This is a genomic window from Glutamicibacter sp. 0426, from assembly GCF_001906485.1.
GTDB classification, from domain to species: Bacteria; Actinomycetota; Actinomycetes; order Actinomycetales; family Micrococcaceae; genus Glutamicibacter; species Glutamicibacter nicotianae.
Genome location: NZ_MPBI01000001.1, coordinates 1,032,976 through 1,089,270 on the forward strand (window position 1 = coordinate 1,032,976; position 56,295 = coordinate 1,089,270).

Annotated in this window: 54 protein-coding genes, 1 tRNA gene and 1 pseudogene (1 of these 56 only partly in view); 24 read left to right on the plus strand and 32 right to left on the minus strand. The window is 62.9% G+C overall.

Annotated elements, in window-relative coordinates; translation table 11 throughout:
• Positions 1–101: 101 nt before the first annotated feature.
• On the plus strand, positions 102–551 hold the full coding sequence (locus tag BKX98_RS04910) for a hypothetical protein (protein ID WP_073706315.1): 450 nt from the start codon (positions 102–104) through the stop codon (positions 549–551).
• Positions 552–601: 50 nt separating this feature from the next.
• Here BKX98_RS04910 and BKX98_RS04915 read toward each other — a convergent pair.
• From BKX98_RS04915 to BKX98_RS04925, 3 genes are all read right to left on the minus strand, one after another.
• Positions 602–677 (minus strand) — tRNA-Val (locus BKX98_RS04915).
• Between the two features lie 115 nt (positions 678–792).
• On the minus strand, positions 793–1,245 hold the full coding sequence (locus BKX98_RS04920; protein WP_073706316.1) for a redoxin domain-containing protein: 453 nt from the start codon (positions 1,243–1,245) through the stop codon (positions 793–795).
• Entirely contained in the window at positions 1,245–1,661 is a 417-nt protein-coding gene (locus BKX98_RS04925) for a DUF3052 domain-containing protein (protein ID WP_038991524.1), read from the minus strand. The genes BKX98_RS04920 and BKX98_RS04925 overlap by 1 nt, the downstream gene beginning before the upstream one ends.
• A gap of 362 nt (positions 1,662–2,023) precedes the next feature.
• Between BKX98_RS04925 and aceE the strand changes: the two genes are divergently transcribed.
• From aceE to BKX98_RS04955, 6 genes are all read left to right on the plus strand, one after another.
• A complete protein-coding gene (gene aceE, locus BKX98_RS04930) occupies positions 2,024–4,768 on the plus strand; it encodes a pyruvate dehydrogenase (acetyl-transferring), homodimeric type (RefSeq protein ID WP_073706317.1) in 2,745 nt (914 codons plus the stop codon).
• A 154-nt stretch (positions 4,769–4,922) separates the two neighbouring features.
• Positions 4,923–6,134, plus strand: coding sequence for a CdaR family transcriptional regulator (locus BKX98_RS04935; protein WP_038991520.1), 1,212 nt, complete (start codon positions 4,923–4,925; stop codon positions 6,132–6,134).
• A 176-nt stretch (positions 6,135–6,310) separates the two neighbouring features.
• Positions 6,311–7,234 (plus strand): ACP S-malonyltransferase, encoded by a 924-nt coding sequence (locus BKX98_RS04940; RefSeq protein ID WP_073706318.1) that lies wholly within the window; start codon positions 6,311–6,313, stop codon positions 7,232–7,234.
• Positions 7,235–7,453: 219 nt separating this feature from the next.
• Positions 7,454–7,699, plus strand: a complete 246-nt coding sequence (locus tag BKX98_RS04945; RefSeq protein WP_038991515.1) for an acyl carrier protein — start codon at positions 7,454–7,456, stop codon at positions 7,697–7,699.
• 120 nt (positions 7,700–7,819) lie between these two features.
• The gene (fabF, locus tag BKX98_RS04950) at positions 7,820–9,067 is read left to right on the plus strand and encodes a beta-ketoacyl-ACP synthase II (protein ID WP_066138960.1); all 1,248 of its coding nucleotides are present in this window, start codon (positions 7,820–7,822) and stop codon (positions 9,065–9,067) included.
• Between the two features lie 194 nt (positions 9,068–9,261).
• The gene (locus BKX98_RS04955) at positions 9,262–9,837 is read left to right on the plus strand and encodes a dihydrofolate reductase family protein (RefSeq protein ID WP_073706319.1); all 576 of its coding nucleotides are present in this window, start codon (positions 9,262–9,264) and stop codon (positions 9,835–9,837) included.
• A 6-nt stretch (positions 9,838–9,843) separates the two neighbouring features.
• Here BKX98_RS04955 and BKX98_RS04960 read toward each other — a convergent pair whose 3' ends face one another.
• From BKX98_RS04960 to rpsP, 17 genes are all read right to left on the minus strand, one after another.
• The gene (locus tag BKX98_RS04960; protein WP_149596848.1) at positions 9,844–10,230 is read right to left on the minus strand and encodes a VOC family protein; all 387 of its coding nucleotides are present in this window, start codon (positions 10,228–10,230) and stop codon (positions 9,844–9,846) included.
• Positions 10,231–10,529: 299 nt separating this feature from the next.
• Positions 10,530–11,033, minus strand: coding sequence for a DUF3145 domain-containing protein (locus BKX98_RS04965; RefSeq protein ID WP_038991510.1), 504 nt, complete (start codon positions 11,031–11,033; stop codon positions 10,530–10,532).
• A 141-nt stretch (positions 11,034–11,174) separates the two neighbouring features.
• Positions 11,175–12,170 (minus strand): tyrosine recombinase XerC, encoded by a 996-nt coding sequence (locus BKX98_RS04970; RefSeq protein WP_073706321.1) that lies wholly within the window; start codon positions 12,168–12,170, stop codon positions 11,175–11,177.
• Between the two features lie 33 nt (positions 12,171–12,203).
• Positions 12,204–13,448 carry a DNA-processing protein DprA gene (dprA, locus tag BKX98_RS04975; RefSeq protein WP_073706322.1) on the minus strand — a complete coding sequence of 415 codons (1,245 nt, stop codon included), beginning with the start codon at positions 13,446–13,448 and terminating at the stop codon, positions 12,204–12,206.
• 8 nt (positions 13,449–13,456) lie between these two features.
• The gene (locus BKX98_RS04980) at positions 13,457–15,013 is read right to left on the minus strand and encodes a YifB family Mg chelatase-like AAA ATPase (protein WP_073706323.1); all 1,557 of its coding nucleotides are present in this window, start codon (positions 15,011–15,013) and stop codon (positions 13,457–13,459) included.
• Entirely contained in the window at positions 15,010–15,372 is a 363-nt protein-coding gene (locus BKX98_RS04985; protein ID WP_073706324.1) for a YraN family protein, read from the minus strand. Before BKX98_RS04985 ends, BKX98_RS04980 begins: the two co-directional genes overlap by 4 nt.
• A 161-nt stretch (positions 15,373–15,533) precedes the next feature.
• Positions 15,534–15,854, minus strand: coding sequence for a DUF2469 domain-containing protein (locus BKX98_RS04990; RefSeq protein ID WP_038991500.1), 321 nt, complete (start codon positions 15,852–15,854; stop codon positions 15,534–15,536).
• Positions 15,854–16,579 carry a ribonuclease HII gene (locus BKX98_RS04995; protein WP_073706325.1) on the minus strand — a complete coding sequence of 242 codons (726 nt, stop codon included), beginning with the start codon at positions 16,577–16,579 and terminating at the stop codon, positions 15,854–15,856. Before BKX98_RS04995 ends, BKX98_RS04990 begins: the two co-directional genes overlap by 1 nt.
• A gap of 11 nt (positions 16,580–16,590) precedes the next feature.
• On the minus strand, positions 16,591–17,295 hold the full coding sequence (gene lepB / locus BKX98_RS05000) for a signal peptidase I (RefSeq protein ID WP_233125273.1): 705 nt from the start codon (positions 17,293–17,295) through the stop codon (positions 16,591–16,593).
• Between the two features lie 164 nt (positions 17,296–17,459).
• Positions 17,460–17,873: a hypothetical protein gene (locus BKX98_RS05005; RefSeq protein WP_143181023.1), complete on the minus strand. Its 414-nt coding sequence runs from the start codon at positions 17,871–17,873 to the stop codon at positions 17,460–17,462.
• Positions 17,874–18,220: 347 nt separating this feature from the next.
• Positions 18,221–20,404: a trypsin-like serine protease gene (locus BKX98_RS16755; protein ID WP_143181024.1), complete on the minus strand. Its 2,184-nt coding sequence runs from the start codon at positions 20,402–20,404 to the stop codon at positions 18,221–18,223.
• Between the two features lie 425 nt (positions 20,405–20,829).
• Entirely contained in the window at positions 20,830–21,477 is a 648-nt protein-coding gene (gene lepB / locus BKX98_RS05015; RefSeq protein ID WP_073706328.1) for a signal peptidase I, read from the minus strand.
• Positions 21,478–21,490: 13 nt separating this feature from the next.
• Positions 21,491–21,850, minus strand: coding sequence for a 50S ribosomal protein L19 (rplS, locus tag BKX98_RS05020; protein WP_038991493.1), 360 nt, complete (start codon positions 21,848–21,850; stop codon positions 21,491–21,493).
• A 249-nt stretch (positions 21,851–22,099) separates the two neighbouring features.
• Entirely contained in the window at positions 22,100–22,924 is an 825-nt protein-coding gene (gene trmD / locus BKX98_RS05025) for a tRNA (guanosine(37)-N1)-methyltransferase TrmD (RefSeq protein WP_073706329.1), read from the minus strand.
• Between the two features lie 3 nt (positions 22,925–22,927).
• Positions 22,928–23,470 (minus strand): ribosome maturation factor RimM, encoded by a 543-nt coding sequence (gene rimM, locus BKX98_RS05030; RefSeq protein ID WP_083586621.1) that lies wholly within the window; start codon positions 23,468–23,470, stop codon positions 22,928–22,930.
• Positions 23,471–23,624: 154 nt separating this feature from the next.
• The gene (locus BKX98_RS05035; RefSeq protein WP_038991490.1) at positions 23,625–23,867 is read right to left on the minus strand and encodes an RNA-binding protein; all 243 of its coding nucleotides are present in this window, start codon (positions 23,865–23,867) and stop codon (positions 23,625–23,627) included.
• Positions 23,868–23,869: 2 nt separating this feature from the next.
• The gene (rpsP, locus tag BKX98_RS05040; protein WP_038991489.1) at positions 23,870–24,280 is read right to left on the minus strand and encodes a 30S ribosomal protein S16; all 411 of its coding nucleotides are present in this window, start codon (positions 24,278–24,280) and stop codon (positions 23,870–23,872) included.
• 250 nt (positions 24,281–24,530) lie between these two features.
• Here rpsP and BKX98_RS05045 point away from each other — a divergent pair, with 250 nt between their 5' ends.
• Positions 24,531–25,160: a LysE family translocator gene (locus BKX98_RS05045; RefSeq protein WP_073706331.1), complete on the plus strand. Its 630-nt coding sequence runs from the start codon at positions 24,531–24,533 to the stop codon at positions 25,158–25,160.
• A 47-nt stretch (positions 25,161–25,207) separates the two neighbouring features.
• Here the strand turns inward: BKX98_RS05045 and BKX98_RS05050 are convergent, their stop codons facing one another.
• The 3 genes from BKX98_RS05050 to BKX98_RS05060 form a co-directional block, all read right to left on the minus strand.
• Positions 25,208–26,926 (minus strand): HNH endonuclease signature motif containing protein, encoded by a 1,719-nt coding sequence (locus BKX98_RS05050; protein WP_073706332.1) that lies wholly within the window; start codon positions 26,924–26,926, stop codon positions 25,208–25,210.
• 64 nt (positions 26,927–26,990) lie between these two features.
• Positions 26,991–28,046 (minus strand): iron chelate uptake ABC transporter family permease subunit, encoded by a 1,056-nt coding sequence (locus BKX98_RS05055; RefSeq protein ID WP_073706333.1) that lies wholly within the window; start codon positions 28,044–28,046, stop codon positions 26,991–26,993.
• A complete protein-coding gene (locus tag BKX98_RS05060) occupies positions 28,043–29,161 on the minus strand; it encodes an iron ABC transporter permease (RefSeq protein ID WP_233125274.1) in 1,119 nt (372 codons plus the stop codon). The genes BKX98_RS05055 and BKX98_RS05060 overlap by 4 nt, the downstream gene beginning before the upstream one ends.
• 81 nt (positions 29,162–29,242) lie before the next feature.
• Between BKX98_RS05060 and BKX98_RS05065 the strand changes: the two genes are divergently transcribed.
• Complete coding sequence (locus BKX98_RS05065) at positions 29,243–30,250, plus strand: iron-siderophore ABC transporter substrate-binding protein (protein WP_073706334.1); 1,008 nt, start codon at positions 29,243–29,245, stop codon at positions 30,248–30,250.
• Between the two features lie 120 nt (positions 30,251–30,370).
• Here BKX98_RS05065 and BKX98_RS17315 read toward each other — a convergent pair whose 3' ends face one another.
• Entirely contained in the window at positions 30,371–30,499 is a 129-nt protein-coding gene (locus BKX98_RS17315) for a hypothetical protein (protein WP_255209554.1), read from the minus strand.
• Positions 30,500–30,559: 60 nt separating this feature from the next.
• Between BKX98_RS17315 and BKX98_RS17320 the strand changes: the two genes are divergently transcribed.
• From BKX98_RS17320 to BKX98_RS05075, 3 genes are all read left to right on the plus strand, one after another.
• Positions 30,560–30,682, plus strand: a complete 123-nt coding sequence (locus BKX98_RS17320) for a hypothetical protein (RefSeq protein ID WP_255372322.1) — start codon at positions 30,560–30,562, stop codon at positions 30,680–30,682.
• 124 nt (positions 30,683–30,806) lie between these two features.
• A complete protein-coding gene (locus BKX98_RS05070; protein ID WP_073706335.1) occupies positions 30,807–32,612 on the plus strand; it encodes a glycosyltransferase in 1,806 nt (601 codons plus the stop codon).
• Positions 32,613–32,679: 67 nt separating this feature from the next.
• Positions 32,680–33,471: a CatB-related O-acetyltransferase gene (locus BKX98_RS05075; RefSeq protein WP_073706336.1), complete on the plus strand. Its 792-nt coding sequence runs from the start codon at positions 32,680–32,682 to the stop codon at positions 33,469–33,471.
• Between the two features lie 74 nt (positions 33,472–33,545).
• Here BKX98_RS05075 and BKX98_RS05080 read toward each other — a convergent pair whose 3' ends face one another.
• Together BKX98_RS05080 and BKX98_RS05085 are read right to left on the minus strand one after the other, a co-directional pair.
• Positions 33,546–34,415, minus strand: coding sequence for a VOC family protein (locus tag BKX98_RS05080; protein ID WP_073706337.1), 870 nt, complete (start codon positions 34,413–34,415; stop codon positions 33,546–33,548).
• Positions 34,416–34,542: 127 nt separating this feature from the next.
• On the minus strand, positions 34,543–35,403 hold the full coding sequence (locus BKX98_RS05085) for a carbohydrate kinase family protein (protein ID WP_073706338.1): 861 nt from the start codon (positions 35,401–35,403) through the stop codon (positions 34,543–34,545).
• Between the two features lie 148 nt (positions 35,404–35,551).
• On the opposite strand from BKX98_RS05085, the gene BKX98_RS05090 reads away from it, so the two are divergent.
• The 4 genes from BKX98_RS05090 (at position 35,552) to BKX98_RS05105 (ending at position 41,189) form a co-directional block, all read left to right on the plus strand.
• The gene (locus BKX98_RS05090; RefSeq protein WP_073706339.1) at positions 35,552–37,258 is read left to right on the plus strand and encodes an AMP-binding protein; all 1,707 of its coding nucleotides are present in this window, start codon (positions 35,552–35,554) and stop codon (positions 37,256–37,258) included.
• Between the two features lie 283 nt (positions 37,259–37,541).
• Complete coding sequence (locus BKX98_RS05095; protein WP_073706340.1) at positions 37,542–38,963, plus strand: GntP family permease; 1,422 nt, start codon at positions 37,542–37,544, stop codon at positions 38,961–38,963.
• 25 nt (positions 38,964–38,988) lie between these two features.
• Positions 38,989–40,230, plus strand: coding sequence for a CaiB/BaiF CoA-transferase family protein (locus tag BKX98_RS05100; RefSeq protein ID WP_073706341.1), 1,242 nt, complete (start codon positions 38,989–38,991; stop codon positions 40,228–40,230).
• Positions 40,227–41,189, plus strand: coding sequence for a hydroxymethylglutaryl-CoA lyase (locus BKX98_RS05105; protein WP_073706342.1), 963 nt, complete (start codon positions 40,227–40,229; stop codon positions 41,187–41,189). Before BKX98_RS05100 ends, BKX98_RS05105 begins: the two co-directional genes overlap by 4 nt.
• 43 nt (positions 41,190–41,232) lie before the next feature.
• Here BKX98_RS05105 and BKX98_RS05110 read toward each other — a convergent pair whose 3' ends face one another.
• From BKX98_RS05110 to BKX98_RS05120, 3 genes are all read right to left on the minus strand, one after another.
• Positions 41,233–42,036, minus strand: a complete 804-nt coding sequence (locus BKX98_RS05110) for an IclR family transcriptional regulator (RefSeq protein ID WP_038991476.1) — start codon at positions 42,034–42,036, stop codon at positions 41,233–41,235.
• Positions 42,037–42,186: 150 nt separating this feature from the next.
• Complete coding sequence (locus tag BKX98_RS05115; RefSeq protein WP_073706343.1) at positions 42,187–42,699, minus strand: hypothetical protein; 513 nt, start codon at positions 42,697–42,699, stop codon at positions 42,187–42,189.
• A gap of 260 nt (positions 42,700–42,959) precedes the next feature.
• Positions 42,960–43,295, minus strand: coding sequence for a hypothetical protein (locus BKX98_RS05120; protein ID WP_233125275.1), 336 nt, complete (start codon positions 43,293–43,295; stop codon positions 42,960–42,962).
• 520 nt (positions 43,296–43,815) lie between these two features.
• Here BKX98_RS05120 and BKX98_RS05125 point away from each other — a divergent pair.
• Positions 43,816–45,528, plus strand: coding sequence for an AMP-binding protein (locus tag BKX98_RS05125; protein WP_073706344.1), 1,713 nt, complete (start codon positions 43,816–43,818; stop codon positions 45,526–45,528).
• Between the two features lie 77 nt (positions 45,529–45,605).
• On the opposite strand, the gene BKX98_RS05130 is transcribed toward BKX98_RS05125, so the two are convergent.
• The 3 genes from BKX98_RS05130 to BKX98_RS05140 form a co-directional block, all read right to left on the minus strand.
• Complete coding sequence (locus BKX98_RS05130) at positions 45,606–46,799, minus strand: hypothetical protein (protein ID WP_073706345.1); 1,194 nt, start codon at positions 46,797–46,799, stop codon at positions 45,606–45,608.
• A 141-nt stretch (positions 46,800–46,940) separates the two neighbouring features.
• Positions 46,941–48,503 carry a signal recognition particle protein gene (gene ffh / locus BKX98_RS05135; protein WP_073706346.1) on the minus strand — a complete coding sequence of 521 codons (1,563 nt, stop codon included), beginning with the start codon at positions 48,501–48,503 and terminating at the stop codon, positions 46,941–46,943.
• Between the two features lie 193 nt (positions 48,504–48,696).
• Complete coding sequence (locus BKX98_RS05140) at positions 48,697–50,718, minus strand: M23 family metallopeptidase (RefSeq protein WP_073706347.1); 2,022 nt, start codon at positions 50,716–50,718, stop codon at positions 48,697–48,699.
• Between the two features lie 435 nt (positions 50,719–51,153).
• On the opposite strand from BKX98_RS05140, the gene BKX98_RS05145 reads away from it, so the two are divergent.
• The 7 genes and pseudogenes from BKX98_RS05145 to BKX98_RS05175 all read left to right on the plus strand — a co-directional run.
• Positions 51,154–51,864, plus strand: a complete 711-nt coding sequence (locus tag BKX98_RS05145; protein ID WP_073706348.1) for a hypothetical protein — start codon at positions 51,154–51,156, stop codon at positions 51,862–51,864.
• Positions 51,865–52,023: 159 nt separating this feature from the next.
• Entirely contained in the window at positions 52,024–52,239 is a 216-nt protein-coding gene (locus BKX98_RS05150; RefSeq protein ID WP_073706349.1) for a DUF6480 family protein, read from the plus strand.
• Entirely contained in the window at positions 52,229–52,864 is a 636-nt protein-coding gene (locus BKX98_RS05155; RefSeq protein WP_083586623.1) for a cyclodeaminase/cyclohydrolase family protein, read from the plus strand. Before BKX98_RS05150 ends, BKX98_RS05155 begins: the two co-directional genes overlap by 11 nt.
• Positions 52,865–52,981: 117 nt before the next feature.
• Positions 52,982–53,533, plus strand: a pseudogene (locus BKX98_RS05160) (flavodoxin family protein); the annotation flags it as partial.
• Between the two features lie 121 nt (positions 53,534–53,654).
• Entirely contained in the window at positions 53,655–54,185 is a 531-nt protein-coding gene (locus tag BKX98_RS05165) for a hypothetical protein (RefSeq protein WP_073706350.1), read from the plus strand.
• Positions 54,182–55,609 (plus strand): NAD(P)/FAD-dependent oxidoreductase, encoded by a 1,428-nt coding sequence (locus tag BKX98_RS05170; protein WP_073706351.1) that lies wholly within the window; start codon positions 54,182–54,184, stop codon positions 55,607–55,609. Before BKX98_RS05165 ends, BKX98_RS05170 begins: the two co-directional genes overlap by 4 nt.
• 427 nt (positions 55,610–56,036) lie before the next feature.
• Positions 56,037–56,295 carry the 5' portion of a hypothetical protein gene (locus BKX98_RS05175; RefSeq protein WP_233125277.1) on the plus strand. It continues 68 nt past the right edge of the window, so the window shows 259 of its 327 coding nt (coding positions 1–259); it begins with the start codon at positions 56,037–56,039; its stop codon lies beyond the right edge, outside the window.

Here is a 56,295-nt window from a genome sequence, read left to right on the forward strand (position 1 = left end):
TTGATATGGACGTTTTGCCGAAAGAGTGCCGAGCGTCACCCGCGAGGCAACCTCTAGAACCATTTTTCCATTCTGTCGCAAGCACGGGAGAGGATGACTGCATGAACAAGAAATTCGCAATCGCCACCCTTGCCCCAGGTCTGCTCATTTCCGGCTGCGCTTCGAAGCCCAGCGGAACCAATGCGGCACCTCAGTCCCCGTCCGCCGAATATGTGGTACCAGAACCTGCCGACCTGACCGGGACCTGGACGCAAAGCAACTCCATGGACGATGACTCATACCAGGAAGCGGTGATCGACAACGACATCATCACCATCAACTGGGTGATGAATAATGGTGATACCAAATCGCTGTACTGGGTTGGCAGCTTCGAGGCACCCGTGAATGCAACCGAACCCTACACCTGGACCTCCAAGCGCGATAAGAAGGCCACTGAAAACGCCATGATGGCCTCGGGCAGCGACACCAAGGAGTTCACCTTCACCGAGAATGAAATATCCTACGAAGCCAGCATCTTGGGCACCACGAGCATCGTCCGACTGGCAAAATAATCTGCCGACGACAAAAATCCTCGATCCGGAAAGGATCGAGGATTCTTATTTGGTGGGCCCTACCGGGATCGAACCGATGACATTCACGGTGTAAACGTGACGCTCTACCAGCTGAGCTAAAGGCCCTTACCATGTTCGCTTTTGCAAGCCAACGAGGAATAACTCTACACAGGTATCTGCACACAGGCAAATCGAGGAGCCTGTTTTTCCAGTGAACCAGAACACAGTTACCATCGGCAGGCTAAGAGCTGCGCTCCACCGCCGCCTTATAGTCTTCGACACTTCTTGGCTGGGTCATCTCGCTGCGGAAAATATCGCGCACCTCACCGTCGACCAGGTACAGCGACAGCCTCGTTGCGACCCCGCGTTCGCGATCGAAGGCGTCGGCCTGTTGGGCCACTGCCCCGTGTGGCCAGAAGTCGGCCAGCAGCTCGAATTGAAGGTCGAGGGACTGCGCGTAATTGCGCAGGGCGTACTTATGGTCCACTGAAATGGCAACGATGCGCACCTGATGCCGCTCGAAGAATTCGTAGTGCTCTTGGAGTGTCGCCAGTTCCGACCCGCATACCCGTGAAAACGCCCATGGATAAAAGACAACCAGCACCCGGCCTTTGGACAGCCCGGTACTGGTTATCGTTTCGCCGTACTGATTTTCCAGCGAGAAGTCGAACAGGCGTAAACCTGCTTGGATCATTAGTTCTTCTTACGCGGGGCGAGGCGGATTGCGGACCAATCCTCCGAGACACCTTCACTAGTAGTTACGTGCAGTCCTGCAGATGGGGCCTCCTGCTGGATCAGGGATGGCGATACATGTCCCTCGCGGCCCTGCTTCGGGGTGAGCAGCCAAACGACACCCTTCTCATCCAAGCAGTTCAGCGCGTCCATCAATGCGTCAACAAGATCTCCATCGCCGTCACGCCACCAGTAGATGACTGCGTCGACAACGTCATGGTCCTCTTCGGTGAGCAGCTCTGAACCAATCAGGTCCTCAATCGAATCGCGCAGATCGTAGTCCACGTCATCGTCATAACCCAGTTCCTGAATAAGGTCTTCATTAGCGAAGCCCAATTTTTTGGCGGGCTCCAAGTTTGCCGATACGGCGTCGCTCACTTCATTCCTCCTGCTGGTGCAAAGCGTTACTACCAACGAAACACGGTTTTGCTGTTCCATTCAAGCGCTGCAGCGATAACACGCCGAACAAATATAACCCAGATTCCAGTGACCCACACCATAACGACATGAGCATAAAGAAGATAGCCACCATACACAGTTGCGTAAGTCACTTTAAATGTCTGCTTTAAAGCGGTTTTTGCTCGAAATCTCGACTCCAAAGATGATCTTTTGACACTAGAGTTGCATATGAACCGGCAGTGCACATCATTCCAGTGTTACTGCACCCGTTGTCCCAATACCGGTGCACCGCAGCGCAAAACTGCACAGCGTCGGAGCCGCAATTCAATCAAGGAGCTTCAGTGGCTGTAGAGGAACACATCTCCCAGATCCGTAGCGGGTTGACTTACCAGCTGTCCGATCGGGATCCTGAGGAAACTCAGGAATGGATGGACTCGTTTGACTCCCTCGTAGAAACCCAGGGCACCGAGCGTGCCCAGTTCATTATCCGTTCGCTGCTGCAGCGCGCAGGTGCCAAGTCCGTGGGCGTGCCGCACGTGACCACCACCGACTACGTGAACACCATTCCTGTAGACCAGGAACCAGAATTCCCAGGCGATGAGGCCATCGAGCGCCGCTACCGCGCCTTCATGCGCTGGAATGCCGCCATCATGGTGCACCGCGCGCAGAACCCTAATATCGGCGTTGGCGGACACATCTCCACCTACGCTGGTGCAGCGACCCTGTATGAAGTAGGTTTCAACCACTTCTTCCGCGGCAAGGACCACCCAGGCGGCGGCGACCAGGTCTTCTTCCAGGGCCACGCTTCGCCGGGCATGTACGCCCGCGCCTTCCTCGAAGGCCGCCTGTCCGAGGAGGACATGGACGGGTTCCGCCAGGAGAAGTCGAAGGAAGGCCACGCGCTTCCTTCCTACCCGCACCCGCGCTCCCTGCCTGACTTCTGGGAATTCCCGACCGTGTCGATGGGCATCGGCCCGGCCAACGCCATCTACCAGGCGCAGCTGAACCGCTACCTGCACAACCGCGGCATCAAGGACACCTCGGACCAGCAGGTCTGGGCCTTCCTGGGTGATGGCGAAATGGACGAGCCGGAGTCGCGCGGCTTCCTGCAGCTGGCCGCCAACGAGAAGCTGGACAACCTGAACTTCGTCATCAACTGCAACCTGCAGCGACTCGATGGCCCGGTTCGCGGCAACGGCAAGATCATGCAGGAACTGGAAGCCTTCTTCCGCGGTGCCGGCTGGAATGTCATCAAGGTCACTTGGGGCCGCGAGTGGGATGCCCTGCTCGAAGCAGACAAGACCAACGCCCTGGTTGACATCATGAACCAGACCCCGGATGGCGACTACCAGACCTACAAGGCCGAGTCCGGCGCGTTCGTCCGCGAGCACTTCTTCGGCCAGCGTCCGGAAACCAAGGAATTGGTTGCCGACATGACCGACGACGAGATCTGGAACCTGAAGCGCGGCGGCCACGACTACCACAAGGTCTACGCCGCCTACAAGGCTGCCGTGGAGTTCAAGGGCAAGCCGACCGTCATCCTGGCGAAGACCGTCAAGGGCTACGGCCTGGGTTCGCACTTCGAGGCTCGCAACGCGACCCACCAGATGAAGAAGCTGACCATGGAAGACTTGAAGAAGTTCCGTGATCACCTGCGCATCCCGATCACCGACGAGCAGCTCGAAGCCGACCTGTACACTCCTCCGTACTACCGCCCAGCCGAGGATTCGGCCGAGTACAAGTACATGATGGAGCGCCGTGCGGCCCTGGGCGGTTCGGTGCCTACCCGCCGCCAGGAAACCTCGAAGAAGCTGGCCCTGCCAGGCGAAAAGACCTACGCGATCGCCAAGCGCGGCTCGGGCAAGCAGCAGGCGGCCACCACCATGGCCTTCGTTCGCCTGCTCAAGGACCTGATGCGCGACAAGGAATTCGGCCACCGCATCGTGCCGATCGTTCCGGATGAGTCCCGCACCTTCGGCATGGACTCGTTCTTCCCGACCGCGAAGATCTACAACCCAGGTGGCCAGAACTACCTGTCCGTGGACCGCGACCTGGTGCTGGCCTACAAGGAATCCCCTCAGGGCCAGCTGATCCACCCGGGCATCAACGAGGCCGGCGCCGTCGCCGCGTTCACCGCTGCCGGCACCAGCTACTCGACCCACGACGAGCCGCTGATCCCGATCTACGTGTTCTACTCGATGTTCGGCTTCCAGCGCACCGGCGACCAGTTCTGGGCCGCCGGGGACCAGATGACCCGTGGCTTCATCATCGGCGCCACCGCCGGCCGCACCACCCTGACCGGTGAGGGCCTGCAGCACGCCGACGGCCACTCGCCGATCCTGGCGTCGACCAACCCGTCGGTGATCACCTACGATCCGGCCTACGGCTACGAAATCGGCCACATCATGCGATCCGGCCTGGAGCGCATGTACGGCGGAACCCACGCCGATCCGAACGTGATGTACTACCTGACTGTGTACAACGAGCCGATCAGCCAGCCAGCTGAGCCGGAGAACGTCGACGTCGAAGGCATCATCAAGGGCATCCACCTGCTCAAGGAAGCTACCACCGACGGCCCGCGCGCACAGCTTCTGGCTTCGGGCGTGGCCGTGCCATGGGCACTGGAAGCGCAGTCCATCCTGGCCGAGGAGTGGGGTGTCTCCGCCGATGTCTGGTCGGTCACCTCGTGGAACGAACTGGCCCGCGACGGCCAGCGCGCCGACGCCGAGATGCTCGTGGATCCGTCGAAGCCGCGCCGCACCCCGTACGTGACCTCGAAGCTGGAGTCCACCCCGGGCCCGGTCATCGCGACCACCGACTACATGCGCGCCGTTCCTGAGCAGCTGCGCCCATACGTGCCAGGCGAGTTCCACACCCTGGGCGCTGACGGCTTCGGCTTCTCGGACACCCGTGCGGCAGCCCGCCGCTTCTTCAAGATCGATGCGCACTCGCTGGTCGTGCAGACCTTGCAGTCGCTGGTTGAGCGAGGCGAAATCCCTGCGGACACCGCAGTGAAGGCGCACGCAAAGTACGATCTGAACAACCCGAACGCCGGCAAGTCCGGCAACGCTGGCGGCGACGCCTAGCATCCGGGTTCCCGGCGCTGGACTAGCATCTGGCACCGGCCCGGCCGGCCGCCCGGCAACGAGGATTCTTCGTTGCCGGGCGGCCGGTTCATTTAACCCCGGCTTCACTTGCAGTGCCGGGCACGGGAGCGGAAAAGAAACTAAGCTGGAAACCATGAGTCCTGACATGGATGCCGCCGCAGCTCCGAAGAACCGTCCCAGCCGATCCCAGGCACCCAGCAGTGAAACGCTCAAGCGACTCAAGAGCCATATCGGCGTGCTGTCCACCGCAGCACTGAAATACCTGGACCAGCAGCTGCCCTGGTACCGCTCGCTGGCGCCCAACGAGCGCGCCGCCCTGGGACTCATCGCCCAGAAGGGCATCTCCACGTTCGTGACCTGGTACGAAGACCCTTCCTCCACCCCTTCCTGGGTGGTCACCGATGTCTTTGGCGCCGCCCCCACGGAGCTGACCAGGTCCATCTCCCTGCAGAAGGCCCTGGGCCTGCTGCGCACCATTGTGGAAGTGGTCGAATCCCAGGTGCCGGACATCGCCGCCGAACACGAGCAGGCAGCCCTCCGCGAAGCCGTGCTGCGCTATTCTCGCGAGGTCGCCTTTGCCGCCGCCGATGTCTACGCCCGCGCCGCGGAAACCCGCGGGGCCTGGGACTCGCGCCTGGAGGCGCATGTGGTCGACGCGGTGCTGCACGGCGAAGCCCACGACTCGCTCTCCTCGCGCATTGCCGCCATCGGCTGGAAGTCGCAGAAGAACATCCGCATCCTGGTCGGAACCACCCCTTCGTCCAACCCGGCAACCTTCGTCTCGGCGCTGCGCCGCATGGCCATCCGCTACTCGCGCGACTCCCTGGTGGGCGTGCTTGGCGACCGCTCGGTGCTGATGCTCTCGGACACCAAATTCGAGGAAGCCGACCTGAGCCGGCTGACCCGGTTCTTCGGTCCCGGCCCGCTGGTCTACTCCCCTCTGGCCCCGACGGTCAAGGAAATGCACCACGCCGCGGCCGCGGCCGTGGCCGGATTCAGTGCCGCCAGGGCTTGGCCGCAGGCACCGAATCCAGTCAGTGCCGATGACTTGTGGCCAGAACGCGCCTGCAACGGCGACGAGCTGGCCCGCACGGCACTGGTGGAGCAGGTCTATCTGCCGCTGCAGCAGGCATCCAACGGCCTGGCCGAAACGCTCTCCAGCTACTTGGCCCTCGGCCACTCGCTGGAAGGCACCGCCCGCGAGCTGTTCGTCCATGCGAACACGGTGCGCTACCGGCTCAAGCGGGTCAGCGAAGTCACCGGCTGGGATCCGCTGGTTCCCCGCGATGCCTTCGTGCTGCAAACCGCATTGCTTTTCGGCCGGCTCCACGAATCGAACTTGTAGGCTTCACCCAAAGAACGCCGGGCAGCCATGACGGATATTTCCGTGTTGATCGCGCATTACCGCGGAATTCAGCTTCTGGATACGCTAGGCTTTTGTGGAGATCCTACAAACAGTCACCTCGAGCTTGGTACTCAAAAGAAGCGCCAAAAGCTCCCAACATTTGGAAAGCTGTAAGAGTGTTAGCAATCGTTTGCCCCGGACAGGGCTCCCAGACCCCAGGTTTCCTTACCGAATGGCTCGACGTCCATGGCGTTGCCGAGCATCTGCAGGCGCTCAGCTCGATCACCGAGCGCGACCTCACCGCCCACGGCACCACCTCCGATGAAGAGACCATCAAGGACACTGCCGTCGCCCAGCCGCTGATCGTCGCCGCTGGCCTGGTCACCGCGCGTGCGCTCTTCGGCGAATCGCTTCCTGCCGGTGCCATCGTTGCCGGTCACTCCGTTGGCGAAATCACCGCTTCGGCATTGGCCGGCGCGCTCGACGAGGCTGACGCCATGAATTTCGTGAAGGTGCGCGCCAACGCCATGGCCGAGGCCGCAGCCGCCACCCCGACCGGCATGGCCGCCGTGCTCGGCGGAGATCCCGAGGAAGTCCTGGCCAAGCTCGACGAGCTGGGACTGACCCCTGCCAATGCCAACGGCGGCGGCCAGACCGTGGCCGCAGGCACCCTGGAGCAGCTCGCTGCCCTGGGCGAGAACCCGCCAGCCAAGGCGCGCGTGATCCCGCTGAAGGTTGCCGGCGCATTCCACACCGCGCACATGCAGCCAGCAGTCGGCACCCTGCAGGAACTGGCCGATACCATCACCCCGAAGAACCCTTCGGCATCGCTGCTCTCGAACTTCGATGGCCAGGCCGTAGCCGATGGCCAGGCAAATCTCGATTCGCTGGTCGCCCAGGTCTCCCGCCCGGTCCGCTGGGACCTGTGCATGCAGTCCCTGGCCGAGGCTGGCGTGACCGGCGTGCTGGAACTGGCACCGGCCGGAACCCTGGTGGGCTTGGCCCGCCGCGGCCTGAAGGGCGTGAAGACCCTGGCAGTGAAGAGCCCCGCGGATCTGGAAGCAGCCAAGGCGTTTATCGCCGAGCACACCGCCAACTAGGCTGGTGCGCCATTCGAAGATTGTGCTCGCCGGGAACGTCATGTTGCCTGCCCCGAGCCCGTCTCTGGCCTAAGCTTTAAACCGACGAAACCTGCCACGCATCGCTGATGCACCAGCAAAGTTTCATTAAGCCGGCTGGAACCGGCTCCTGGAAACAGGATCCGGACCCAGCCACAAAAATGACCGGAGTCCTCCGGCTAAGAAGAAAAGGAGCCATCCATGGCTAGCAACGAAGAAATCCTGGCGGGCCTCGCCGAAATCGTCAACTCCGAGACCGGTCTGGACGAAGCAGACGTGCAGCTGGACAAGTCCTTCACCGAGGATCTGGACATCGACTCGATCTCGATGATGACCATCGTCGTTGAGGCCGAGGAAAAGTTCGAGGTCAAGATCCCTGACGAAGAGGTCAAGAACCTGAAGACCGTCGGCGACGCCGTCAACTTCATCGCTGCGGCACAGGCCTAAGCTTCCTGGCGTTCATCGCCACACCGTTGCGCGGGCAAGCCGCGCACGCGGGCCGGTACGTCAAGCCGGCCCCCTGAATTTCCAAGCACAGTTCTTATTCGCACAGTAGAGAGTTTGATGATGGCGCGCAAAGTAGTGATCACCGGTCTCGGAGCCACCACCCCAATCGGCGGCGATGTCCCCACCCTATGGGAAAACGCCCTGAAGGGCGTCTCCGGTGCCGCACCCCTGGAAGACGACTGGGTCAAGGAATACGACCTGCCGGTCACCTTCGCCGCCCGCGCTGCTGTGCAGCCGACCGAGGTGCTGACCCGCCCGGAGACCAAGCGCATGGATCCATCGACCCAGTTCGCTGTAGTCGCGGCCCGCGAAGCCTGGGCCGATTCCGGTCTGGTCAAGGAAGAGATGGACCAGAACAAGCTGGCCGTAGCCTTCGCTACGGGCATCGGCGGTGTCTGGACCCTGCTCAACGCCTGGGACACCCTGCGTGAAAAGGGCCCGCGCCGCGTGCTGCCGATGACCGTGCCAATGCTGATGCCCAATGGCCCTGCCGCTGCCGTCTCGCTGGATCTCGGTGCTGCCGGTGGCGCGCACACCCCGGTGTCGGCGTGCGCTTCGGGTACCGAGGCGATGCACGTAGGCCTGGATCTGATCCGATCGGGCAAGGCCGATGTGGTCATGGTCGGTGGCGCGGAAGCCGCGATCCATCCAATGCCGCTGGCCGCCTTCTCGTCCATGCACGCGCTCTCCCGCCGCAACGACGATCCAGCCAAGGCTTCGCGCCCCTATGATGTCGACCGCGATGGCTTCGTCATGGGCGAAGGCGCCGGTGCACTGGTGCTGGAGGCCGAAGAGCATGCCATCGCCCGCGGCGCCCGCATCTACGCCGAACTGGCAGGTTCCTCGGTGACCTCCGATGCGCACCACATCACCGCTCCAGATCCGGATGGCCTGGGTGCGACCCGTGCGCTGAAGGCCGCCATGTTCGACGGCCGCATCCAGCCAGAGGACGTCGTTCACGTCAACGCCCACGCAACCTCCACTCCGGTCGGCGACAAGCCGGAATACACTGCGCTGAAGAGCGCCCTGGGTGATCAGCTCGACAACGTCTGGGTTTCGGCGACCAAGTCGCAGATGGGCCACCTTCTGGGTGCCTCGGGCGCTGTGGAGTCCGTGCTGTGCGCACTGGCCGTCTACAACCGCAAGGCCCCGGTGACCATCAACCTGGACAATCAGGATCCGGAGATCCCCTTGAAGGTCGTCACCGGCGAGCCAGCGCAGCTGCCAGCCGAAGGCACCATCGTTGCTCTGAACAACTCGTTCGGCTTCGGCGGCCACAACGCTGTCGTAGCCATCCGCAGCGTCTAATCGCTTCGGCAGCAACACGAACGCAAACCACTGGGTTGGCTGGAGGAAATCCTTCAGCCAACCCAGCGGCTTTTAACCTGGGAGGAATTGGCGGGCAGCCATTGCTTCGATCCTGACATGTTGGTTAGGCTCAAGTACCGCCTCGAATCGGAGGCACCTGACGGTACTTGGCCTAGATCAAAGGACCCTTTCCCATGCGCACCCTGATTGCCACTTCTTTCGTATCCCTGGATGGCGTCGTCGAGGCGCCGGGCGGTGAACCGGGCTACCGCAATTCAGGCTGGACGGTGGATTCGGTCGACTTCGACCCGGCCGCCTATGAGCTGAAGGGCACCGAGCAAGCCGAGGCCAGCGCGATGCTCTTGGGCCGGTACAGTTACGAGTCGTTCTCTGCGGTATGGCCGTCAATGACCGAGGAATTTCCGCAGTACAACGCGATGCCCAAGTTCGTGCTCTCCACGACCTTGCGGGAGAAGGACCTGGCCACGAACTGGGGCGAGACCACCATCTTGCGTTCGGTAGCCGATGTAGCGCGGCTTCGAGCCGGCGACGGCGGACCAATCAGCATCCACGGTTCCGCGACGATGGTCCACTCCCTGCAGGAGCATCAGCTCATCGACCAATACAACCTGCTGGTCTTCCCGGTCTTGCTCGGTGCCGGCAAGCGCCTGTTCAGCGACACAAGCCTGGATGCGCAGAAGCTGAAGCTCGTCGATTCCCAGGTGTACTCCAACGGGATCCAGAAGAACATATTCAAGGTCCAGCGCTAGAGGATCCTAGCCAGCCACTGGCAGATAGGGCCGGGTAATTAATTCCAGGTAGTGCCCGGAAGGGTCAAGCAGATAGACGCCCCTGCCACCATGGTCCCGATTGATCCGTCCTGCCAGCTGCCGTTGCGGGTCTGCCCAGTGCTCGATTTCCCGCTTGCAGACCGTGGCGTACGCACGATCGAAATGCTCATCATCAAGCAGGTAGGCGTAATGCTGCGGCGGGAAGTCGATCGGTGGTGCGGCGAACTGCAGCAGGACGCCATGGGCCAGGCTGATGTTGGCAAATGGTCCCCAGCCCGGTTCCTCGCGTGCTTCGAGCAGTTCCAGGTAGAACTTCGCCATGCGCTGCGGGTCCAGTGAAGCGATGATGGTGTGGTTGAACTGTGCGGTCATTCTCTCCCTTTCGTGTATCAGAGTGCTGTTCATTGGTTGAATGCAACTGGCACGGGAGGTCCGCGAATCAGGGAACGACCAGATCGCCGTTCCGGGAGTGGCCTGCAACGGCCTGGCTGGTCTTCATCGCCACCGAGCATAGCACTGGCAAGCGACGCGACGCCAGAATCGCAGTTCTAATGGCAAGAAGTGGGATCCCCGGCATGGGATCCCACTTCTTTGTTGGTAACAACCCCGCACCAACGGGGTCATTTCTGGGTGAGCTACGAAAAGTCACCCAGAGACTAATTAACCAGTCGTTATACCACCTGGTTGAGCCATCGTACAGGCGCATCTTCGCCCGCGTGACGGAAGGGTTCAAGTTCTTCATCCCAGGGCTCGCCAAGGGCGATGGACATTTCCTGGTAGAACACCGACGGGTTGCCGTCGCCTTTTTCATAGGCCCAGCGGATGCGTTCTTCACTGACCATGACATTGCCAGCGCAATCGACAGTGGCGTGGAAGATACCGAGGTCAGGGGTCACGGACCAGCGGCTTCCGTCAGCCCCAGGGCTCGGGTCTTCGGTGATTTCGAATCGAAGGTGCTGCCAGCCGTGCATTTCGCTGGTCAGCAAGGCGCCGGTACCTTGGGTACCAACCCACTCGATTTCGGCGCGACAAAATCCGGGTGCGACGTGCTGTTCGGTCCACTCCATCTTTACTGGAGTGCCGAGCACGGACCCGATTGCCCATTCCAGATGTGGGCATAGCGCTGCAGGGGCGGAATGAATATAAATCACGCCTCTGGTCATCGGTGCAGACATGCCATCCTCCGTTGCGGTGTTGATCGTCTTCCCCTACGTCAACATCGTTCCGGTGCCATCGCCGCCGATACTTCCATTTTGCCTGATGATGAGGGCTTTCGCCACCCAGAAAGGCCATTTTCGCGGATTCATGCCAAATAGTCAGGCTCGCGGATGGGCTTGGCGATAGCTTTGCCTCAGCCGATCGACCGAAACATGCGTATAGAGCTGGGTCGTTGCCAGTGAAGCGTGTCCGAGGAACTCCTGGACAGCACGCAAATCAGCCCCGCCATCAAGCAGATGGGTGGCCACGGTGTGGCGTAACGCGTGCGGACCGCTAGCAGCGGTATCCCCCAGTGATTCCAGCGCCTTGGAAATGACCTCTCGCGCTTGGCGCACGTTCAAGCGCGCACCGCGCACGCCGACAAGCAATGCCCCCTTGGCCTCCTGCCGGGCCAAGACCTTGCGATGCGAACGGATCCACGCGATGATCACGCGCTCTGCAGGCTTGCCGAAAGGAACAACCCGTTCCTTATTTCCCTTGCCAAGAACCTTCAGGGTACGTCGTTCGAAGTCGATGTCGTCCACGTTTAGGGCCACGAGCTCGCTGATGCGCAATCCGGACGCGTATAGCAGCTCCGCGATGACCTTGTCGCGTGCCGCTACCGCCTGGCTCCTGGCATCCGGGCCTGATTCCGCTGCGCTTTCGCTATCGCCTGCGCCGGCAGTCACCTCAGTTTTTTCGGAGAGCAGGCGATCGATCTGGCTTGGCTGCAAAACGTGCGGAAGCCGCCGCTCCTTCTTGGGCGCGGCCAGCCGCAAAGCGGGGTCGGTGTCGATCAATTGGTGCTTCAGCGCCCATGCGAAGAAATTCTTCACCGCAGAGATCCGCCGGGCCAAGGTAGTTCGGGAAACCTGCGCTTCGTGAAGCTGGGCCAACCAGTCGCGGAGCATCTCGACCGTAATCTGCTTGAGGCTCGGATCCTGGGACTGGTGCTGCAGGAACTGGCCAAGGTTGCGCAAGTCCACGTCGTAGGCTCGCAGAGTATTAGCGCTTCGGCCGCGTTCGCGTTGCAGGTACTCCAGGTAATCCGCAACCGGCTCAGCGAACTTTGCCGACAGCGCAGTGCTGGTGTGCGTCGTTGGTTCTTGCTTCATCACTATTGAGAATACCCCCAGCTGCTTCTCCGGCTAGTTCTGGCGCACCAGCTTCCAGGTCAAGCCATCGGTAGCGGCCATGTCCAGCGACTCCAACCGGTTGATGGCCCGGAGCGTCTTGATCATTGGCACGCCACTGCGCGCCGAGATTTCATCGACCAGCATCCCTTTGGCGAAGGACATCGTGTCGTACACCATGCCTTCATCTTTGCTGAGGTTGTCAGTAAGGCGCGGCTGGGCTTTGGAACTGGGCGACTCTGTTTGGCGAGGCTGGCCCAGCAGGCCCAGTGCGTCTTGCGGACTGGCAAGCAACGCCGCACTGCCCTCCGCAATCAAGCGATGGCATCCTGCCGAGTTGGGAGCGAAAACACTGCCTGGAACAGCTGCAACATCGCGTCCGAGCTCGACCGCATGGCTGGCGGTGTTCAGCGCACCGGAACGGTGGCGCGCTTCGCTGATGATGACTAGCCTGCTCAATGCGGCGATCAGCCGGTTGCGGTTCAGGAAGCGGAAGCGAGCGGATGTGGTCCCGGGCGGCACCTCGGATATCAGCACGCCGCGGGCAATAATCTGGTTCAGGAGATTGCTGTTGCCCGAAGGGTAAAGCCGATCGATGCCACCAGCCATAACGGTGATCGTTGGCGGACCCGGGTACTGCCAATCCTCCACGCTCAGCGCTGCGCGGTGCGCGCTGGCATCAATGCCGTAGGCGCCGCCCGAGACGACGGTATACCCGCTCAATGCCAATGTCCGGCCAAGATCAAAGGTGACTTGATCACCGTAGTCGCTGGCGTCGCGTGAGCCGACGATGGAAACGTTGCTGGCCAGCTCTTGGCCTTCAAGCAGCTGGGGGTTTGCCGATCGCCACCATAGGCACAGCGGACGACCGAGATTCAGGTCGGCTAGCTGACGTGGCCAGGCGGCATCGGTGGGGATCAGCAATCCTCCACCAACCCGAGCGGCGGCATCCAGGGCGCCCACCGGGTTGCTCAGCGGCAGGCGTTTCCGCCATCGGGTCAGCGCCACTTTCAGGTCTTGCGCGGAATCCCCGGAAGGGTGGAATCCCAGGATTCCGTCCACTGGAAGCTTGAGCGCAGACGGATAGAAATCCTCTCGCTGGATCAAGCGCAGCAACTCCTGTGTGCTCATGAGTTCCAGCAAGGCCGTGGCCACGTAGTCGTTGGGCTCTATGAGCTGGTTCAAGTGAGCATAGACCCGACGCTCCTGGGAGCTTGGGGTCACCCGTCCCCCGGCAGTGTTCGTATTACTGGAAGTCATGACCTTACCTAGCTGCTTTCCAAGTTCTGGCGGAGATGACCGGCGATGGCCAAATCGTCCGCGGTCGGTGCTGTGTGTTCCTGCTGATCTGCCACAGTCCACGCGACCCTCAAGAGGCGGTGGATTGCCCGGGCAGAGAGCCCGCGCCGCGTGGCAAGCTGCTCAAGCGCCGCCCGCGTCCTGGCCGGGTAGTCCAGCTCATTCTTGAGGATTTGCGTTGGAATCTGCGCGTTGCAGGCAATTGAGAACTTTCCCAGCCGAGCCTGGCTGCGTGCTCGGGTGGCCACGACTCGTTCACGAACCTGAGCACTGGATTCGTTCGGTGCCGAGTTCAGCAGCTGGGCTTGCGGAACCGAATTGACCCTGACCTGCAGATCGACACGGTCGAGAATCGGTCCCGAGAGCCGGGCGAAGTAGCGCCGGCGAGCCATGGGAGTGCAGGTGCATCCGGTACCGGTTCCGAAATTCTTTCCGCAGGGACACGGGTTGGAGGCCATGATGAGTTGGAAACGGGCCGGCAGACGCTGGTGCCCTCGGATCCGCGCAAGGTTGATATACCCTTCTTCGATCGGTTGGCGCAGCGCATCGAGTACGCCTGTATGGAATTGCGCTGCCTCATCGAGGAACAGGATGCCGTGGTGGGCGCGCGTAATGGCGCCGGGAATCAGTTGTGCTGTTCCACCGCCAATCAGCGCTGATCGGGATGCGGTGTGGTGCGGTGCGACAAAAGGCGGCGTGCGTTGCAACTGGTCCAGTTCACCGGCACCTCCCCGGGTAATGGAATGCACCGCTGTGGCTTCGAGAGCCTGGAGATCATCCAAGGGCGGCATGATTGTCGGCAGGCATTTGGCCAGCATGGTTTTTCCGGCGCCGGCCGGCCCAACCATGATCAGGTGGTGTCCCCCGGCCGCTGCCAATTCCAGTGCGAGCCGTGCTTCCTGTTGCCCGTTGACCAGGCCCAGATCCACCTCGTCGGCAGCGGCTCCGACGACGTGCCCACCAGTTCGGTTAGCTGATTGCGGTGGCCTGTGGCGCAGGTAGGTAGTAATTTGATCCTTTGCCGCTCCACAGAAGGCCATGACCTGCCCGAGGTGGCGCAGCGCAATGACCTCTACGCCACCCACCAGCCGGGCTTCTGCTCCGTTCTCTTCGGCCACAATCACCTGGTCAAGTCCATGGGCGCGAGCCAGTTGCACGGCTGGCAGCACCCCAGGTACCGGCCTCAAGGTGCCATCCAGGCCGAGTTCTGCCATGTACAGGGTGCTTGCTGAAGCGAACAGTTGCTGATCAGCGGCCAAGGCGGCAATCACGATGGCAAGGTCAAAAGCTGACCCGTATTTCGGCAGCGTGGCCGGGGATAAATTGACCGTCAGCTTTCGGTTGGCTAGCGGGATTCCTGAATTCCGTGCCGCTGCCTTGATCCGTTCGCGGGCCTCGCTCAAGGATGCGTCGGGCAAACCCAGCAGGACGAATCCCGGGATGCCGTTGCCTAGGTCGGCTTCGACTTCCACCAAGGAAGCGCTGACCCCGTGCAGGGCCACGGCACTGGTTCGAGCGGTACTCATGAGTGCACATTTTCATGCAGGTTGCAGTCGAATCCGGTCGCCGTCGCGTAGACCTCGACGACATCCACGCGAAGTTCGGGCAGAAACAGGCGATGGGATCGGGCCCAGAAGAGAAGCAGCTTGTTGAGCCGGCGAAACTTGGCCGGGGTGATCGCGTCGAAGCCGGAACCGAAGCGTTGCGACGACCGCGTTTTAACCTCGACAGCCACGATCTGGCCATTTCCAGCCCGCGCTACCAGGTCCAGCTCCCCTGCCGGGCATCGCCAATTGCGATCGAGGATTTCGTAGTGCTGTCCTGCGAGAAATGCGGCGGCGGCTCGTTCCCCGTCGGCACCTAGCCGTTGTTTCTCGGTCTGCATGCTTGCTCCTCGATGTCTATGATCCGTTATGGAAACATCGTCGGAGATTCATAAGCCACGGCAGCAGCACGGGCCGCGGAATGTGGATATCTCGTTGCCAACGAGAAAGCCAGCCCTGTTCTGGAAACAGAGCCGGCTCTCGAATACCTATGCAGCTTGAGCTAGTTGCCCAGTCCGTCCTTCGGAATCTGGAATTCGTCGGGGTTAAGTTCTTCGACGTTGACATCCTTGAACGTCAGCACCTTGACGGACTTCACGAAGCGGCCCTGGCGGTAGATGTCCCAAACCCACGCGTCGGTGAGGTTCAGCTCGAAGTACACTTCCCCGGCATTGGACAGGGTCTTCACGTCCACCTGGTTGGCCAGGTAGAAGCGGCGTTCGGTCTCGACCACGTAATTGAACAGCCCCACCACGGTCTTATACTCGCGGTACAGCTGCAGTTCCATGTCGGACTCGTAGTTTTCCAGGTCGTCGGCAGCCATCACTTTGCTTTCTTTGTCGTGGCTTCACCTTGGGCCTGATCAGCGCCCGAAGTCAAGTTCCAGCTCTTTCGGTGGTAGTCGCAGGGACCCTGTACGACAATCGCGGCACGATGCGCTGCGGTGGCATAGCCCTTGTTGATCTCCCAACCGAAGTACGGATGCTCCGTGGCCAGGCCTACCATGATGCCGTCGCGTTCGACCTTGGCCAGTATGGATGCACCGGCGATAGCCTGGCAGGTCATGTCCCCCTTCACGATGGTAGCCACGGGGATATGCAGGCCAATGGGCTCGCGGTCATCGGCCAGGATATCGAACAGGTCCGGTTCGGGCGCGGTCAGCCAGTCGTAGCTGCCATCCAGAAGCGCCGCTTCAGGCTGGACGGCGCACTGCGCCATGGCCCGTGATCCGGCCAGGCGCAGGGCTCCAGTGACACCGAGCGCGTCGATTTCAGCTGCCGATGCATGCCCCACGCCGTAGCCGACGGCCCATTGGCGCACTGGGTCAACCAGTGCCATCCGGGTGTCCGGGCTCAGGAGCTTGGAATCGCGCAGTTCAGGGAATTCGGTGACTTGCTGGATATCGATCACTGTCATTCCGACGGTAATCGGACCAGCCAGCGCGCCGCGTCCCACCTCATCGACTGCGGCGATGTAGCGGACGCCATGTCTGGCGGCCAGGGCGCGCTCGTGTTCGAGTGTGGTTGCCTTGCTCTTGGAATCAGCCATGTGCAGGTACGCTACTCAGCCACTGGGTGCGGGACATCGGAGAAGACTTCTTCATGGGAGTCGATGGTGCCCCAGCGCGAAGTAGGCCACGAGATCACCGAAGCTCGGCCCTGGACGGATTCGATGTCGACGAAGCCGCCTTGGCGGTCGGCGTGGAAGCGGGAATCCGCGCTGGCTGCACGGTGATCGCCCATCACCCAGAGCTTTCCTTCCGGGACGGTCACCTTGAATTCCATGTCCGACGGTCTGTCACCGTTATAGATGTACGGCTCGTCGATGGGCTCGCCATTGATCGTGATGGCACCTTCTGCGGTGCAGCATTCCACGGTGTCACCGGGCATGCCGATGATGCGCTTGACCAGGTACTGCTCGTCGGCCGCGGGAAGCACGCCGACAAAGGAAAGCACGTTCTGGAATGCGGTGGGGTAATCGGTCAGCGGCGGCAGCCACTCCTGGTCATCTCGGAATACGACGACATCTCCGCGTTCCAGGTCGAAAGGACCGGGAACCATGAGGTTGGCGAAAATCCTGTCGTCGACCTCGAGAGTATGCTCCATGGAGCCGGATGGAATGTAGTAGGCACGGAAGAAGAAGGTCTTGATCACGAATGAGAGCAACAGCGCGATCGCGATAATGATGACAATCTCGCGAACGAAGCGCCATAGTTTGTAAAGTGGTCCCCGGCTTCGAGGAGTCTCTGCTGATGCTGCACTCACGATTCGATTAGTGCCTTCCATTGTCGCGTGTTATCCCCATCTTACGTGCCGTATCAGGCGCAACGTATCATTGCACGGTTACGGCCAGTTGCTCCGGAACGCGCCAACGGCCAGTCCCGGCGAAGGGACTGGCCGTTGGCGCGACCGTGAAAGCGGAGTCTGGGCTACTGGGTGGCTGCTGGCGTCATGATGCCGCCGCTCTCCTTGTAGTCCACAGGGATTTCGCCGATGGGCTTCTCATCGTCGATCAGCTTTTCGACAGCTTCGAGCTGGCTCTTGTCCACCGACAAGGTGATGCCTCCGGTCTCAGGATTCAGCGTGTAGGCATGGATGGCGTTGCGCACAGGGTTTTCCTGCTTGCTTTGCCACTTCATGATTTCGGAGATTGCCGAGCGGAGTTCTTCGCTGCTGAATTGGACCAGGTGCCCGACGGCACCGGCTTCTTCAATGGTGGATAGCTGTTCTTCGCTGGTCGTTGAAACGTTCAGCTTCCCGTCCTTGATCCAGCCTTGGACGTAGTCGTCGCCCAATGCTTCGGAAAGCTGGTCATTGGTTTGGAGCAGTGTATCTTGGTCCACGGCATTCTCACTTGAATTGTCTGTTTGCTGCGAGGATTCCGATGCCGTAGTGCTGGCGGAAGGCTGCGTGCCTGGATCGGTTCCCTGGCCGCAGCCGGTAAGCAAAAGTGCAGCCATGGCGGCGGTAGATGCCAGCATGATTGGCGTGCGTGAAGTTCTAGCATTCGAATTCATAATTTACACCTCGGTGGTATTCACGTTGCCGCAACGATCTTAGCTATCAGGCTAGTGCTAATTTCGTAGAGCAACCAAGGAGCTACATGTGTGCCAAGTAAAAATGCCCCGCTACTTGTTCCAAAGTAGCGGGGCACTTTCAGCAGGATCTTTTCCCTTGGGTCAAGAAATCCTTAGCCGTGACGGCGTGCGCTGCGGCGGAACAGCAGGAATGCTGCGCCGGCCAGAGCCATTGCACCACCAGCGGCGATCAGCGGAACGCTGCTCGATCCGGTATCTGCCAATGGATCTTCCTTCTTAGGAGTTTCCTTTGGAGTTGCAGACTTGCTTGGCTCGTCATCCTTAGGAGCCTCCGACTGCTCCTCATCTTCCGAAGCGGAAGGCGAGGTCGATGGCTCGTCGGATTCATCCTCGGACGGCGATGGCGAGCTGCTCTCGGAAGGCGAGGTCGATGGCGACTCCGAAGGCTCTTCGGTTGGCTCGTCAGTCGGAGTCTCGGTTGGCTCGTCAGTCGGAGTCTCGGTTGGCTCGTCAGTCGGAGTCTCGGTTGGCTCGTCAGTCGGAGTCTCGGTTGGAGTCGGCGTTGGGGTTGGGGTCGGAGTCGGCGTCGGACTTGGGGTCGGCGCAGCAACGATCACGACGTTCGCGTTGACCCGCTCAGAGGTGTTGAAGCCGTTCTTGGCCTGCAGGGTGAACGAGTACTTGCCCAGTTTCTCCGGTGCGGTGAAGCTAAACTCGCCGCTGGAATCCACAGTCACGGTCTCGACAACCTTGCCGTCCACGATGATGTCCACCTTGGTGCCGCTGGAGGCAGACTTGACGGTACCGGTGATGGTATCGCCGGCCTCAACTTCGGTGCCGTTCTCCACCGACAGTGCAGGTGCGTTCACGAAGAACTTCACCTGGTAGCCGTCGATGTAGCCCTTCTTGAAGACATCGTCCAGCGAGGTGTACATCGCAACGTCGTCCGCGTTGTTCTCGATTCCGTCCTCGCCGCCGGAGTTGGCGGAGTTGATGCCCACGGCCTTGCTGCCGACGAGCACTGGTCCACCGGAGTCGCCCTGGTCCAGCACGGTCTGGCCCGGGTTGTATGCGGAGTATCCCCAGACCGAACGCACGGTGTCGTTCTGGCCGTAGACGAAGAACACGCCTTCGCCGAAGATGTCCGAACAGCTCCAGCCGGTGGTGCGGCCCGCGGAGCAAGCCTCGGACCCGACGACGGCCTTGGACACGCCGGTCACGTTCAGGACCTGGTCGCGCTCGTCCTGGCCTTCTGGCCACTGCGAGACCGCAGCGTGCAGGTTCAGTTCAGGGTTGATGTCGTCGATCACCGAGATATCGGTACCCGGCTCCAGGCTGTCGAATTCCTCATCAGTCATCGAGTTCAGCTCTTCGATGGTTAGGCCCGAGTTGTCCGGGCCACCGAACTGGTTGAAGCCGAAGGTGCCCAGTTCGGCACTGATGCCTTCAATCTTGCTTGGGGCCGAGTGCTCCAAGAGACCGAGGATCGTGGTGGTGCCGTCCTCGGAGCAGTGGCCTGCGGAGATGACTGCATCTTCGCCAGCTGGGTTCCAAGCGTTGAAGCCCAGCGAGCAAACGGTGGTTGCGTCGGAAGGCTGGCCGGACTGGTCCATGGCGTAGCCCATCGCTCCGTAGACATCTTCCAGCGCGGAAGTCTCGGCAACGCCGGAGCCTTCTTCACCCTCGACGTACTTGGCCTGGCTGACGAATTCCTCGATGGTCAGGTCCTCGGCTGAGAGCTCGGCAGCCTGGGATTCGAGGGCCTTGGCTTCCTTCTTCTCGAAGCCTTCAGCGTAGATCTTCAGGCCTTCGGCGGTGTTCAGAATCGCGGTAATGCGCTTCATTTCCTTCGGCGCAACGGTCTTCGCAAGTTCCTTGTAAACCTGTCCTGGAGTCTTGACCTCGGCGTCGAGGACCTTCATTTCCAACTTGGTGGGTGCTGGAGTTGCGGTCTCGGCGATGATCTTCTTCGCCTTGTCTGCGTCGTCCTTGCCAACGGTGATTTCGGCCTTGCCGTCCTTCACCGAGGCAGTGGCTTCCACGCCCTTTTCGTTCAGTTCGTCGCGAACCTTGGAAACAGCGTCGCTGGTTTCCCCGTCCTCGACGTACTCTTCAACCGACTTGTCGAGGTCTCGCTCGATAGCCTTGTCGAGACCTTCGGTATCGACAGCGCTTGCGCTCGGCGACGGCTTCTCGCTAGCCGGAGTGGAAGCAGTCGGCGATTCGGAAACCGTCGGCGCTGCCGCTGCAGGCATGAAGCTCGAACCGACCACCAAAGCGGTCGCGGCTGCTGCAACGATGCCGCGCTGCGCAGTCTTCTTTTTTGGATGTGGCATTAACGCTTCTCCCAGATTTATGGTGCGAGTGCTTGCGTTTCCCCTTACCTAAGGGCGCACGCGTAAGCACAGGTGTTGTTACCAAAATGAAACAATACTTGGTTCCCGCACAGCTTTTCAAGCATCGAATCCAACAGAAATATAAACTCCGAACTTTGTTTCACCTAGTCAAATAGGCCTGCCCGAATCGACTCAGGTCACAAATTACGAGCCAGTAGCGTTGGTTTAAGATTGGACTACTCTTTCTCAACCCAAGTCAGCTTGGTAGATCCTGAGCGTTATCGCAATATTTGCACACCAACTGCACAGCAACACGGGCCCCGTGAATATCCATCCAAATTAAGTACATGAAGATAGAAAAAATGGTGCCGGATGGGTAGTTCTACCCATCCGGCACCAGCAAATTCGTTGCTTGTGACGGCGTGTCACCTGATATCTGAGCGCTGATCGAGAGGCCAAATTACCTCTGCGGCCTTACCAGTAACCCGTTCAACACTGATCATCCCGCCGCCGCTGGCACCCAGCAACGAGCGCGAATCCTTGGAAGTGGACCGGTGATCGCCCATGACCCACAAACGGCCTTCCGGCACTTCTACGGAAAATTCCTGTTCGCTTGGAGCGTCCCCGGGGTAGATGTACTGCTCATCTACAGGCTCTCCGTTAACGAGAAGCAGCCCATCAGCACCGCAGCATTCCACGGTGTCTCCCCCAACGCCGATGACGCGCTTGACGTACTTGTTATTGCTGCCGGCGAGGCTGAACGCCGAGAGCAGGTCTTCAGCGAAGCTGGCCTTTGCGTAGGGCAGGAACGAGCCGCGGCCATCGAAAACGATGATGTCTCCGCGCTGCGGTTCGGAATCCAAGTAGGTGCGGCGGTCCACGGAGATGCTTTGGCCAGGGTTGAGCGTAGGCTCCATCGAGTTGGAATCGATACGGAAGACATCGATCACCGTGGCGCGAAGAAGAATGGTGGCCAGCAGGCCGAGAATAACTGCGAGTACAGCGAAGCGCCAGACCCATGAAAAGGCCTGGCGCTTCATTGTTGCCCGCTCGGTGCGTGCAATCCGGTTCATGGAAGAACGCAGATTACTTCTTTGCGCCGAAGTCGCGCTTCTCGCGGATGCGAGCAGCCTTGCCGTGGCGATCGCGCATGTAGTACAGCTTTGCACGACGCACGTCGCCCTTGGTCACGACCTCAATCTTGTCGATGATTGGGGAGTGGACTGGGAAGGTACGCTCAACACCGGTGCCGAAGGAAACCTTGCGAACGGTGAAGGTCTCGCCAATACCGCGGCCCTGGCGGCCAAGGACGTAGCCCTGGAAGACCTGAACACGGGAGTTCTTGCCTTCGATGATGTTGACGTGCACCTTCAAGGTGTCGCCTGGACCGAAGGCTGGAACGTCGGAGCGCAGCGAGGCTGCGTCAACAGAGTCAAGAATATGCATGGTGCATCTCCTAGGATCAATGCCGCAGGTCACCGAATCCTCGTAGCGGGGCCCGACACCGGTTGAAACCAGTGAAATCCCCGGAACGTTGTACCATCGATTGCCCCTAGCAATCGATGCGGCGGTCTTCTATGGCTCGAACTTCCCCCTGCGGCAGGAGTCGAACAAAAACACACCAAGAAACAATTATGCCGTATCAGCGAAGCCGACGCGAGTCTGCCCGAAATGGCTTCGAGTGATTTTCCCCTCTTAGCCGTTCTCGGTTCCGGCGCCGGTGGCCCAGTCCAGTTCGGCCTTGGGGGTAATGGCACCGTCAACGAGCGCAAATCCGTTGTGCCACAGGGCATCGCGGTCTTTCCGGTTCAGGCTCTCGGGATCCAGCTGCATGATCAGATCGGGGCGGCGCGCAGCGGTGCGCTTGATCTGCTCATCTCGGCGGAACCGTCCCACACGCTGGTGGTTGCCGCCGAGCAGCACCTCCGGGACATCGCGGCCTCGCCAGGATGCCGGCTTGGTGTAGACCGGGTATTCCAGCAGGACATCCGAGTGGGATTCTTCCACCAGGGATTCAGGGTTGCCGATCACCCCGGGGATCAGCCGGGCGATGGCTTCGACCATCACCATCACAGCGACCTCTCCCCCGTTGAGCACGTAATCGCCGATGGATACCGGGATGACGTTGAAGTTCTCGTGCGCATACTCGATGACGCGCTCGTCGATGCCTTCGTAGCGGCCGCAGGCGAAGACCAGGTGCTCTTCTTCGGCAAGGTCGTAGGCCATTTGCTGGTTGAAGACAGTGCCTGCAGGCGACGGGACGATCAACGTCGGCTTGGGACCGGCAGCGTCGGCTGGGCGCACCGAGTCAAGTGCCTGACCCCACGGCTCGGGCATCATCACCATGCCGGCTCCACCACCGTAGGGGGTATCGTCGACCTTTCGGTGCTTGTCGGTGGTGAAGTCGCGCAGGTTGGTGACATTCAGATCCAGGATGCCGTCTTGCGCGGCGCGTCCGATCAGCGACAGCGAGAGCGGCTGCAGGTACTCAGGGAAAATCGAGATGACGTCCAGACGCATGGCTTACCTTGTTCCCTCTTCTTCGCTGCCTTCTTCATCGCTGTTCAAGGTCAGCAGTCCTGCCGGCGGGGTGATGACCACGATGCCGGCTTCCGGATCGATCTCCGGAACGAACTCGTCGACGAACGGCAGGTAGATCTCCTCGCCGTCAGCGTCTTCGAAGACCAGCAGATCCTGGGCTGGATTGGTGCGCAGTGCGGTGATGACGCCGACCTGTTCGCCATCGAGCATGACCTTCAGATCCAGCAATTCGTGCTCGTACCATTCGTCCGAGTCGTCTTCCGGCTCGTCCGAGACCTCGATTTCCAGGCGTGCGCCACGCAGGGTTTCCGCCTGGTTGCGGTCGGCAATTTCCTTGAAGGCGAGCAGCAGGATGGTCTTGTTCCAGCGGGCGTTCTTGATGGTCAGGGTTTTGACCGGGCCGTCGACGACGATGAATTCTTCGCCAGCGGTGAAGCGCTCTTCCGGGTTGTCGGTCATGACCTGGACGGTGACTTCACCACGGATGCCGTGGGGCTTGCCGATGCGGGCAACCTGCAATCGCATAGTCTGCTGCTCTTTCTGCACTAAGTTCCGTGGCGTGCGCCGGGAGACTGGTTTGGAAATTCTAGGGTAAACACGAAAAGGAGTTCCCGTCACTTCTCAGGACGGAAACTCCTTTCGTTTCGAAGCCAACTTACAAGTCAGACTTCTAAGTTGTTCAGCCTCGGCGACGGTCGGTGTCGATTACATCGACACGTACCGGCTCCTTGGCCAACGCTGCCATCACGGTGCGCAGTGCTCGCGCGGTGCGTCCCTGGCGTCCGATCACACGACCGAGATCCTCAGGATTCACACGAACTTCGAGCAGGTCGCCGCGGCGGGTTGACTTCAAGGCAACCTTGACGTCTTCCGGTTCCTCGACAACCCCGCGTACCAGATGGTCTAGCGCGTCAACGAGCACTGTTACTCAGCCTCGGTAGCTTCGGCCTCTGCCTCTTCAGCAGCTGGCTTCTCAGCCTTCTTGGTGATTGCCTCTGGGAGGATCACGGAACCCTTTTCAGGAGCAACGAATGCTGGCTTAGGCTCGGCAACCTTGTAGGTGCCTTCCTGGCCATCGATGCCCTTGAACTTCTGCCAGTCACCGGTGACCTTCAGCAGTGCGTGTACCTGCTCGGTTGGCTGTGCGCCAACGGACAGCCAGTACTGTGCACGATCCGAATCGATCTCGATAACCGATGGGTTCTCGGTTGGGTGGTACTTGCCGATCTCCTCGATGGCACGGCCATCGCGCTTGGCGCGCGAGTCCATGACGACAACGCGGTAGAAAGGTGCGCGCATCTTGCCGAAGCGCTTCAGACGAATCTTTACGGCCACTTTTGTGGTCTCCTGTTTCTCAACATGGTCGAATCCAATTTTTGGCACCTGTGGGGCAGGCCTTACTGGTTGGACTCTAAAAGGACAGGATTCGTAGCGGAGAGAGGGGCCACTGCGAATCGAGTACCCTGCAATTATGCCAGAGAGCAGGCTGGCTGGCCAACTCCATCTGGCGCAACGCGTCGGGCAATGATCATGAGCTTGCTCACCCCGGAGGCCATGCTGATTTGCAGTTCGTAGTATTTATTCTATGACCGTCACTTCCGCTTTGCTGGCCTTCAGCGCCGTTGCCGCCTTGATGACCCTGATTCCGGGTGTCGATACTGCGTTGATCCTTCGTTCGGCGATCACCCGTGGGCGCGGCGAGGCCATGCTGGCCGGGCTGGGGATTTGCACCGGTGTCTTCGTCTGGGGCGTGGCCGCGGCCGCCGGAGCATCGGCAATTCTGGCCGCGTCGGCGCTGGCGTACCAGATCCTCACTTACGCCGGCGCTGCCTACCTGGTATTCCTGGGCGGGCAGATGATCTACCGGAGCCTGCGCAAGAAGCAGCTGCCGAGCACCGAAATCCCGGTGCCGCAAAGCGGCATTCGAACCTACCTGACCGGCCTGGTCACCAACGTGCTGAACCCGAAGATCGGCGTTTTCTATATCGCGGCCATCCCGCAATTCACCCCTGCCGGCAGCAATGCCCTGCTCATGGGCGTCGGCCTGTCCGCCGTGCATGTTGCCCTCACCCTGATGTGGGCCGCCATTCTGGTATTCGGAGTACGGATCGCTGGACGCTGGCTGAGCTCAGCCAAGGCGGTGTCCTGGATGGATCGGATCACCGGGACGGTACTGATCGGCTTCGGGCTGAAGGTCGCGCTCTCGCGGCCGTAACCTCGTGCACCAGCCGCCGTGGCGGCGCAGCTGGGCATTCGGCGTGCTCAGGCAGCTACCGGGACACTGTTTCTTCGCGGCATTTGCAGCGGATCCAGGTGCTTGGGCAGCAGGATGTGCGCCAGTCCCCCGACCGTAACCACGGAGAGCAACCCGGCATGGACGGCATGGTGGTGCCGCCGGCACAGGCAGCTGCCGTTGCGCGTCGAGGTGCACCCGCCTCGCTCCCACCAATTGTTGTGGTGGTATTCGATCATTTCCGGTGGTGCGCTGCATCCCGGGACAATGCATCCACGGTCTCGGGCGAAGATCGCGCGTTTCATCGCTTCCGTGAAGAAGCGTTCCTTGCGCCCCACATCCAGCGGCTGGCCATCGGGCCCGAACACCACCCGGTAGATTTCACCCTGGCAGATCAGCTGGGCGGTATCCACGGAATCGAGTTTCAACCCATGATCTGTGGTGGCTCCCAGCTTGCCTGGATCACCCAGATCCTGCAGGTCGTTCAATTGGATGTGGATGCCGATCCTTGGCGTGATGCCCTTGGCTGGCGACCCTGTCGAACGCTGCTTCAGCGCGGCCAATAGTGCATTGAGCCGACGCTGAGGCACGGGCACGTCCCCATCGCCAAGCAAGGCGGAATCCTTAGAACCTTTAGTGCCATCAGTGCCTTGAGCATCTTGGGTGCCTGGCTGCCACTCGGAGGACCTGGACTCTGCGTCCTCCTGGTCCTCAGACTCGCAGTGCTCTTCGTGTTCTTCTTGTTCTGCTTGGGCCCACGGTGGCGGAGGTTCGCTGCTGCTGAACAGGCCGTCGCTGGCTGGCTCGTCCGCGGCGTTAGCCTGTTGGCGTGGCGCCGCGTCTGGGGCGGCTCCGGCCGCACGGGCGGCCTTGCCTGCGGTGGTGCGCGAATTGTCCGCCTGGGCCAGGGTGGAGCGGAATTCCTCGCGCTGGGTTCCGCCGATCAGCAGCTCGTACTTGTCGCAGTCCCCGACGGTGCCCCGCGGATAGATGCCCGGTTGCGGAGTCCGTGTCTGCGTGCGGGCCTTGCGTTCAGCGCTCAGCATGGCCGACAGCTTGGTTTCGCGGGTGGCGCGATCTGGTTCCTGCAGCAGCTCGGCGGCTTGTTCTTCGAGCAGCTGGCCCTGGGCATTGCAGGCGGTGGGTTGCAGCGGCTGGCCCTGGAAGCTGGTGTCTGCCGGCTCGAACTTGTCCAGGGCACGGGCCGCGCGGGCCACCATCCGCGGATCCAATGCAGGAGCCTCGGCGTAGAGCTTGGCCAGCTGGGCGAAGCGCGGTGCGGCGGTGCTGCCATCCATCAGCCGGCGGGCGATGAGCAGGTGGGCGTCGCTGACCCGATGCTGCCCTTCGTGGGCGTTGATTCCCAGCCACCCGTCCAGGAAGTCGCCGGTGTTCTGGTAGTGGGCGCGTCCCGAATGCTGGCGGGCTGGCCGGGCCAAATTGACTGTTGAATCCGCGACGGCCGCCAGCTCATCGTCTTCCAGCAGGTGGGCGCCGGTTGATTCGAGGTGGATGGCGCTGCGCAGCTGCTCGCGCAGGGTGTAGCGGTAGAGCAGTTCAACCAGCCGGGCATGGGCGGCCGCCACCCGCGGGTCATCGCTCTCGCGCAGGGCTTCAGAAAGCTTGGCCAGCAGCGCGAGGCAGGACGCCATCAGCTCCAGGAGCGCGCCGGCCGCTTGGCGCGGCAGGGCCCCGGTGATGGCTTCGCGCAGGATCTGCGTCGCTGCGGCTAGCTGGTGAATTCCCATGCACCGATCATCGCCCCGGCCCATTGCGCTGGCCGGGCCGATGCCGCGAAATGTGGATAAGCGGTTATCCGCGCTGGCGGACCTTGGACTGGCGGATCACCAGGAAGATCAGGTACGGGGCGCCAATCACCGCGGTGGCCACCCCAGCGGGCAGGATCACCGGGAAGGCGCGGGCCGCGAGCAGGTCGGCCAGCAGCACGAAGATCGCCCCGATCAGTGCCGCATGCGGCACCGGCGGGATGGTGCCGCGGGCCACCAGCCGGGCGGCGTGCCCGCTGGCCAGCGCGACGAAGGCCAGTGGCCCGGCGATCACGGTCGCGGCGATGGCCAGCAGCGAGGCGATGCCCAGCATCAGCACCCGGTCGCGGCCCAGGTGCATGCCCAGGGCACGGGAGGTGTCCGAATCCAGGGCCAGCACCTCGCGCTGGTTGCGCAGCAGCGCCGCGGCCACCAGTCCCAGCACGATTACCGCCGGGGCGATGGCGAGGTCGGCCCAGGAGATCGCGTTGATCGTCCCGGCCAGCCAGGTCAGCGCCTGCTGCGCGTTGTAGATCTCGCCCAGGGTGAGCATCCAGGAGGTCAGCGCCGCGCACAGCCCGGAGAACCCCAGGCCGACCAGCACCAGCCGGTTGCTTTCCAGCGAACTGCGCCAAACCAGCGCGAAAACCAGTGCGGAGACCAGCAGTCCGCCGACGGTGGCGGCGATCGGCAGCCCGTAGAGCACCAGCAGTTCGGATCGGCCGGCGGTGTGCGCGCTGATCGCCAGCACGGACACCGCGCCCAGGGCCGCGCCGTTGGTCACCCCGAGGATGTCGGGGCTGGCCAGCGGGTTGCGCGCCACGTTCTGGGTCAGCGCGCCGGCCACGCCGAACCCGGCGCCGGCCAGCACCGCGGCCACGCTGCGCGGCAGGCGGAATTCGAGGATCGCCAGTTCGGTGCGCGCATCCGGGGCCGCGCCGAAGAGCGTGGCCAGCACATCGCCGATGGCGATCGGGGTGCCGCCGATGGCCAGGTGCAGGCAGAAGGCGGCGAAGGCCACGGCCAGCAGCAGCAGCCCGGTAGCCGCCGCGCGCCGGGCGCGCAGCACCTGGGCCGGCTTGGGGATCGCCCGGGTGCTCATACGGCCACCGCCTTGCGCCGGCGGGCCACGTAGATGAAGAAGGGTGCGCCGAGCAGCGCGATGACCACGCCCACCGGCAGTTCCCCGGGCCGCGCGAGCATCCGGCCGAGCACATCGGCCACGCACAGCATCAGCCCCCCGCACAGCGCGGAGCCGGGGATCACCCAGCGGTAGTCGGCGCCGAAGATGCGCCGGGCAATGTGCGGCACCAGCAGGCCGAGGAAGGCGATCGGCCCGGCCAGGGTGACCGCCAGCCCGGACAGCGCCACGATCGCGGCCAATCCCAGGCCGCGGGCGTGCAGGGCGGTGATCCCGAGGCTGCGTGCCGAATCCTCGCCCAGGGTCAGCGCGTTCAGCCCGCGGGCATTGGCCAGCGCCAGCACGGTGCCGGCGATCAGCAGCGGCCACAGCGACAGGAAGGACTCGTAGCCCTGGACCACGGAGCCGACCTGCCAGAAGCGCAGGGTTTCCAGCGCCGCCTCGCTGAGCAGCACGATCGCCGAGACCACCCCGGCGCACAGCGCGGTGACCGCGGCACCGACCAGCAGCAGGGTGATCGGCGATCCGCCGCGCCCGTCGATGCGCCCGATGCCGAAGACCACCAGGGCCGCGAGCAGCGCCCCGCCCAGCGCCAGCAGCGCCTGGGTCCATGCCGGCAGCGGGCCAGTGAAGGCGGCCACCGAGACGATGGCCAACGCCGCACCCTGGTTGATGCCCAGTAGGCCGGGTTCGGCGATCGGGTTGCGGGTGTGCCCCTGGATCAGCGTGCCGGCCATGCCCAAGGCGGCGCCGGCGGCCAGTGCGGTGACGGTGCGCGGCCAGCGGATCTCCCGGATGGCGATGTCGCTGACTTGCCCGTCGGGTGCCAGCAGTGCGTGGCGCAGCTCGGCGAAGCTGGAGGTGGTGCTGCCGATCCACAGGCTGAGCCCGATGGCGGCGCCCACCGCGGCGGCCAGGACCAGCAGGGAGCTGATGCGCGGTGTGGTGCGGTTGATGGTCGGTGGCCTTTCTCGGGCCGCGAGGTGCGCGGCGGGTGCGAACGGGGGTTGCGATCGATTATGTCGCAGGATGTTGACCGGTGCGGCCGGAATCGTGCTACTGTTCATCTCGCGCATTGAGCTTACCCTTACCTAAATAGGGCTGGCAAAAATACATCATGCGTCATTTAGTAAATCGTCTTCACGGAAAGCACTCGCATGCATACTCCCCGCATCCTCGCACTGGCCGCGGCCTTGGCGGCGGCCTCGCTGGCCCTGTCCTCCTGCGCAAGCTCGGCGCCGAGCACCGAACCTGCTGAAACCGCCGCCACCGCGCAGGCCGATGCCAGCTTCCCTGCGAGCATCAAGCATTTCCGCGGCACCACCGAATTGGCGCAGCGCCCGCTGCGCGTGGCCGCGCTGGATCCTTCCTATGTGGATGCAACCATGCTGCTGGGCGCCGAGCTGGTGGCCTACACCGAGTACCGCCAGGGCGACAATCCCTTCCCGGAGTACCTCGGCGACATCTCGGATTTGACCGATGAGGCAGTGAACGTCGGCACCATCGCCGAACCGGATTTGGAGAAGCTGCTGGCCACCGCGCCGGATGTGATCATCTCCGCCGACGTGCGCCAGGGCGCCATGTACGACCAGCTGAACAAGATCGCCCCGACCATCTTCTCCGAGTCCACCGGCCCGACCTGGAAGGAGAATGTGGTGCTGCTGGGCGAGGCCCTGGGCAAGAAGGAGCAGGCCGAGCAGGCCGTCGCCGACTACGAGGCCCGTGCCGCCGCGGTGGGCAAGGAAATCCTGGCGAAGAAGCCGGAAACCACCTATTCGCTGGTGCGCTTCGCCGGCGAGGACACCGCGCGCCTGTACGCCACCGATTCGTTCATCGGCGAGATCATGGTCGACATGGGCATCCCGCGCCCGAAGGACGCGCCGGACACCACCGAATCGATTTTTGTTCCGCTCTCGCCGGAAGAAATCCTGAAGGCCGACGCCGAAGTGATCTTCCAGTCCACCTGGGCGCCGGAAGGTGCCGAGGGTGACGCATCGCGCGCCCAGGAGAAGAAGTTCACCTCCAACCCGCTGTGGGAGAAGCTGGAGGGCGAGGTCATGCCGGTTGACGACTCGATCTTCCTCTCCTCGGTTTCGCTGCAGGGCGCCGGTGAGGTCATCACCCAGGTGGCCGAGCACTTCGAGGTCGACCCGCAGCTGCCATAGCGGCCGCGAGCAGCTCCAACCATTAAAGAGAATCGAGTCCCTGCCCGGCGTCATTCGCCGTAGGCAGGGACTCGATGCTGTTAACTAGCGGCCCCGAAATGTGCCGCGCTCAATCAGTGGTTATCTGGCGGCCTTGCGCACCGGATCGACAGCGCTCTCCGCGTGCTTCAGCCGCTTCTCAGCGCGCTTCTCCTTGATGCTCTTGCCTGGTTTTTTCGCTTCGCCCTTGCGCGGGGATTTGCTCGACATGACGTGCCGTCCTTTACCGGAGGCGCACTGCGCCTCCAACAAATGCGGGGAGAGTACCCCATGACCACGACCATAGGAAGTTTCGCCCAGAAGGGCAAGGGATACTGCCAACTGGGCGATTCTTCCCATGATTCCGGCGCATCCGGCGAGCACCTTGGCGGATGGGCAGATGACGCGATGTGACCGGCGCAACAGCGCATTCCCAGCGCCCGCCTAGCTTCACCGCGTAGGCTGAAATCTGGCGCGGGGTACTGCCTATCCTCGTGTGAAATTAACTTTCCTGTGGTCAACCTAAGGATCCTTCACCGTGGTATTCAAGGAACAGCATGTGGACGCCTATATGGTGACGTGGAAGCTGGAGCGCGAATTCGGCGGGATGACCACCGTCTGCACCCAGCGCGCGGCGGCTTTCGCCGAGCGCCATGGCTCGGCCGCTGTGATCACCTTCGCCCCGAATGCGCAGATTCCGCAGATCGCCGAAGAGCTCGTGGAACGCGGCAAGCTCTCGCCGAAGGTCAAGGTGCTCAACCCCTATCTCTACCTGGCGGAGCACGACCTGCAGCCGCAGGAGCGCATCCCGGGCAGGAAAGCGGAACCCGCGCACCAGGACTTCACCCTCAGTGATTCCGTTCGCCATCCCGGCGGGACCGGCGTGTTCTGCGAGCACAGCGTGGCCGGTCCGGAGGGCGAGGTCAGGCAGACCGCCTACTTCCGCAACGACGGCACCGTCTTCCTGACGGATCTGAAGTTCAATGACGGCAAGCACCGCCGCGTCGTCGAGGCATTCGACCGCACCGGAATGCTGGTGGCGCGTTTCAACAGCGCTGCATCGTTCTACCGCTATTGGCTTTCGCAGATCGTCGACCACCCGGATTCCCTGGTGGTGATCGACAGCAAATTCACCGCGGCCATGCTCGCGTCGTGGAAGACCCTGCATGTGCCCAAGGTGTTCGCCTTCCACAGCATCCATGTGGCCAAGGGGCAGGATTTGGCGACCGGCAAGCTTTCCAAGGGCCACGGCCCGATCATCGAGGAACGCGCCAACTGGGATGCGTTCGTCTTCCTGACCCGCGCGCAGCGCCAGGCCTATGTCGAGCGCTTCGGGAATCCGGACTCGGCATTCGTGATTCCCAATCCGCTGAAGCCTTCGGTTCTCCAGCCGCCAGAACCGGAGCGCGGCGCCACGGATTTGATCGTCGCCGGTTCGCTGACCCCCAACAAGAATGTGGCCGCCGCACTGGATGCCGTCCATGAGCTGTCGCGCCGCGGCAAGCATCCCACCTTGCACATCGTGGGCGAGGGCAGCGAGCGCGACGCGCTGGAAGTGCGGGCCGCCGAGCTGGGCTTGGGCGAGCAGGTGGTCTTCCACGGCTTCTCCGATCAGCTCCCCCGCCGCTTCGCCTCCTGCCTGGCCCAGCTGTTCACCTCGACCAACGAGGGCCAGGCCCTGGTGATCCTCGAAGCCCAGGCGCAGGGATGCATTCCGGTGTCCTTCGACATCAACTTCGGCCCCGCCGACAGCATCACCGATGGGAGCAACGGCTTCCTGGTCCCCCATGGGGATATCCAGCTGATGGCGGACCGCGTCGAGCAGCTCATGGATGACCCTGCGCTGGCGGCGAGGATGTCGCAGCAAGCCCGCACTTTTGCCCGCGAGTACCAGACTCGCGATCTCGTCTCGCTCTGGGAGGAAACCGTGTCCATCGCCAAGCTGTTCAAGAAGAAGGCCGCAACCAGCGACGTCCCGCATTTCGATGCGCGGCTGCGCGGCGTGGAATTCCCCGCGGGCCAGGGGCTGCAGGTGAAGGTGGAGCATCATGCGGACCTCGATGCCCTGCCCGCCGATGCCGTTTTCGAGCTGGTCTTCGTCAACCGCGGCAGCAAGGAAGAGCTCGCCTCGGTGCCCAGCACCGGCGTGGAGGGAGAACTGGCCTTCTTCGATGTGGATCCCCAGCTGCTGGGCGAGATCCCGGAGCAGGACACGGCAGTGGACGTGAACCTGCGCCTGCGGGTGGGAAAGGATGCTGAAGACAAGCGCCTGGGCCTGCCCGAATCGATGATCCTGCCCTACTTCACGACGCAGAAGAACCTCTCCTTCCGCCCCGAGCAGTAGCCGGCATCCAGCGCGTGCTCCGCGCCCATGGACACTACTCCAAGCCCGCTTCGATAAACTCGATCGCATGCGAATCAAGATGTCCCAGCTGCGGCCGCTGCTCAAGAGCCACCGGATCCTCATGACGGTTCCTGGCATGAAGGATTTCGAGGACACCGGAAGCACCTACAACCCCGATGCCTGGGTCAGCTACGAGGAAGACCTCGCCTTGGATCCCTACACCACCTTCTGGGGCACCAGCGGAACAGCACTGCCGCGCATGGGAGCGTTCTCCTATACGCATTCGAAGCTCAACAAGGCCATCAGCGTCGGACGCTTCACTTCGATCGCCAAGGGCCTGTCGGTCATGGGTGCCAAGCACCCTTTGGAGTGGGCTTCGACCAGTCCGGTGTTCTACAACCAGCGGCTGCTGATGCAGACCTACTGCGCCGATCGCGGCGTGGAACTGGGCACGACGAAGTACAGCTACACGCCGGGGAAGATCACCATCGGCAACGACGTGTGGATCGGCGAGAAGGTCACCCTGGGCCATGGGGTATCGATTGGCGATGGAGCGGTCATCGCCTCGAATTCGGTGATCACCAAGGACGTGGCGCCATTCACCGTGGTGGGCGGGCTGCCGGCGAAGAAGATCCGCGACCGCTTCGATGCCCAGACCACCGAAGCGCTGAAGGCCTCCCAATGGTGGCGGTACGCCCCGGAGGATCTCACGCCGCTGCAGGTGTCGGACCCTGCGGCCTTTGCCGAGCAGGTGCTTGAACGGGCAGCGGCCGGCACACTGCAGCCCTTAGAAACCCAGCCGCTGACCGCCCGGCACATTGCCGAACACCTGGAGTCCCTGCAGTCCGCAAGCAACTGAACATGGGAATGCCCCGGGCGCTCGCCGAATTGGCGGGCGCCCGGGGCAATTAAGCTGTCGGGCCAGAGTCTGGATCAGCCCACTGCCACGCGCAGCTCGTTGTTCCATGGGTCCTTGAAACGCAGCTCGGCGCCGGTGTGGTGGTTCTCCACCTTGGCGAAGGCCAGCCGTTCGGCCAGCTTGCCCACCTCGTCTTCGGTCGGGACGTTGATCAGCACCTCGCCCAGGCCCAGGGTGTCCTTGCGCGGTCCGGCGCCGCGCGAGTTCCACACATTCATGGCCATGTGGTGGTGGTATCCGCCGGCGGAGACGAACAGCGCCTGGTTGCCCAGTGCGGTGGTCTCGTCGAAGCCCAGGGTGTTGACGTAGAACTGGCGGGCGGTGGCGACGTCGCCAACTTGCAGGTGCACGTGCCCGATATCGGCGGCGGCCTGGCGCTGTCCGGTGATGGCCTGCTCGTTCAGGTGCTCATTGAGGAACTTGTTCGGATCCAGGTAGATGGTATCCATGGCTACCTCGCCGCCACTCCAGCTCCAGGTATCGCGCGGACGGTCCCAGTACAGCTCGATGCCGTTGCCTTCCGGGTCGGTGAAGTAGAAGGCTTCGGAGACCAGGTGGTCCGAGCTGCCCACGAAGCGGCTCTGGTCGAACTGTGCTGCCGAGAGCACGGTGGCTGCCAGATCGGCCTTGGTGTCGAAGAGCAGCGCGGTGTGGAAGAGCCCCGCTTCGTTGCGCGATGGCAGCTGCAGGCCTGGCGCGTTCTGCAGGTTGACCAGTTCCTGGGTGCCGCGGCCCAGGCGGGTGCCTTCCGCGGTTTCATCCAAAACAGCCAGTCCCAATGCCTGCTGGTAGTACTCGCTCATGACCTTCATGTCGCCGACCTTCAGTTGCACGGCGTTCATGTGGGTGGTTGCGGCGAGCTTGTCTTCTTTGAGCATGGTCATCTCCAGCGCCTTCTTTCCGATCAGGACTTCCTGTTGGCTATCACCCTACTCCAATTTACTTGATGCTTCAAGTACATTCTGGTGTTCCGGTGATCACGCCATTGAACGCATCGGGTGCACCGCTCCGCTAGGCTGGCAACTGGGCGAGCTTCGGGTGCAGATGCCTGCTCGATAGCGCTGCCGCCGCACTGCTGGCAGCCGCCTCCATCGACGCCTGCACTGGCGCGCCGCGCAGCCGGGCCGCCAAGAATCCCGCCATGAAGGCATCTCCGGCACCATTGGTATCGACCACCTCGACCTTTGGCGCGGCCACTTCCCAACGCCGGCCCTGGCGATCCATGGCCACCGCGCCCTGCTCCCCCAGCGTGCAAATGCCCAGACCGGGGCCGCGGCGCAGGCAACCGGCCAGCAGCTCCCACGGGTCACTGGTGGCATCATCGTTCATGAAAACCACAGAAGCCGCGCCCAGGAATGGCTGATGGAACGAAGTAAAGCCATCAAAGTCATGCAGGTCGACCCACAGCGGCACGGCCGGCCCACGCAATCGCTCAATGACCCGCAACCCCAACTCGCTCAGATCAATCACCGCCAGATCGGCTTCGCGCACCGCGGCGCAAACGGCTTCGACATCCGCATCCGCGGGAGTGGACGGCGTGGCAAGATAGACCGAGACCCGCTGGCCGCCAGCCATGAGGTTAACATGCTGCTCGGTGCTCGCGCTGGGCACCACCTGCAGGTTGATGCCAGCGCCCAAGAGCGCACGCCGCAGCGCACGCCCGGATTCATCGCCGCCCACCTGGGTAAAGAGCTCGGTGGCGACACCCAGCGAACTCAAGTGCAGTGCCTTGCCCGCAGAAGTGCCACCGACGGTACGCCATGCGCTGTTCGCGAGGAGTTGCTGGGGGCGGGGTTCGGGCAGGTGGTCAAGCTCAACCAGCTGATTCCAGCTGGATGGACCACAGACAAGCACCTTGGGCTGCTGGCTCATGCACTAATTAAATACCCCCAGCCTCAGGTGATTCAAGACTTTGGTCGGCAACAACGCTTTCAAACCCTTGGACTTCCAAGTATATTGGCCAGTGATCCGCCTCACTCTATCGACGGGGCGCCATTGTCCACGCGAGGGAAGGTTAGTTGTGAGCGTTACCGATGAATTCAGAGCTGCCCGAGATCGGCTCCTGGAATTGCGCAACGATTACCAGCAGGCACGGGCCGAGTTCAGCTGGCCTCAGTTCAGTGAGTTCAATTTCGGCTTTGACTGGTTTGACCAGGTTGCCAAGGATCCGCAGCGGGCGGATCAGCCGGCGCTGATCATCACCGAACGAGACGGCAGCTCCATCAGGCGCACCTGGGCCGAGCTCTCCGAGCGCTCCACCCAAGTGGCCCGCTGGCTCGCCGACCAGGGCGTGAACCGCTCGGACTCCATTGCCATCATGCTCGGCAACCAGGTTGAGCTCTGGGAGTCGATGCTCGCCGGAATCAAGCTCGGCGCCATCCTGATCCCGTGCACCACGCAGCTGACGCCCACGGACCTGGCCGACCGGATCGATCGCGGCCGCATCCAATGGGTGATCACCAACGAGGCCGAGATCCAGAAGTTCGCCTCGGTACCCGGCGAGTACACGCTGATCCAGATCGGCGGCAGCGTGCCAGAAGAAAATCTCGACTACGCGAAGTCCCACCAGACCGAGGCCAGTTTCCAGCTCGATTCCTCCACGCACGCCGATGAAACGCTCTTGCGCTACTTCACCTCTGGCACCACATCCAAGGCCAAGCTGGTTGAGCACACCCATACGTCCTACCCGGTGGGCCACTTGAGCACCATGTTCTGGATCGGCCTGGAACCAGGAGACGTGCACCTGAATGTCGCTTCGCCGGGCTGGGCAAAACATGCGTGGTCCAACCTGTTTGCGCCATGGATCGCCGAGGCGACTGTTTTCCTCTATAACTATGACCGCTTTGACCCGATCGCGCTGATGAACCAGATGGACGCCGAAAAGGTGACCAGCTTCTGCGCGCCGCCCACCGTATGGCGCCTGCTGATCCAGGCGGATCTGGGCGCGCTGGCCAATCCCCCGCAGAAACTGGTCTCCGCCGGCGAGCCGCTCAATGCCGAAGTCATCGACCAGGTCAACAAGGCCTGGGGCCAGGTGATCCGCGACGGGTTCGGGCAGACCGAGACCACGGTGCAGATCGCGAATCCGCCAGGCGAGCCGATCACCATCGGCGCGATGGGCCGGCCGATGCCCGGCTACGAGGTGGTGCTGCGCGATCCGGCCACCGGCGAGGAAGGCGAAGTGGGAGAAATCTGCCTGGTCACCACCCCGCGTCCGCTGGGCCTGATGAAGGGCTACTTCGAGAACGAGGAGAAGACCAATGAGGTCTTCCGGGACGGCGTGTACCATACCGGGGATATCGCCGAGCGGGACGAGCGCGGCGTGCTGACCTACGTCGGGCGTGCCGATGATGTGTTCAAGTCCAGCGACTACAAGATCAGCCCCTTCGAGCTGGAATCGGTGCTGATCGAGCACCCCGGCGTGGCCGAAGCGGCGGTGGTGCCGGCACCCGATGAGCTGCGGCTGACCGTACCCAAGGCCTACATCGTCGCCTCCGGCGGGCATGAGCCGGGCCCGGAATTGGCCGAATCGATCCTCGCCTACTGCCGCGAGCACCTCTCGGCCTTCAAGCGCATCCGCCGGCTGGAATTCGCTGATCTGCCCAAGACGATCTCGGGCAAGATCCGCCGCGTGGAACTGCGCCAGGCAGAAGAACGGCGGCACACCGGCGATACCCCAGCTGGCACCGAATACCGGGATACCGACTTCCCGAAGCTCAAGGGGTAATCACTTCTGGCACCAGGGCGCTTTCCGGAGATGGGTTCGGCAGGCGCCCTGGTTTTTTCTTTGCCGCCCATCCCGAGTCGCTCCGGGCGCATCTCGCCGCGGATGAAGCTCGCGGGGAAGCGCTACGTACCTGTTTCACGATGCGCACGTCCAGGGTTTATTTCCAGAGGTTTCTAGCTTAAGAAGCTACCGGTTTACATTGTGAGCCAAGACTCATACTATGGGTTTTCATGCCGTGGCTTCGGTCACACCCCTCCCCTGATTCCTCATGAACGGATCCAAGATGTCCGATATAGCGATTCTGATAAATACCGCGGTCGCAGTGCTTGCCGCCGTGCTGCTTATCGTCAGATTCAAGGTCAACCCCGTCATTGCCCTGATCATCGGCTCGCTGTATCTGGGTCTTTCCACCGGCCTGGGGGCCACCAAGACCATCGAGACCATCACCCAGGGTTTCGGCGACATCATGGTCGAAGTCGGGCTCCTGGTAGCTTTCGGCGTGCTGATGGGCTCCATCCTCAATGAGACCGGCGCCATCCGCCGCCTGGTGGAACACCTGCTCAATACCTTTGGCCCCAAGCGGCTGCCGTATTCCATGGCCTTGGCCGTCAGCACCGCGCTGCAGACCATCTTCCTTGACGTGCTGCTGGTCATCGCGGCCCCCTTGGCCCGGCGCATGGCGCCGAAGATCGGCAAGCACGGTACCGCTCGCATCGCCACCGCTATGGCCATCGCCGGCGAGGTCGGCATCGTGCTCATGGTCCCCGGCGTGGGCGCTGTCGCCCTGGCGGGCATGCTCGAAGTTCCGCTCGGCAAGATGCTGATTTTCGGCCTGCTGGTCGTCGTGCCGACGGTGCTGATTTCCGTCGCCATCATGACCTTCTTCTTCGACCGCGGTTTCTGGAAAGCGCAGAGCGACGAGCAGCTGCTCGCCGCCGATGAGCCGTACCAGGGAGCAGGCACGACGAACAACGCCGGAGGATCCGGCGAGGTGCAGGCAGGGACCGGCGCAGCCGGAACTGCTTCCGCTGCCACCACAGTGCAGACCGCGCAACGACGCGAAACCCACCTGTTCCTGCTCTTCCTGCCGCTGCTCGCTTCCCTGCTGCTCATTGCCGGCGGCGCGCTGGCCGAAATCCTCGGCTACGAAGCCAGCTGGATTCAGCTGGTCGGCAATCCGGTCGTCGCGCTGCTCATCGGCCTGGTCGGCACGATCACCGTCGCGCGCTTCACCGTCGGCCAGAAGGCTATTGACCGCGGCGTGTCCAACGGCTTCAAGGAAAGCGGGCAGATCCTGCTGCTCACCGGTGTCGGCGGCTCCTTGGCGGCCACTGTTTCCACGGCCGGGCTGGGAGACATCATGGGCCAGTTCTTCTCCGCCAGCACCGTCGCCCCGCTGGTGGTCGTGTGGGGCATCGCCGCCCTGCTGCACATCGCGGTAGGCTCGGTGACCCTGTCCGGAATCACGGCTGCCAGCCTGCTGGCCCCGATCGCCCCGAGCCTGGGCATCGACCCGGTGCTCATCGCGTTGGCCGCAGGTTCCGGAGCGTTGTTCATGGTCCATGTCACCTCGAACACATTCTGGCTGCTGCAGTCATTGTTCGGGCAGACCGTCCGCGGCGCCCTGAAGACCGTCAGCGTGGGCGTATCGGTAGCCTCTATCGTGGCCCTTGGCATGGTCATGATCCTCAACATCTTCATCTAGCGCCACAGCACAGGAAGGACAGCGCATGCCAGAGCACATCGCCCCATTGGAGGGTGTCCGCGTTCTCGAATTGGGCAACTACATTGCCGCACCCACTGCGGGCCGGCTCCTTGCCGACTTCGGCGCGGAGGTGATCAAGGTGGAGCGTCCCGGCACCGGAGACGAGCTGCGCAACTGGCGGCTGAAAAAGGGCAGTGTCTCGATGCTCTACAGGACTATCAACCGCAACAAGAAGTCCATCGTCCTGGACCTGCGCAGCGACGCCGGCCGGGCCGCCGTCCTGGATCTGGTCAAGCATTGCGATGTGCTGCTGGAGAACTTCCGCCCGGGCACGCTGGAAAAATGGGGACTGGGTCCCGAAGAGCTCAGCGCTGCGAATCCCGATCTGGTGATCACCCGCATCTCGGCCTTCGGCCAAACCGGCCCGCTAGCAGAACGCCCCGGCTTCGCCGCCGTGGCCGAAGCCTTCAGCGGCTTCCGCAACCTGGTGGGCGATCCTGACCGCGCACCGGTGCGCGTTGGCGTATCAATTGGCGATTCCATTGCCGGACTGTACGCCGCCTTCGGTGCGGTGATGGCGCTGTTCCAGCGGGAACAAGCGCGCGGCGGCAAAGCAAGTCTCGGGCTGGATCATCGGGTGATCGACGTGGCGCTGCACGAGGCCATGTTCTCCATGATGGAATCGCTGATCCCTGACCACGGCGCCTACGGCGAAACCCGGAGCCGCACCGGCGGGCGCATGGAAGGCATTGCCCCTTCCAATGCGTACATCTGCGCCGACGGGGCGAGCATTGTCGTGGCCGGCAATGGCGACGGGATCTTCCGCCGCTACATGGAAGCGATCGGCAGGCCGGAACTCGGCACCGATCCGCACCTGCAGAGCAATGCCCAGCGCTGGGAAGCCAGGGAGATGCTGGATGCCGCCATCGGCCAATGGGCGGCAAGCCTCGACTCGCGCGCGGCCCTGGCCATCCTCGATGCGGCCGAAGTTCCCGCAGGCCCGATCTACACCGCACAGGACATTGCCAGCGAGCCGCAGTACAGCGCCCGGAAGATGATCCAGCACCTCGATGTCTCCACCGGGGAAGAGACCTTGCATGATGTCGGCTTCCCCGGCATCGTCCCGGTCATGGGCGGCGCCTCGCTGCCCATCAGGAACCTGGGACCGGATCTTGGAGAGCACACCGCCCAAGTACTCGCAGGACTATTGGGAATGACCGATGCGCAAATCGCGCAGGCCTCGGCCGGAGAAAGGAATATGGCGTGAGCTACGCATTCACCCCTGCCGCCGCGTTGCGGGATGTCACGCTGCGAGACGGACTGCAACTGACCGGCAAGCTGCTGAGCACCGAAGAGAAGATCCGCACCGTGCGCGAGCTGATCCGGCTCGGCGTCGAGGAAATCGAGCTGGGATCGATGGCCCGCGCCGACCTGGTGCCGCCCATGGCCAACACCCTCGACGTCGCTGAAGGCCTGCGCCCCGAGGAACTGGAACGCTGCTGGATCTGGGTGGCCACCCCCGGCCATGTAGCCAAGGCGGCCAAGGCAGGCATCCGCAACTTCCAGTACTGCCTTTCCGTATCCGATGCGCACAACCAGGCGAATATCGGGCGCAGCACCGAGGCGAGTCTCGATGCCCTGCCAGAAGCCGTGCACTACGCCCGTGAAGCCAGCGGTCGGATCCAGCTGTGCCTGGCCACCTCATTCACCTGCCCCTTCGAAGGGCAGGTCCCGCCCGAACGGGTGCTGGAGATCGCCAATGATCCCCGGGCCGAGGGCACCTGCGATATCGTCATCTGCGACACCCTGGGCCAGGCAGTGCCCGCACAGGTTGCGGCGCTGATTTCCAAGGTCCGCGACGAATCCCCGCAGCGGCGCATCGTCTTCCACGGGCACGACACCTGGGGGCTGGGTGTTGCCAATACCCTGGCTGCGATCTCGGCAGGAGCCAGCCTGGTTGATGGCGCGCTAGGCGGATTGGGCGGATGCCCCTTCGCTCCCGGAGCCAGCGGGAATACCTCCAGCGAAGACATCCTGTTTGCCACGCGGCCATCATGGCTCACCCCGCAGAGCTTTGCCGGCCTCGTCGAACTCTCCGAATCCCTGCTGCAGGAATTGGGCGAGCCGAATCGTTCAAAGTCGGCCCAGGGAGCGCGTTCCAAGGCGGCTGCCTTCGACTGGGTGATCTCCTCGGATCAAGCACCAGATTGCTCCAACAGCCTCTAGTTCCAGACTGCCCACCAGGCTGCGTGCCGCTAAACGTGCGGCGCTACACGGCGGGCCGGTGGGTTTCGCCGGGGAAGCGCCCGCCGATCAGCCGTGTCATCCGCTCAGCGGTATCCAGCAGCGGCTCGATCCAGCTCTCGCACTGCTCGCGCGGCATGCGCATGGTGGGTCCGCTGATGGTCACTGCCGCCACCAGGCCGGCCGCGGAATCGAACACCGGCGCGGACAGCCCCGATGCCCCGTTTTCGCGTTCGCCGGTGGTGATAGCGAAACCATCGGCACGAGTCTGCGCAACCGCTTGCTCCAGGCTGGCCATGCCGGTAATCGTCGCATCGGTCAGCGGTTCCAATCGCGTATCCTGCAGCCGCTGCATCAGCTCGGGCTTCCAGGCCAGCAGCACGCGTCCGGCAGATCCGGCATGCAACGGTGCGAGCTCGCCCAGGTGCATTTCCCGGCGCAGCGCATGGCGTGTTTCGGCGATGCCGACACACACTCGGTAGTGCTGCTCTGCACGGAACAGGCAGGCTGTTTCCCCGGTGAAGTCGCGCAGCTCGCGCAAGGACGGGATGATGACATCCAGCACTTCACGGCCGCGGGTGGCTGGCGCGGCCCAGTAGGCCATCTTCATTCCTATGCGGTAGCCGTCATCCTCGCGGTCCAAAAAGCCTTGCCCCACCAGATTCGCGACCAGCCGCTGCACCGTCGAGGCCGGCAGATTCGTTGCCTCGCGGATATCAGCCAAGGACATCACCGGCTGGCGCAGTGAAAAGGAATCGAGGATGGCGCTGATTTTCCCCAGGACCAAGAGGGGGTTCTGCTGCTTGGCTGGTGTCTCGTCCTTTGGCATAGTCCAGACGCTAGACCATCGGCATCGGCGAGTCCAGTTCCACGGTTCTCAGAGGTAGTGGCACAACGCAACAAGAAACCAAAGATTCGACAAGGGCCGATCTTGCACAGACTGACTTAGGCAGTGAAGCGGAGGCGCCTGTCACAACAATTAGCCAACGCGGAAATTGAACCGTTGAGAGACGTTTAGCAGATCTGGATCATCCGCAAGTATCTGCTGGCCTTCAGTGGCGACGACCAGATCGTTGTCGAGCCCGTCGTCGGTACGTCTCATCCACAAGGCCCAACACATGCCGACGCCATGCCGGGATGTGAAGCGGATTCCGTCAGCGAAACTGCCATCGTGAAGCCTCAGGTTGCGTAGGCTCGTGGAAATCAAAGTGGTCAGCTTGGGATTTGCCCCGAACAGGTGGAATAGGTCAACGGCGTTCACATCACAGGATTTGGAGATTTCGGGGCCAAAGTTCCGGTCGATATATTCCAGCGAATGCGCTGAGCTTAGGTCAAACCAGACGAGGTCTTCTTTGCTGGCCAGTTCGTAGAGTCGACGTCCTTCGCACCAGTTTTTAGGGAACGTTCCGAGTTCATCGTGTCCAAGCCGTTGCTGTTCCTCGATGTAGAGGGCGTGGGCTTCCTCCTGGCTGATGCCGAACTGTTCTGCCATGAAGTCGATAGCGGTCCGCGCTTTATGGTCTAGCCGGTATCCGTAGAGGCATTCAGTAAAAGCGCCTTGGCGCGTAGATGCCGCCTAGAGAGTGCGCCCAGTGGTGTCAAACCTGTTCCACACGCCGACTTCGTCGGGGAAGAAGTAACCCCGTTCGGGGGGATTAAGTGCACCGTAGCTTTCAGCTGCGATGCGAAAGCCAGCCAACGGTTCACGCGCTATGCTTGGCCGGCCATCCACTTCTTCCAATGTACCGTTCATTAGCCGTTGCATCCCCCTGAGGACATCGCCTCGGCTGCATCAATCACAGCCTTGAACCGATCTTGGCGGATTGCTTCGACAGGTGAAATTTCGTCAAGCCAGGGATTAGCTCCAAGGAACCATTGGCGAGCCACCTGTTCTCCATCAACATCCGAGACCATCTTCCAAGCACGGTGAGCCAGCATAATACGAGTCTGAGACGCATTCGAAGGGACCGTTCCGTTCTCCCTTTGCCAGCGGTAGCTTGCCTTAGGATCCTTTGCTCCCGCCATCGCGGAAACCATTGCAGCCCCAAGGGATGCATTCAGCCTCCGCACAATCTCGCGGAAGTCCATGCGAGAAGTTTCCGCATGGGCCGCTCCAGTCGTCGGTGTGATTCCCATCTGCAGGCCTTTTCCTTAGACCTATGTCATCCTGAGTGCAGGCTTCTAGCCTTTCGCGCCGAGATTTCCTCGATGACGCAACTTTGCCACCGATTTACCACTAAAATAAGTATCGTCCTTACACTTCAAAGCGCCTACAACGGAATATGAGTTCGAGTTCTGATTGATTGGCAGCCGGCACCCCGCCGGCCCGAGTTCTGCTCCAGAAAGCACCTGGCCAAAACGACATGGCGGCAGGCGGACCTCGACCGTGACGGACAAGGCACCAGATGGTCGAGCATTTCTCCGGCATCCAGCATTCAGGCACTATGTATGCCTGCAGTGGAATTTGTTGGGCAAAATTTGCGAACTTCAACACTCTTACCGCGCATGATGTCGCAACAATTCGTCAGAACTGGGCACTGAAGTATATTGATTCCAGAAGACCGAAGAATTCTCTTGGGCGCTGGCGCCCATCATGCAAAGGACTCTAATGAGCAATACCGGCAAGTTCCGGGCAGCACGCGATCTGCTGCTGGCAGCACGCGATGACTACGACCGGGCCCGGGCCGAGTTCTCCTGGCCGGAATTCAACGATTTCAACTTCGCCTACGACTGGTTCGATCAGGTGGCCAAGGACCCGGCGCGGGCCAATGAACCGGCACTGATCCTCACCGAACCCGATGGCAGCTCCGCACGCTACAGCTGGGCCGAGCTCTCGCGCCGCTCCACCCAGGTGGCCCGCTGGCTCTCGGATGAGGGCCTGCAACGCGGCGACACCATCATCGTCATGCTGGGCAACGAGGTGGCCCTGTGGGAGGTGATGCTGGCGGGCATGAAGCTCGGCGCGGTGATCATCCCGTCGACCACGCAGCTGGTCAGCGCGGATCTGGCCGACCGCATCGAGCGCGGCAACGCGAACTGGGTGATCACCAGCCATGACCAGGTCGCCAAATTCGACACGGTCCCCGGGGACTACCGGATTGTCCAGGTGCGCGGCGAGGCCAGCGAAGGTACCTTGCACTACGGCAAGTCCCACGAGGCGCCGGCCGAATTCAGCCTGGACTCCCCGACGCTGGCCGATGAGAACATGCTGCTCTACTTCACCTCGGGAACCACCTCGCTGGCCAAGCTGGTCCAGCACACCCACACCTCGTACACGGTGGGCCACCTGGCAACGATGTTCTGGATCGGCCTGGAACCAGGCGACGTGCACCTGAATGTGGCATCCCCCGGGTGGGGCAAGCACGCCTGGTCGAACTTCTTCGGCCCGTGGATCGCCGAGGCGACAGTGTTCGTCTACAACTACGAGCGCTTTGATCCGCTGGCGCTGATGAACCAGATGGCGGTGGAGAAGGTCACCAGCTTCTGCGCGCCGCCCACCGTCTGGCGCTATTTGATCCAGGCGGACCTGGGCACCTTGAAGACTCCCCCGCGCAAGCTGGTCTCCGCCGGCGAGCCGTTGAATGCAGAGGTCATCGATCAGGTGCGCAAGGCCTGGGGCCAGGTGATCCGCGATGGCTACGGGCAGACCGAAACCACGGTGCAGATCGCCAATTCGCCGGGCACCGAGGTGAAGGTCGGCGCGATGGGCCGCCCGATGCCGGGATACGCGGTGGAACTGCGCAACCCGACCACCGGGCAGCTGGCCGAAATCGGGGAAATCTGCCTGCGCCTCGATCCGGCTCCGGCAGGCTTGATGAAGGGCTACTTCGCCGATGAGGAGAAGACTGCCGAAGCGATGCAGGGCGGCGTCTACCACACCGGCGATATCGCCGAACGCGATGAGGAGGGCGTGCTGACCTATGTGGGCCGCGCCGATGACATCTTCAAATCCAGCGACTACAAGCTCAGCCCGTTCGAGCTGGAGTCGGTGCTGCTGGAGCATCCTGCGGTGGCCGAGGCGGCCGTGGTGCCCTCTCCTGATCCGCTGAAGCTCTCGGTGCCCAAGGCCTTCGTGGTGCTGGCCGGCAACCTGGAGCCATCCGCCGAGGTGGCCAAGGACATCCTCGGCTTCTGCCGCGAGCAGCTGGCCCCCTACAAGCGGATCCGCCGGCTGGAATTCACCACCCTGCCCAAGACCATCTCGGGCAAGATCCGCCGCGTGGAGCTGCGCCTGGCCGAGGAGGAACGGCATGCGGCCGGCACCATCGTCAGCGGAGAGTACCGGGATACCGATTTCCCTGAACTGAAGGACCGCGGCTAGGACTTTGCGGCAAAGGCCAGCCCGGCAGGAAGCATTTTTGCTTCCTGCCGGGCTGGCCTTTGGTTTGCTGCGATTGGCTAGCGGCTGCGCTTGGCTTTCAGCGCGTCGACAATGCCCTTGCCCAGGTAGAAAGCGCCATCGGCATACCAGGCCAGCATCAGCAGCTGGCGCGCCGGTTTGGGCAGCCACCCGAAGCGTTCGCTCTTGGCCAGCACCAGGTGCACTGCCGCACCGGATGCCAGCACCGCTGCGCCTGAACCGATCAGCGCCTTGGGGTTCCAGTTATGCCGGTAGAGCAGCCGTTCCAGGCCCTTGGCTTCGCGCTCCTGCTCTGCCAGGGCCGACTTGATGGTCTTGTACGGGCCGCCGGTGATGATCACCCGGCGTTCCTCGGGCAGCGGACGGCCAGTGAGGTAGTCGACGCTGCGCGCATCGAAGCCCAGCAGCGTCAGCAAACGCTTGAGATCCTTCAAATCCCTGCTGCCGCGAGCCAGCTGCTGTGCCTCCGCGCGGTGGGCAGGATCCTCGACCAGTTGCTCGACGAGCTCCAGTTCCGTCTCATCCCAGCCATGGAGCAGGTGATCCAGCTCTTCGAGGCGCACCGCTGCCGGGCTGCCCGCTTCCGGCTCCAGGATGACTGTGCGTTCCAGGTCCACCGTCATGGACATCGAGGAGCCGAACAGCTCCAGCCGCGGCCCCTTGGCTTCGATGGTTGCGGTGATGACATTGCCGGTACGGTCCAGGGACAGGTATGGGCGGTTTGAACGCCCGATGCTCGGGGCATAGACCGGTTCCTTGGGCATGGCCATCAGCCCGGCGCCGTTCTCCCACACGGTGATCTCGTTCTTATCGAAGCCTGCCGCGAGCACCAGCTCGGAGCCCTTGAGCTTCGGACCGTGCAGCAGCTCGCTGGTAGTGCCGTAGTCGCCGAGCAGCTCCTCATCCGGGTTGGGCCCGTCGATCTCGTCCCCGTCCACCAGCACGTAGTCGGCACCGGTGGAGTTCTTCAGCTCGTGGACCAGCTTGGTCACGCGCGAGCCTTCGCGCAGCTTGCCCTTGGCATCGATGCGGTAGAGCACCGCATCGCGGGCTTCGCTCACCGTGGCCACCTCGGCCATCACTTCGGTGGAATGCTCGCGTTCAACTGCCCCGCCGATGAATCCCAGCAGGCGCCGGTCGGCCAGCGCGGTGCGGATCAGCGCCGCCGCATCAGGCTTGTCGCCCATGAAGATGAACTCCAGGTTGAGGTAGTTGAACTCGGTTGAATCCACGGAGGCGGACCCCTTTCGCGGGTGGGATTGTCGTTATCTATCAATCATAGGTGGCGCTGTGGTCCGCAAAGGAAAACCGCGCCATGGGAACTGGTTCCAGTTCCCATGGCGCGGTCACTTCCCTGTACAGGGAATCAGGGCCTACTTCTTGCCCAGGTACTTCTCGAAGCCGGCTGGCAGGTTCAGGCTCGACGGATCGAAGTCCTGGTTGGCGCCTGCGCCGAAGGCGGCGCCGCTCGGAGCTGCGGCCTTCTTGTTCTTGGCTTCCAGCTCGGCCTGCGCGGCCTTGGCCGGATTGCCGTACTTCTGCTTCTTGCCCTTGCCCTTGGCCTTCGCCTTGCGGGCTGCGCCCTTGCCGGCACCCGGCATGCCCGGGATGCCGCCGCCGGCAGCCATCTTCTTCATCATCTTCTGCGCTTCGCCGAAGCGCTCCAGCATCTGGTTCACCTCGGAGACCGAGACGCCCGAGCCCTTGGCGATGCGTGCGCGGCGAGAGCCGTTGATGATCTTCGGGGCCACGCGCTCATGCGGGGTCATCGAACGGACGATGGCCTCCACGCGGTCGATCTGGCGCTCGTCGAACTGCTCGAGCTGCTGGCGGGAGATCTGCGCGCCGGGCATCATGCCCAGCAGCTTCTTCATCGAGCCCATCTTCTTGATCTGAGCCATCTGGGCGAGGAAGTCGTCCAGGGTGAAGTCTTCCTGGTCGGCGAACTTCTTCGCCATCCGCTCCGCTTCGCCCTTGTCCCAGTTCTTCTCGGCCTGCTCGATCAGGGTGAGCACATCGCCCATGTCCAGGATGCGCGAAGCCATGCGGTCCGGGTGGAAGATCTCGAAGTCGTCCAGGTTCTCGCCGGTGGAGGCGAACATGACCGGCTTGCCGGTCACCGAGGCCACCGACAGGGCGGCACCGCCGCGGGCGTCGCCGTCCAGCTTGGAGAGGACCACGCCGGTGAAGTCCACGCCCTCATGGAAGGCCTGGGCGGTGTTGACCGCGTCCTGGCCGATCATCGCGTCGATGACGAAGAGCACTTCATCCGGGTTGATGGCGGCGCGGATGTTCGCGGCCTGGGCCATCATCTCGGTGTCCACGCCCAAGCGGCCGGCGGTATCGACAATCACGATGTCGTGCAGCTTGGCCTTGGCTTCGGCCACGCCGTCGCGGGCCACTGCTACCGGGTCGCCGGTCGGGGTGTCGAATTCGGAGGAGACGCCCGGGTGCGGTGCGTAGACCGGCACGCCGGCGCGTTCGCCGTTGATCTGCAGCTGCTTGACCGCGTTGGGGCGCTGCAGGTCGCAGGCCACCAGCATCGGGGTGTGGCCTTCGGCCTTCAGGTGCTTGGCCAGCTTGCCGGCCAGGGTGGTCTTGCCGGCACCCTGCAGGCCGGCGAGCATGATCACCGTGGGAGGGTTCTTGGCCAGGTTCAGCCGGCGGGTTTCCCCGCCGAGGATGCCCACGAGCTCCTCGTTGACGATCTTGACGACCTGCTGGCCCGGGTTCAGCGACTCGGAGACCTCGGCACCCAGGGCACGTTCCTTCACCTGGGCCACGAAGCCGCGAACCACCGGCACGGCGACGTCGGCGTCAAGCAGGGCGCGGCGGATCTCGCGTACGGTACCGTCGATATCCGCTTCGCTCAGGCGGCCCTTGCCGCGCAGGTTCTTGAAGGTTTCTGTCAGGCGATCGGAAAGTGAATTAAACACGTGCCGGGCACTTCTTTCGATAGGTCTTGTGGTGCGCATTGGAAAATCGCACAGGACTCAACTCCCAAGAATATCAATAATCGGGCGCCGAACTAACCAGCTGTGCAGCGTTTCACCAGCAGCCTACGGCGCAATGCCGAAGCTGCTCCCCTCCGAAAGGACGGGAGCAGCTTCGGGTGCCGGCAACCAAGGGCTACGGCTTGGCCTCGCTGGCAGCAGGCGCGGTGCCTGCCGGCGGCTGCGGCACCTTGGCTGGGGCGGCAGCTTCAGCCGGTGCAGGAACCGCGGCCTTCGGCTTCGGCTTGGCCGCTGATGGGGCGGCTTTCTGCACGGCCGGCGCCGCAACTGGCGGCTTTGGCTTTGGTTTCGGCTGCAGCTTTGGCTTCGGCTTCGGCTGAGGTTGCGGAACCGTTGCGGCCGGCTCCTTCGCGACCTTCTTCGCTGCAGGCGCAGCCGCCGCGGCCGGAGCTGCCGGCTTGGGTTTGGCCACTGGCGCCTTGGGTTTAGCCGGGACTGCCGGCTTTGGCTTAGCCGGTGCTGGCGCCTTCTTCTTCGCCGGAACAGCCGCCTTCGGCTTGCCCGCGACTGCCGGCTTGGGCTTGTCAGCCGCTGGCTTCTTTGCGCTCTTCTTCTCTGGAGCAGCAGGCTTGGCCGGCGCCAGCTCCTTGGCTTTGGATGGAGCCTTCTGGTCCTTCTCTGCCTGCATGTCCACGATCTTCGGCTGGGCTACACCGATGATCTTCTCTGTCCCGGCCGTGGGCTCGGTTTCCTCTTCATGGTCCGAGGTGTCCGGGTTTCCCGTTTCTTTCTCCTGCTGCGGTTCGATACCCGAGTCCGGGCTCGGTTCAGGAGCTAGGGTCGGCTCGGCCGTCGGAGGTGTCTGGGAGGATTCCACCTCCTCTGTTGGATTCTCCGGGGCTGGAGTCTCCACGGCGGTCGGTGATGCCGAAGGCATCGTCGACTCGGTGGGTGACGCGGTAGGTGATGCGGAAGCGCTGGGTTGCTCCACTGGCCCAGTGCTTGGAGTCGGCGCGCTTGGCTCAGCTGGAACAGGAGTTTGCGTTGGCGAAGGCGTTGGCTGGGCCTTCGGGCGTTCGGTTTCCAGCTTCTTCGGCGGCTTAGGCGCCTTGCTCGGCTGCGGTGCCGCCTGCGTGGTTCTTGGAGACGGGCTGGTTTTCGAGTGATCCTTTTTCGGCTGGGTCTTAGGCTTGGCCGCCTTGGCCTCTTTCTGGTTGCCGTCGGCAGATGGCTGCACCGGGTCAGCCTGGTAATGCTTCACACGGGTTGGGCGTTCTTGGTCTGCTGAGCTGCGGTTGCTTGAGGTCCCGGAAGAATGCCCAAATGCTGCAGCAACCGATTGCTGGCGCAGGGCACTGCCGGCATCCACCGCAAATGGCCCGGCTGCAAGTACCGCTCGCCGTTGCCCGCCGGCCATCGGCAGGTAGTTGCTCGGATTCTGCCACTGCCCATTGACGATGACTTCGAAATGCACATGGCACCCAGTGGAATTGCCTGTTGTCCCGGACAACGCAATGACTTGGCCTTGGACCACGAATTCGCCAACGCTTACCAGCAGCAGCGAATTGTGGCTGTATCCGGTCTGCACCCGATTCCCGTGGTCAATGGTGACCCGTTGGCCGGAATGGCCCGCCCAGCCGGCGACAATCACCCTGCCGGTCTCGCTGGCACGAACGGGCGAGCCGCAGGCAATGGGATAATCCTGGCCGATGTGGATTTGGTGCCCGGCACCTGTCGGGTTGGCTCTCCAGCCGAACGCACTGGAGATTTGCAGGGTGGCCACTGGGTGCTCCAGCAGCAGGCCGGTGCGCAGCATGGCCGGCCGGATCTCCTGGGACGCGGCAATCGGTGCGGGCGGCACTGTTACCCCCGAGCTCGACGTTGCCGTCATGGCCGCTCGATGCTCGGCCACCTGTGCCACCGGGCCAGACTCGGACCCGCCGAGCCTCTCAGTGCCAGATTTCAGGCCGGTGATTTCTATGCCGGCCACTTCGGACATGTCCGGTACGGTGACGACGTCGCTCCCGAGCAGCGGCTGGGATTCCGCACTGAAGGCCACGGTGCTTGATTCGGCTCTGGCAGGCATGGCACCGGCCGCACCGGGCCACGCCAATGCACTGCTCAGGCCAAATGCCGCGGCAATAGCCAGTGCCCCATACGGCAGCCGGCGGCTGGTCCCCAAGACTCCGCGCGGCATAGAACTGCTTAAACCATGATGTTGTCGTTTCATAACTTGCCAGTCCCCCAAAACTGCAATTACTCAACAGAACCTCAGAATAGCCCTAGCCCGAAGAATAATCCATGGCTAGTTGAAGGCTTTTGCAACGGCGGGGATGATTCGGCGGAACACCGTTCTCCCGCGGCACCATCCCAGTCGTGCCGCGACCCCGGAAATCCGGCATCAAATCGTTGCAATTCCGACGCCTGCTCGTCTTCCGGCGAGCGCCGATTCCACCCGGCATTCCCGCCTCGATTCGGCGCGTTGCCGATAACTGGCCGACCGACGGAAACCCGGAATTCCCTGGGCGGGCAATGTCGCTTCCTGCCTGAACCGTGCTGATGTGCTGATAATGCTGTGAGGAGGGACCCCGGAGCAACCGGTCCCCGCAGCGCGGTGAAAAACGGAGGATCCATGGTGGAGACCAGCACCCTGGCCGGCAGGCTTTTCCGGTGGGCCGTGCTGTCCTGCGCATGGCTGCAAGATTATCTCTATGCTGGCGCCTGGCAGCTTCGTTCACTGCTGCCAGGCACGCCGGCCGACCAGCTGCGCACGGGCAGCGACCCGGTGGCCGAACCGGTGGTCCTGATTCCGGGAATCTGGGAATCCTGGAAATTCATGCTCCCGGTCGCCAAGGCGCTGCACCAAGCCGGCCACCCGGTGCATGTGATCCCTCAGCTCGGCTTCAACCACGGCACCGTGCCGGAGATGTCCGAGGCAGTTTCCCGCTACCTGGACACGGAGCAGCTGGACGGTGCGGTGCTGGTGGCGCACAGCAAGGGCGGACTGATCGGCAAGTACCTCATGGCCGCCTCGCTGCAGGGCTACCGGATCAACCGGATGATCGCCATCGGCACCCCCTTCTCCGGTTCGCGCTATGCACGCTATGCTCCGATCCGCTCCCTGCGGGCCCTGTCCCCCAATGACCAGGGGCTGCTCAAGCTCTCGGCCAATTTGAGCGTGAATTCGCAGATCATCTCCATCTACAGCAGCTTCGACCCGCACATCCCCGGCGGCTGCGACTTGGCCGGAGCCACCAATATCAAGCTGCCCACGCTGGGGCATTTCCGGTTGCTGTCCGATGCGCGCCTGCACACAGCAGTGCTCAAGCACCTGGGGCATTAATCGCCTTCGGCCGGCTGATCCCCGGCAGGCAACGCACCGCAATCCGAGCGTTCAGTGTGAATTGCTCCATGCGGTTGAACCCGCCGCTGAGCGCTGCCTAGCGTGAGCGGACAAGGGCTGGACTCTCGGCCACAGCAATCATGCAGACAGGAGCAGCCGATGAACCCGCAGGAATTCTCCGCGCCGCAGGATGATGGCGAACCCGACGATGCACACGACGATGCGCAATCAGCCAACCGCGAGGCCGCAGCCACGTCCAACCCCGATCCAGAAGAGCAACTGATTACCGGGCTGGAACCGGGCGGTTCGGTACCGCCGGGTGAAACCCCGCCGGGCGAGGGATCGATGAGCCAAGACCAGGGCCATGGCGAATAGCCTGGCGCAGCGTCCAATCAGCGATGCACGCATTGGACGCTGGCTGGAGGAGCTGGCTGAATCGGACGGGAACCCGGGCGGCGGAGCCGCGGCGGCGCTGATGCTCGCAGCCGCCGCCGCGCTGATGTCAATGTCCGGCGGCTACGTATCAGCTTCGGGGACCGCACAGTCCGAACTCACCGGCCTGCTGGCACGGGCCAAGCAGCTGCGGCTCGACGCGCTGGCCATGGCAGACCGTGATGCGCGGGCTTCCGCGGAGTTCGGGGTAGCCTACGCGCAACCGGCCTCGGAGCAGCGCGACCGCCGCCTTGCACAGGCCTGCTTGCAGGCCGCGAAATCCTCTGCCGCACTCGGTGCGCTGGCCATGACCGCCCTGAATGACCTGCGCTGGCTCTCGCAGCAAGCCAAGCCGCAACTGGTGGCCGATGTCGCCACGGCCCTGGGCATGCTGAGCGCAGTGCTGCAGGCTGCCAGCAGCAATCTGCGCTATGACCTTTCCCAGTTGGCTTCCGGCCCGGCGCAGGTCAAGCACGCCGGGTTATGGGATACCGCAGCATCGCTGGACCGGGCGATGCAAAACGCAGGAGAGCTGGCCGCGCGCATCGATGCGCGCATCAAGCGCTAATCCGGCTGCCAGCACGGCCGATAGCAAAGGCATCGATGACAAGGAATGATGACCATGACCCAGACGCCTATTAATGCATTGATCCTGGTATGAACCCTCTCCCCCTCGCCCAAGGCCTCCAGCAGCGATTTGCTGGCCCGGCAGGTGGCGGCCGAATTCAAGGAGCACCAGGTGTCCTCCGAGATCCTGCGCATTGCCGATTTCAATGTGAAGCCCGGGGTGCTCAAGGACATGGGAGACGGCGACCAGTGGCCACAGATCCGGCAGAAGCTGCTGTCCGCGGACATCCTGGTGCTGGCCACGCCGATCTGGGTGGGCCACCCATCCAGCCTGGCCCAGCAGGTGCTGGAACGGCTCGATGCCGAGCTGTCGGAAACCGACGAGCAGGGCCGCCCGATCCTCTTCGGCAAGGTCGGCCTGGTCGCAGTGGTGGGCAATGAGGACGGCGCGCACCACGTGATCGCGGATCTGGGCCAGGGCCTGGCCGATGCCGGGTTCACCCTGGTGGCCCGGGGCTCGACCTGCTGGGTGGGGCAGGCCATGCACACCACCGACTGCCAGGATCTGCAGCAGACCCCTGAGGCCACGGCCAATGCCACGGGCATTGCCATCCGCAATGCCGCCCACTTGGCGCGGCTGCTCAAGGCCAGTACCTGCCCTGCCGGCTAGCCTCCGAAGGCTGGGTGCAGCCTGCAGATCAGCGGTGCGCCATTGGCCTGCGGCGGCCGGTGCCCTAGCGTTCGAGCCAGCAGAAGACTGCAACCGCTTTCGAGAACTAAGGACGGGCACGATGCCGCACAACACCATCGACCAGATGACCCTGCACAGGTACTTGGGAGAGCACCTGCTGGGTTCCGAATCGGGGCTGAACCATTTCAAGGCGGCGCACCACACCTGGGCGGGCACCGCGTATGCCGACCGCTTCGAGTCGCTGCACCGGCAGGTGGAGGCCGACCAGGCGGATCTGAAGCGGATCATGGACCGGCTGGGATGCAGGCAGCGGCCGCTGGCCCGCCTCCTGGGCCCGGTGGCCCAGCTCGCCGGGCATGTCAACCCGTTCAATCCGCTGCGGATGCGCAAGCTGGCCGCCGCGCAGGTGCAGCTCGATGTGCTCACCGGACTGCTCAATGCCAAATTGCGCATGTGGCAGACGCTGCTGCTGATGCTGCCCCACGATCCGCGCCTGGACCAGGCGGTGCTGCAGGACCTGTCGCATCGTGCCGAGTCGCAGATCAGCCAGCTCAAGGCGCTCAGCGATGAGACCTGGCCCGAGCGCTTCGCCCCGCAAGAACACGAGAACCGGGAGGAACGCCGCCGATGAGCAATGGGAAGGCGAATGTCGTCGGGGCCGGCCCGAATGGGCTGGTCGCCGCGGCAGTGCTTGCGCAGAACGGTTTCGATGTCCAGGTCTTCGAGCGCAATGCCCATCCGGGCGGCGCCGCGGCCTCCGGCAGCACGCTGGGCGAGGGCACCATTGTCGATTTGGGAGCTGCCGCCCACCCCTTCGCCTACGGCAGCCCGGCCTTCGCGCATTTCGACCTGGCCGGCCATGGCCTGCAATGGGATTTCCACGATTACCCGCTGGCCCACCCCCTGGACGACGGCCCCTCGGTCTTCCTGCACCAGAGCGTGGACTCCACCAGCGGGCAGTTCCCCGCCGACCGGAAGATCTGGCGGCTGCTGCATGGGCCGCTGGTGCGCAATCCGCAGGAGATCCTGGAGAACGCCACCAGCCCGCTGCTGGGCATCCCGCCGCATCCGGTGCTGATGGCGCGCTTCGGGCTGCGCTCGCTGCCGCCGGCGAAGCTCCTGGCCTCCGCGGCCTTCCGCACCCGGCAGGCCGCGGCGCTCTTCGCCGGCTCCAGCGCGCATTCCATGCTGCCGCTCGCCCACCCGTTCACCTCGGGATTCGGCGTGCTTTTCGGTGCCCTGGGCCAGTCCTGGGGGTGGCCGGTGGCGCACGGCGGCACCGGCAGCATCATCGACGCGCTGCTGCGGGTGCTCGATGGGTTGGGCGTGCAGATCCACACCGGGCACCAGATCACCAGCCTCGCCCAGCTTCCCGCTGCCGAACTCACTTTCCTGGATGCCACGCCGCGCCAGGTGGTGCAGATCGCCGGCGGCCAGCTTCCGCCACGCCTGCGCCGCCGGTTGGAACGCTGGCGCTACGGCACCGCCGCCTACAAGGTGGACTACCTGCTCGATGGGCCGATCCCCTGGCAGGATGCGCGCACCGCGCGGGCCGGCACCGTGCACGTGATCGGCAATGCCGCCGAGCTGGCCGCCGCCGAGCACCAGGTCGCCTCCGGGAAAATGCCCGACCGCCCCTTCGTGATGGTGGTCCAGCCTTCGAGCGCCGATGCCTCGCGCGCCCCGGCCGGCCGCCACGTCATCTGGTCCTACGCCCACGTGCCCCAGGGCTATGCCGGGGATGCCGGTGCGCTCATCGATGCGCAGATCGAGCGGTTCGCGCCGGGTTTCAGGGACCGGATCGTGCACCGCGTGGACACCTCCCCGGCGCAGCTGCAGGCCTGGGATCCCAACCTGGTCGGTGGCGATATCGGCGGCGGATCACTGTCCGGCACCCAGCAATTCTTCCGCCCCTCCGCTTCGCCCAATCCATATTCGCTGGGCGTGCCGGGACTGTACCTGTGCTCCTCTTCCACTCCTCCGGGCGGCGGGGTGCATGGGATGGCCGGCTGGCATGCGGCGCATCGGGCCCTGCGCGAGCTTGGGCGCACCTGAGCCGATAATCAGCTTCCTTGGTTGCCGGCGATGGATCAGCGGCATGCAACTACATAGGCGAACCGAGCCCGCGCAGCCCAAGCCAATTCCTGCAATAAGGCTTTGACTAGTAAAAAATAAAGTCTGGGAATTTCCTCAGAATCGGGACGGGTGCACAAGAACTTGGTGGACCAATGATAATTTCATACCAAGTCCCCCACCGCTTGGCGTATGGTCGACAGCGTCACTGAAGGCCATGCCGCCGCCTCAGGGGCCGGAAAACTGCATAGTTGAAGTGAGAAGTATCGTCTAGAAGTGGAGGGTAGTTCACATGCCAGGAAGGCTAGTCAGATCCCAGACTGCGGTGCGCGTTGCTGAGTTGCTGGGATCACGCGAGGGCAGAAGACATTTGGGCAATTATGGCTGGACCCAGGGAATGCCAGTGGTCATGACGCAGCCTGAGGAATCGCTCGACGATGTCATGGGCCTCGTGTCAGTGCACAAGCGGCCGGTGCTGGTCGCGATGCTTGGAAAGCAGACCGGGGAGCTGAAATTCTTGCACATTTCCGAGCCTTCTCCAGTCTTGGAAGTGGTTCCGGCCAGCGCGCCGCGCAGCACGATCAAGGATTTGTTCGCGCAGGCCGAGCACAGCGGCATGGCAGCATTCCGCGTGAAGTATTGGCAGTACAGTGCGGTCGCCCACGCGG

What these genes read in the sequence shown, in the direction of transcription:
- BKX98_RS04910 (WP_073706315.1), top strand. Translation starts at nt 102, where the DNA reads ATGAACAAGAAATTCGCAATCGCCACCCTTGCCCCAGGTCTGCTCATT.
- BKX98_RS04920 (WP_073706316.1), bottom strand. Translation starts at nt 1,245, where the DNA reads ATGATCCAAGCAGGTTTACGCCTGTTCGACTTCTCGCTGGAAAATCAG.
- BKX98_RS04935 (WP_038991520.1), top strand. Translation starts at nt 4,923, where the DNA reads ATGAGTCCTGACATGGATGCCGCCGCAGCTCCGAAGAACCGTCCCAGC.
- BKX98_RS04945 (WP_038991515.1), top strand. Translation starts at nt 7,454, where the DNA reads ATGGCTAGCAACGAAGAAATCCTGGCGGGCCTCGCCGAAATCGTCAAC.
- fabF (WP_066138960.1), top strand. Translation starts at nt 7,820, where the DNA reads ATGGCGCGCAAAGTAGTGATCACCGGTCTCGGAGCCACCACCCCAATC.
- BKX98_RS04955 (WP_073706319.1), top strand. Translation starts at nt 9,262, where the DNA reads ATGCGCACCCTGATTGCCACTTCTTTCGTATCCCTGGATGGCGTCGTC.
- BKX98_RS04960 (WP_149596848.1), bottom strand. Translation starts at nt 10,230, where the DNA reads ATGACCGCACAGTTCAACCACACCATCATCGCTTCACTGGACCCGCAG.
- BKX98_RS04965 (WP_038991510.1), bottom strand. Translation starts at nt 11,033, where the DNA reads ATGTCTGCACCGATGACCAGAGGCGTGATTTATATTCATTCCGCCCCT.
- BKX98_RS04970 (WP_073706321.1), bottom strand. Translation starts at nt 12,170, where the DNA reads ATGAAGCAAGAACCAACGACGCACACCAGCACTGCGCTGTCGGCAAAG.
- dprA (WP_073706322.1), bottom strand. Translation starts at nt 13,448, where the DNA reads ATGACTTCCAGTAATACGAACACTGCCGGGGGACGGGTGACCCCAAGC.
- BKX98_RS04980 (WP_073706323.1), bottom strand. Translation starts at nt 15,013, where the DNA reads ATGAGTACCGCTCGAACCAGTGCCGTGGCCCTGCACGGGGTCAGCGCT.
- BKX98_RS04985 (WP_073706324.1), bottom strand. Translation starts at nt 15,372, where the DNA reads ATGCAGACCGAGAAACAACGGCTAGGTGCCGACGGGGAACGAGCCGCC.
- BKX98_RS04990 (WP_038991500.1), bottom strand. Translation starts at nt 15,854, where the DNA reads ATGGCTGCCGACGACCTGGAAAACTACGAGTCCGACATGGAACTGCAG.
- BKX98_RS04995 (WP_073706325.1), bottom strand. Translation starts at nt 16,579, where the DNA reads ATGGCTGATTCCAAGAGCAAGGCAACCACACTCGAACACGAGCGCGCC.
- BKX98_RS16755 (WP_143181024.1), bottom strand. Translation starts at nt 20,404, where the DNA reads ATGCCACATCCAAAAAAGAAGACTGCGCAGCGCGGCATCGTTGCAGCA.
- lepB (WP_073706328.1), bottom strand. Translation starts at nt 21,477, where the DNA reads ATGAACCGGATTGCACGCACCGAGCGGGCAACAATGAAGCGCCAGGCC.
- rplS (WP_038991493.1), bottom strand. Translation starts at nt 21,850, where the DNA reads ATGCATATTCTTGACTCTGTTGACGCAGCCTCGCTGCGCTCCGACGTT.
- trmD (WP_073706329.1), bottom strand. Translation starts at nt 22,924, where the DNA reads ATGCGTCTGGACGTCATCTCGATTTTCCCTGAGTACCTGCAGCCGCTC.
- rimM (WP_083586621.1), bottom strand. Translation starts at nt 23,470, where the DNA reads ATGCGATTGCAGGTTGCCCGCATCGGCAAGCCCCACGGCATCCGTGGT.
- BKX98_RS05045 (WP_073706331.1), top strand. Translation starts at nt 24,531, where the DNA reads ATGACCGTCACTTCCGCTTTGCTGGCCTTCAGCGCCGTTGCCGCCTTG.
- BKX98_RS05050 (WP_073706332.1), bottom strand. Translation starts at nt 26,926, where the DNA reads ATGGGAATTCACCAGCTAGCCGCAGCGACGCAGATCCTGCGCGAAGCC.
- BKX98_RS05055 (WP_073706333.1), bottom strand. Translation starts at nt 28,046, where the DNA reads ATGAGCACCCGGGCGATCCCCAAGCCGGCCCAGGTGCTGCGCGCCCGG.
- BKX98_RS05060 (WP_233125274.1), bottom strand. Translation starts at nt 29,161, where the DNA reads ATGCGCGAGATGAACAGTAGCACGATTCCGGCCGCACCGGTCAACATC.
- BKX98_RS05065 (WP_073706334.1), top strand. Translation starts at nt 29,243, where the DNA reads ATGCATACTCCCCGCATCCTCGCACTGGCCGCGGCCTTGGCGGCGGCC.
- BKX98_RS17315 (WP_255209554.1), bottom strand. Translation starts at nt 30,499, where the DNA reads ATGTCGAGCAAATCCCCGCGCAAGGGCGAAGCGAAAAAACCAGGCAAG.
- BKX98_RS17320 (WP_255372322.1), top strand. Translation starts at nt 30,560, where the DNA reads ATGACCACGACCATAGGAAGTTTCGCCCAGAAGGGCAAGGGATACTGC.
- BKX98_RS05075 (WP_073706336.1), top strand. Translation starts at nt 32,680, where the DNA reads ATGCGAATCAAGATGTCCCAGCTGCGGCCGCTGCTCAAGAGCCACCGG.
- BKX98_RS05080 (WP_073706337.1), bottom strand. Translation starts at nt 34,415, where the DNA reads ATGACCATGCTCAAAGAAGACAAGCTCGCCGCAACCACCCACATGAAC.
- BKX98_RS05085 (WP_073706338.1), bottom strand. Translation starts at nt 35,403, where the DNA reads ATGAGCCAGCAGCCCAAGGTGCTTGTCTGTGGTCCATCCAGCTGGAAT.
- BKX98_RS05095 (WP_073706340.1), top strand. Translation starts at nt 37,542, where the DNA reads ATGTCCGATATAGCGATTCTGATAAATACCGCGGTCGCAGTGCTTGCC.
- BKX98_RS05100 (WP_073706341.1), top strand. Translation starts at nt 38,989, where the DNA reads ATGCCAGAGCACATCGCCCCATTGGAGGGTGTCCGCGTTCTCGAATTG.
- BKX98_RS05110 (WP_038991476.1), bottom strand. Translation starts at nt 42,036, where the DNA reads ATGCCAAAGGACGAGACACCAGCCAAGCAGCAGAACCCCCTCTTGGTC.
- BKX98_RS05115 (WP_073706343.1), bottom strand. Translation starts at nt 42,699, where the DNA reads ATGGCAGAACAGTTCGGCATCAGCCAGGAGGAAGCCCACGCCCTCTAC.
- BKX98_RS05120 (WP_233125275.1), bottom strand. Translation starts at nt 43,295, where the DNA reads ATGGACTTCCGCGAGATTGTGCGGAGGCTGAATGCATCCCTTGGGGCT.
- BKX98_RS05125 (WP_073706344.1), top strand. Translation starts at nt 43,816, where the DNA reads ATGAGCAATACCGGCAAGTTCCGGGCAGCACGCGATCTGCTGCTGGCA.
- BKX98_RS05140 (WP_073706347.1), bottom strand. Translation starts at nt 50,718, where the DNA reads ATGCCGCGCGGAGTCTTGGGGACCAGCCGCCGGCTGCCGTATGGGGCA.
- BKX98_RS05145 (WP_073706348.1), top strand. Translation starts at nt 51,154, where the DNA reads ATGGTGGAGACCAGCACCCTGGCCGGCAGGCTTTTCCGGTGGGCCGTG.
- BKX98_RS05150 (WP_073706349.1), top strand. Translation starts at nt 52,024, where the DNA reads ATGAACCCGCAGGAATTCTCCGCGCCGCAGGATGATGGCGAACCCGAC.
- BKX98_RS05155 (WP_083586623.1), top strand. Translation starts at nt 52,229, where the DNA reads ATGGCGAATAGCCTGGCGCAGCGTCCAATCAGCGATGCACGCATTGGA.
- BKX98_RS05165 (WP_073706350.1), top strand. Translation starts at nt 53,655, where the DNA reads ATGCCGCACAACACCATCGACCAGATGACCCTGCACAGGTACTTGGGA.
- BKX98_RS05170 (WP_073706351.1), top strand. Translation starts at nt 54,182, where the DNA reads ATGAGCAATGGGAAGGCGAATGTCGTCGGGGCCGGCCCGAATGGGCTG.